Here is a 57,162-nt window from a genome sequence, read left to right on the forward strand (position 1 = left end):
CCGGTGGCCACCGGCCAAGGCGCTAAGTCACTTCCATCGCACAAATGCTGGCCGTGCAGATACAAGGGGTTCTCTCCTCGAGTCCAACTCTCATTCGAATTTGCGGAGAGATACCCCTCATCCGGCGCTTCGCGCCACCTTCTCCCACAACGGGAGAAGGAAGAAGGCCGCCTTGCTAGGCGAGCGTACGTCGCTCGAATTCTCCCGCCAGCACGCGCCACTGGAACAGCGGCGAGTCCTTCGGTGGTGAAAGCTCCGGAGTCCAGCCGGTGAGCTTTTCCAGCGTATACGTGTCCATCACGAGTCCGCGCCAGCGGCGCTCGATCTGACCGAGCGGCTCGCGTTTGGCGGGGATGTTCTCCCACAGCGGCGAGCGGTTGTCTGGCTCGCGCCCAACATAAATGCCGGCGTGGCCCTTGATCCGATCCATGCCGGGATCACGAAAATCCTGGAAGCGGCCGCGCTCGTTGATCTCGATCACGGGCACGCGGCCCCTGAACAGCCAGCGCATCATGGCATAGGTGCGGTAGTCCGTGGTTGCGATCCAGGTCGCGCCGGTCTCGTCCAATGCGGCCTGTGCGCGCGCGGCGACCTGCTCGTAACCGGACTCGGCACCGATCGGATCGATCTTGCCGAGCAAATTCCAGGGCGCGGCGACGTAATAGAGGAACACGATGATGACAAAGGCGATGCCGGAGACCACCGCTGTGTTGGCCCAGAACAGCGATGCCCTGATCATCCGCGCCGATCTTCCTTCGCGCGACAGCATGGTGAGGTTGACAGCGGCGGCGGCGAAGCCGACCGGCCACATGAACATCGGCCAGGTGTCACCGACGCGGAGGGTCAGCGATTTCACCAGGAAATAGAGAAACGGCACCAGGACCGCGGTCGACAACAAAATCGCGACCGGCTCGCGCGTGCGATAGCCGCGCCACGCCGTCATCACCACCCCCGTCAGCACCACCGGCAGCATGACGAAGCCGACCAGTCCGAATTGCAGGCCGATGTAATCGCCGAAGGTACGGAGCGAGATGCCGTAGCTGGTGGTGGCGCGCACCCCCTGGAAGCGGATCGCGGCCCAGTCGTGCTGCACGTTCCAGATCAGGACGGGCGAGAACACGACGATTGCGATCAGCACCGCGAGATATGGATAGGGGCTGCGCAGCCAGCGCCAGCGCCAATCCGGCACCAGCAGAAAGGCGGCAACCGCCGGCGCGAACATGATCACGGTGAATTTCGACAGCATCGCGAGCCCGGCGAACAGGCCGGCCGCAAGCCACCAGCGGCCGTCGCCGCCCTGCGCAAGGCGCACCAGGGACCACATCATCGCCACCGCAAACGGGATCATGGCGACATCGGGCGCAACCTTGGCCATCAGCAGGCCGTAATAGAGCGCGGCCTCCGGCATCAGCACCGCGAGCACGACGGCGCGCATGTCGTGGGTGAGGCGGCGGACGATATCGGCGAGCAGGAGCTGCGTCACCAGCATCGCGACGATGCCGCCGAAGCGCACACCGAGCCTGGTGTCGCCGAAGATCGCAGTGCCGAACCGGATCAGCCAGGCGATGCCGGGGGGATGATCCAGGAAGCTGAGCGCCGTCTCCTGCGACCAGGTCCAGTAATAGGCCTCGTCCGTGCGCAGCTCGATGGCCGAGGCGTAGACGATGCGCAGCAGCGTCATCGCGGCGACGATCGCCGCGGCCATGACGAGCGGCCGGCGCGCCGCGCCTACGGGGGGCATCGTGATGTCGGGAGCTGTCGCCACGGCGGCGCTTTTCGCCAACCTAGGAGGGGGAGTCAATGTCGGGGGTGGATCGGCCTGTTGCGCTGTCGTCCCGGACAAGCGAAGCGCTGATCCGGGACCCATAACCACAGGGAGGGGTTTGGCGAAGACCCGTAGCTACCAGCCCGTGCCACAACGACTCCCTGTGGCTATGGGTCCCGGATCTGCGCGCCGCCATGCGGCGCTTGTCCGGGACGACAATGGAGTGATTCCTGCCGCGGATGTGATCCCGCGAACCGACCACCCCCGGAATTAAACGCGACGCTGGCTGTTCTCCTTCATGAACTGATACAACAGAATCATGGCCGCAACCGCATCCTCACTATTTTCCGAGCTTTCCCGCGCCATCAGCGTGCGCCAGGTGCGGCTGGTCTGCGGCGTCATTTTGTTCGCCTATGTCGTTAGCCATTTCCTCAACCATGCGCTCGGCAACATCTCGGTCGATGCCATGGAGATCGGGGTCTACTATCACACACTGTTCTGGCAGTTCCTGCCGGTTGCGATCACGTTCTACACGGCGGCGCTCACGCATATGGGGCTCGGCATCTATGCACTGTATCAGCGCCGGCAGTTCCGCTGGCGGACGGTCGAGCCGCTGCAGCTCGTGCTGGGCTTGAGCATCCCCGCGCTGGTCATGGCGCATGTGATCGGCGTGCGGCTCGGCCAGACGCTGTACGGGCACCAAAAGCTCTATCCGCAGGAACTCTATCTGTTCTTCGTCGCATCGAACCGTATCTGGACCATGACGGTCCTGCTTCTGATCGCCTGGGTTCACGGCTGCATCGGCATCTATTTCTGGCTTCGCCTCAAACCGTTCTTCACGCGCGCGGCGCCCTATCTGCTCGCGGCTGCCGTGCTGATCCCGACGCTGTCACTGCTGGGTGTCTACCAGGGTGGCCGCAGCGTCGCGGTCGAGGCCGACGACGGGGAATGGCGGATGCACAATCTCACGCGCAGCCAGGTCGGCACGACGGCCGAGGCAGCGACGCTCGACCGCATCACCGGTGGCCTCACCGCCGGTTATCTCGGACTGCTCGCTTTGGCGCTGCTGGCGCGCGGCGTGCGCGCCCTGCGCGAACGACGCGGTGGCATGATCGCGCTGTCCTACGGCAACGGCAAGACGGTGCGCGTCCCCAAGGGCCTCTCCGTGCTGGAAGCGAGCCTGCGCCACAATGTGCCGCATGCCAGCGTCTGCGGCGGCCGCGCCCGCTGCTCGACCTGCCGCATCCGCATCATCGGCGATCATGGCGCCCTGCCCGAGCCGTCGCAGCGCGAGGCGTTCGTGCTCACCCGTGTCGGCACCAGCGATCCCTCGATCAGGCTGGCCTGCCAGCTGCGGCCGACATCGGATCTCTCCTTCTTCCAGCTCTTCACAGCGCATACCCTGTCGGCGAGCGCGCAGGCCTCGACGCCCGCCAGAATCGGCCAGGAGCGCTATCTCGTCAGCCTGTTCGTGGACATGCGCGGCTCGACGCAGCTGGCCGAGAAGCGGCTGCCGTTCGACACCGTGTTCATCGTCAACCGCTTCCTCGGCGCCGTCTCGCAGGCCGTGATCGAGAATGGCGGCCAGCCGAACCAGTTCGTCGGCGACGGCATGCTGGCGCTGTTCGGACTGAGCGCCGATCCGCAAGAGGCGTGCCGGCAGGCGCTGAAGGCCGCCGCCGGAACCGCCAGGCAAATCGACGAGCTCAACGAGCTCCTGTCCCACGATCTGCGCCAGCCGATCCGCTTCGGCATCGGCATCCATGGCGGCGAGGTCATCATCGGCGACATCGGCTATCGCGATCACATCGTGTTCACGGCGCTGGGCGATGCCGTCAACGTCGCGGCCCGGCTCCAGGACATGACCAAGACACTGGCCTGCGAAGCGATCGTCTCGGAGGAAGTCCGCCGCACCGCCGGCCTTGCCGACGATGCGCTGCCGCAGCAGGAGGTCGCGATCCGCGGCCGCGACGAACCCATGGCCGTGCGCGTCGTCGCGGACGCCAGGACTCTGTCGGCGCTCGTCGACCACGGCGAACGCGTCGCGGCGTAACACCGGCTTGCTGCAACGCAGCGGCATGGGCCTGCTGCGAAAGCACGAATTGACTTCAACTGAGTCGTTGCGACACATGAGTGCTAGATCGCGGTGATGACCGCGATCAACGAAAAGCTCCGGGAGGAGACCACATGTTCGATCGACGCGACCTGCTCAAAGGAGCGGGCCTTGCCGCTGTTGCGACTGCCCTGAACCCGACCAAAGCGCTGGCACTCGACACCGTCACCCTTCCCTTTGCCAATGGCGAACGGCCTTTGGTGAAATATCCGCAGAAGCGGCCGATGATCGGCCTGACCAGCCGCCCGCCGCAGCTCGAGACGCCCTTCGCAGTGTTCAATGACGGCCCGATCACGCCGAATAACGCGTTCTTCGTGCGCTATCACCTGTCCGACCTGCCCTACAGTCTCGACCCCGACAAGTTCACCCTCGAGGTCAAGGGCAAGGTCGACAAGCCGCTCAAGCTGTCGCTGAAGGACATCAGGAAGATGAAGGCGACCGAGATCGTCGCCGTCAACCAGTGCTCCGGCAACAGCCGCGGCTTCCTGGATCCGCGCGTGGCCGGCGGCCAGCTCGCCAACGGCGCGATGGGCAATGCGCGCTGGCGCGGCGTGCCGCTGAAGACCGTGCTGGCGATGGCGGGCGTGCAGAGCGGCGCCAAGCAGGTCACCTTCAACGGCATGGACGGTCCGGTCAGCGACAAGACGCCCGACTTCGTCAAGGCGCTCGATATCGATCACGCCAGCGACGGCGAGGTGATGCTGGCCTATGGCATGAACGGCGAGGACCTGCCGTTCCTCAACGGCTTTCCGCTGCGCCTGATCGTGCCCGGCTATTACGGGACCTACTGGGTCAAGCACCTCAACGAGATCACCGTCGTCGACAATGTCTATGACGGCTTCTGGATGAAGTCGGCCTATCGTATTCCGGACACCCCGAACAATGCGATCGAGCCGGGCACTGCGCCGAAGGCGACGATCCCGATCAACCGCTTCACCATCCGTTCCTTCATCACCAGCGTTCCCGACGGAGCCAAGCTGAAAGCAGGCGGCACCACGCTGCGCGGCATCGCCTTCGACGGCGGCAAGGGCATCAAGGAGGTCGCGGTCTCCACCGACGGCGGCAAAACCTGGACCGGCGCCAGGCTCGGCAAGGATCTTGGCAAATACTCATTCCGCGAATGGACGCTGCCGGTGAAGCTCGCGGCGGGCTCCCACGAGCTCAAGGTGCGCGCCACCGGCAATGGCGGCGAAACCCAGCCGGATACGCCGCGCTGGAATCCGGCGGGTTACTTGCGCAACGTCGTCGAAACCGTCCGCGTCACCGTGGCTTGAGGGGAATGATCATGCAGCGCACCGTTTTCCTCGCCATCACGCTCGCCCTCGCCGCCGTGGTGGGTTCGGCACTTGCAGCACCGGTCAATTACAAGACCCCCGATGAGGTCGCGGCGTTCAAGCCCGGGCCCAATCTCGAAGTCGTGCAGGGCAATTGCAGCGCCTGCCACTCCGCCGATTACATCAACACGCAGCCGCCGATGAAGGACAAGAAAGGTTTCTGGCAGGCCGAGGTGACCAAGATGATCAAGGTCTATGGCGCCCCCATCGACGATGCCGATGTCGGCAAGATCGTCGATTATCTGGCCGCGACTTATTGACGGATGGCGCGCGGCGCGCGGACCAATTGACCGCGAAACGGGCAAATCCGGCAAAAACGCCGCGAAGTTGAGCGGAATTCGGCGAAATGCCGATGTGGATTGAGCTACCAAGCCAGCCACATTCCGCGTATCGTATTAGGACCGAACCGGCCGGTTGGCGGGGACTGGCGGTTCGAGATCTCGGAGGAAGACCCGCGGAGAAGTCGTGATGGCTAAAGGTACGGTCAAGTGGTTCAACCCGACGAAGGGTTATGGATTTATCCAGCCGGCGTCGGGCGGCAAGGATGTGTTCGTGCATATCTCGGCAGTGCAGAAAGCCGGTCTGTCGTCCCTGAACGAAGGACAGACGGTGGAGTATGAAGAGATCGCAAACCGAGGCAAAAGCTCCGCAGAGAACCTCAAAGTATAAGCCCGCCGGCTTTTGCTAACTCCCGGATCAATCCGGGAGCCGGGCCAAGAAAATTTCAGAAGACGGTCAGTGCATTCGACGACAGGCGTTGCGATTGCACACCGAGAACTATTTGCCCGTGAAGACCGCCCGTTCGACGCCACAGCAACGACAATCGCGACGGCATTTCGTTAGTCCACCGGCAATGGTGCGTCGCGCTTGATCTCTTCCATCACCGCATAGGTTCGCGTTTCGCGCACGCCCGGCATCGACAGCAGGGTCTCGCCAAGGAAGCGCCGATATGCAGTCATGTCTGCCAGCCGCGCCTTCACAAGATAGTCGAAGCCGCCAGCAACCATGTGACACTCCAGCACTTCGGGCGCGAGTTTCACTGCGCGGGCAAAACGCTCGAAATTGTCGGGCGTGGTCTTGTCGAGCAGCACCTCGACGAACACCAGGAGCCCGAGGCCGAGCCGGTGCGGGTTGAGCCGCGCGCCATAGCCCTCGATAAACCCCTCTCGCTGCAAACGCTTCAGCCGCTCGCCGATCGAGGTCGGCGACAGCCCGATGCGCTCCGCGAGCTCAACATTGGCGATTCGCCCGTCCTGCTGCAAAATCGAGAGGATTTTCCGGTCGGTTCGATCTAATTCCATAATTCATAAGGCCAAATTGCTAGATAGCTTCATTTTCTAAGCCGAATGAGCTAAATTGTCTATCGAGCTAAGGTCGCGTGAGCATTATCCTGGATTGCAGCCACAGGACACGCCATGCCGAACGTTCCGCCTGCCTTCTCCGCCGCCTACGCGCCCGATGATGCCGATATCGCCGCGCGCCTCTTGCCATCTGCGCATCTCAGCGCGCCGCAGGAGGCGCGGATCGATCGCACCGCGACGCGGCTGATCGAAGCCATCCGCAAGCGCGATGACCGGCTTGGTGGAGTCGAGGACATGCTGCGGGAGTTCGCGCTCTCGACCAAGGAAGGGCTGGCCTTGATGGTGCTCGCCGAGGCGCTGCTGCGCGTGCCGGACGCGCGCACCGCCGACCAGTTCATCGAGGACAAGCTCGGCGAGGGCGACTTCATCCACCACGAGACCAAGTCCACGGCCTTCCTGGTCAACGCCTCGGCCTGGGCGCTCGGCCTCTCGGCGCGGGTGATCCAGCCCGGCGAGACGCCCGACGGCACCATCGGCCGGCTGGTGAAGCGGCTGGGCGCACCGGCGGTGCGCACCGCCACGCGCCAGGCGATGCGGCTGATGGGCAATCATTTCGTCCTGGGCGAGACCATCGCGCAGGCGCTGGAGCGGGCCCGGCCGCGCTCCGGCGAGAGGGCGCGCTATTCCTTCGACATGCTTGGCGAAGGCGCGCGCACGGCCACTGATGCCAGGCGCTATTTCGACGCCTATGCCAGCGCGATTCTGACCATCGGCAAGGCGGCCGGCAACCATCCCCTGCCCGACCGGCCCGGCATCTCCGTCAAGCTCTCGGCGCTGCATCCGCGCTTCGAGGCGATCAGCCGCAACCGTGTGATGGCGGAGCTGGTGCCGCAACTGCTGGACCTGGCGCAGCGCGCCAAGGCCCATGATCTCAATTTTACCGTCGATGCCGAGGAAGCCGACCGGCTGGAATTGTCCCTCGACGTGATCGCGGCAACGCTCGCCGATCCCTCGCTCGCCGGTTGGGACGGATTTGGCCTCGCGATCCAGGCCTATCAGAAGCGCGCCGGCGCCGTGATCGACTATGTCGATGCGCTGGCCCGCGCGCATGATCGCAAGCTGATGGTGCGGCTGGTCAAGGGCGCCTATTGGGACACCGAGATCAAGCGCGCGCAGGAGCGCGGGCTCGACGGCTATCCCGTATTCACCCGCAAGGCGATGACCGATCTGAACTTCGTCGCCTGCGCTCAAAAGCTGTTGAGTCTGCGGCCGCGGATCTTCCCGCAATTCGCCACCCACAATGCGCTGAGCGTCGCGACCGTGCTGGAGCTTGCCGGTGCGAACGGCGGCTTCGAATTCCAGCGCCTGCATGGCATGGGCGAGGCGCTCTACGAGCAGCTCGCCAAGGATCACCCCGAAATCGCCTACCGCACCTACGCCCCGGTCGGCAGCCATCGCGACCTGCTCGCCTATCTGGTGCGGCGACTGCTGGAGAATGGTGCCAACTCCTCCTTCGTGGCGCAGGCGTCCGATTATCGCGTGCCTGTTGCGGCGCTGCTGCAACGTCCGGCGGATGCCATCGTCCGGCCGCAGCAGGCGGCCCATCCCAAGATTCCGCTGCCGGGCGATCTGTTCGCGCCGGAACGGCGCAATTCACGCGGTGTCGAATTCGGCGCGCGTGCCGCGCTCGACCGGTTGCTGACCGACGTCAAGGCCGAGACGATCGACCTCGTGCCGATCGCGGACGCAACGCCGGATCAGGCCAATGCGGCAGTGACTGCTGCGCGCGCGGGCTTTGCCGCCTGGAGCCGGACTCCGGCAGCCATTCGCGCGGCAGCGCTCGAGCAGGCGGCGCATCTTCTGGAGAACCGCGCGCCCCATTTCATCGCGCTGCTGCAACGCGAGGGCGGCAAGACGCTCGACGATGCGCTGTCGGAGCTGCGCGAGGCCGCCGATTTCTGCCGCTATTATGCCGCGCAGGGCCGCAAGCTGTTCGGCAACGATGTGGCGATGCCGGGCCCGACCGGCGAGAGCAATGTGCTGGCCATGCGCGGCCGCGGCGTCTTCGTGGCGATCTCGCCCTGGAATTTTCCCCTGGCGATCTTCCTCGGCCAGGTCACCGCAGCGCTGATGACCGGCAACAGCGTGGTGGCCAAGCCCGCAGAGCAGACCCCACGGATCGCGGTCGAGGCAGTGCGGCTGCTGCACGAGGCCGGCATTCCCATAAGCGCGTTGCACCTCGTCATCGGCGACGGCCGCGTCGGCGCCACGCTGACCGCGCACCCCGATATCGCCGGAATCGTCTTCACCGGCTCGACCGAGGTCGCGCGCAGCATCAACCGGGCGCTGGCGGCCAAGGACGGGCCGATCGTGCCGCTGATCGCCGAGACCGGCGGCATCAACACCATGATCGCGGATGCGACTGCGTTGCCCGAGCAGGTCGCAGACGACGTCGTCACCTCGGCGTTTCGTTCCGCCGGCCAGCGCTGCTCGGCGCTGCGGCTGCTGTTCGTGCAGGAGGACGTCGCCGACCGCATGCTCGAGATGATCGCGGGCGCGGCGCGCGAGTTGAAGATCGGCGATCCAAGCGACGTCGCGACCCATATCGGTCCGGTGATCGATATCGAGGCCAAGCAGCGCCTCGATGCGCATATCGCACGGATGAAGAGAGAGGCACGGCTGCACTTTGCCGGGACCGCGCCGGAGGGCTGCTTCGTCGCGCCACATATTTTCGAGCTTGGGGATGCCGGCCAGCTGACCGAGGAGGTGTTCGGCCCGATCCTCCACGTCGTGCGCTATCGTGCGGAACATCTCGAACGCGTCCTGCAAGCCATCGAGCGCACCGGCTACGGGCTGACGCTCGGCATCCATTCCCGCATCGACGATACGATCGAGGCGATCGTCGACCGCGTCCAGATCGGCAACATCTACGTCAATCGCAACATGATCGGCGCCGTGGTCGGCGTGCAGCCGTTCGGCGGCAACGGCCTGTCCGGAACCGGCCCGAAAGCCGGCGGCCCGCACTACCTCGCGCGCTTCGCGACCGAGCAGACCGTGACGATCAACACCGCAGCAGCCGGCGGCAACGCTGCCCTGCTCGCAGGAGATGAGTGAGGCGCGGCGAGGAGCGTTGCATCCCGCCGAAACATCGGTCTAATGCTGCCCGTGACGGTGGCCCTCGCCAATTCCAGCGCGCGGGAAACAACACGAGCGAGGGAGCAACGCCGCGATGGAAAAGGGCATTTTTGCAGGGCTCAAGGTGCTGGATTGCGCGAGCTTCATCGCAGCACCAGCGGCCGCGACCGTGCTGTCGGATTTCGGCGCCGATGTCGTCAAGATCGAACCGCCGGGTGCCGGCGATCCCTACCGCAACCTGCCCAACATCCCGGGCTATCCGACCAGCGAGCACAATTTCGCCTGGCTGCTGGAAGCCCGCAACAAGAAGAGCATCGCGCTCGACCTCGCAAAGCCCGAGGCGCAGGCCGTGCTCTACAAGCTCGTGGAAGAGGCCGACGTCTTCATCACCAACATGCCGCCGCCGGTGCGCGCCAAGCTCGGCATCACCTACGATCATCTCGCCCATCTCAACGACCGGCTGATCTACGCCTCCTTTACCGGCTATGGCGAAAAGGGCGAAGAGGCCAACAAGCCGGGCTTCGACAGCAACGCCTATTGGGCGCGCTCCGGACTGATGGACCTCGTCCGCGCCGACACCGACACGACGCCGGCCCGCTCGGTCGCCGGCATGGGCGACCATCCCTGCGCCATGGCGTTCTATGGCGCCATCGTCACCGCGCTGTACCAGCGCGAGAAGACCGGCAAGGGCTCGCATGTCGCCTCCAATCTGATGGCGAACGGCGTGTGGGCTGCGAGCGTGCTGGCGCAGGCAAAGCTCTGCGGCGCCAAGTTCGCCGAGCGGCGACCGCGCGAACGCGCGTTGAACGCGGTCGCCAACCACTACCAATGCAAGGACGGCCGCTGGCTGATCCTGTCGCTGCTGAGCGAGGAGAAGCAGTTTCCGACGCTGGCCAGGTGTCTCGGCCGCGAGGACCTCATCACCGACCCGCGCTTTGCCACCAAACCCGACCGCCACGCCCGCTCGGTCGAGCTGATCAAGATCTTCGACGAGACCTTTGCGACCAGGGATCTCGCCGAATGGCGCAAGATCCTCGACGGCAACGGGCTGGTGTTCGGCATCGTCGGCATCCTCGACGACATCCCGAACGACAAGCAGATGCTCGACAACGAAGTGCTGGTGCCGTTCGAGAACGACACCATGCTCACCATCTCCAGCCCGATCTGGATCGACGGCGCCAAGAAAGTGCAGCCGCGCAAGCCGCCCGGCGTCGGCGAGCACAGTGACGAGATTTTGCGCGGCGCGGGATACGACGAGGCGGCGATCAAGCAGCTGCGGTCGCAGGGGGCGGTGGGGTAGGGGCGCTGGCGGTGATACATTCACGCTGTCGTCCCGGCGAAGGCCGGGACCCATATCCCAGAGAGGAAGTTGTCGGACGAAGCTAAACTGCGTTCGGTGGTTATGGGTCCCGGCCTTCGCCAGGACGACAGCTGGGGACGTAGATCGCCTCAACAATCACCGTCCTCGCGAGGTCCCATGCCCAGCTACCGCGTGCACTACTTCCCCGAATCCGGCAACAGCTACAAGCTGGCGCTGATGCTGACGCTTTGCGGCGAGAGGTTCGAGCCGGTCTGGACCGACTTTGGCGGCGGCGTCACGCGCACGCCGGAATGGCGCAAGAGCGTGAACGAGATGGGCGAGCTTCCCGTGCTCGAGGTGGACGGTGTGAAGATGACGCAGACCGCGCCTCTCCTGCTCAAGCTTGCCGACCAGTACGGGCGTTTCGGTGCCGAGACCGAGGAGGAAAAGTTCGAGCTGCTGCGCTGGCTGTTCTGGGACAACCACAAGCTCACCGGCTACATGGCGACCTACCGCTTCATGCGCGCCTTCACGCAAAACAACGATCCGCAGGTGCTGAAACATTTTCGCCGGCGGCTCGAAGACTTCCTCGGCATTCTCGACGGCCATCTCCAGCACAATGAATTCGCGATCGGCACCAGGCCGACCGTCGCCGATATCTCGATGATGGCCTATCTGCACTATCCGAGCGACGAGCACGGCTTCGATTTCGCGGAAAGCTATCCCGCCATCCACGCCTGGCTTGGCCGTATGGCCACACTGCCCGGGTGGAAGCCGGCCTACGAGCTGCTGCCCGGCAAGCGGATGACGAATTACGCGAAGTGAGTGCGCTCGCGCCACGTCGTCTCGGCCGTCATGGCCGGGCTTGTCCCGGCCATCCACGATCTTGAGCGGGGACACCAGAACGTGGATGCCCGGGACAAGCCCGGGCATGACGAAAGAAAGCTACTTCAGCGCCAGCCAGCCGAGCGTAAACAGGATTCCACCGATGATGACGACCGCTACGATGGCCGAGATGCTGACGCGAACGCTGCCGGTGACCTGCTTGGCCTCTTCATTCTGCGCGATCTCGCGATTGCGCTCCTTGTTGGCTTCGCTGGATTCCGTCATGGGGTCATCCAAACCGGTTCGAGACAGCCTAACGCGTCTTGATGAAGCACATGCCGATGCGGCGCGAGGCCGCGGCAGCCTGACAGGTCAGCCCTTTAGCACAGCTCCATGACGTAAAACTCCTGTCGGCCGATCCCGATCCCGCATTTTCCAGGGAACAATGCGCACCCCATCCATCCTGATATTCGGTCCCGGCCAGCTCAGTGCTGCCGCGGGTCTGCGGCCGGCCGGCAAATCCGCGTGAGAAATCAGGACGTTTGCCTGCGGCCATCGCGGTCAGGATGTCGCGGCGGCGGACCTGGTCGCCAAGAAAATGCGGCGAGGCCGGCACGATGGTCGAGTTGGACGGCTTGTCCGCAAGCCAATCGACGCCCGGGAAATGAAAGCCGCCGATGCCGCGGGTCTGGTGGCAGCCGGCACAGGTGACGTCGTTGAGGCGGCGCTGGAAACCCGCGACCGAGCGGACGTTCTGCATGTCCCCGCGCGCCGCCGCCTGCTTCAGCGCACCAACCACGTCGGTGTCCGAGAAGACCGGCTCGCCTCGCCCTTCTCCGTTGCCCTCCCCTTGCATCATCCCGAACTCCGGCTGCAACGGAGAAGCATCGAGGCCGGCTGGCGTCGGCACGATTGCAGCCTTGGCCAGGAATTTTTCCGGGATCAGCACCGTGCCGCGATCGAAGTCGCGAAGATGATCGGGCGCGAGCAGCCAATCCCTGAAGTCGCGCCGGAGATCATTGTCGGCGAGAATGCGGTCGCGATCGATCTGGTTTTCTAGCGTCGATTCCGCGAATGTCTTCGAGGCGGCGTCGTACTTGAACACCTTGAGCAGATAGTCGGAGCGGAAATCGTGCAGCGCCGACTTCGCCGCAACCGAGATCTGAATGTTGGTCTCGATGCGATCGAGCATCGCATCGTAAGGATAGAAGCTGCTGCCGATCAGCCCCTGCCAGTCACCATTGCCGAGCCAGCGTCGCGCGACCTCGGCGCAGGTGATCGGCGTGCCGCTTGCATCCGTCTGCCGCGCATCGCGCGCCTTCATCACCAGATTGAGCGTCATCGGCAGCCGCGTTGCCGTCCTGCCGCCGTCCGGCTTGGTCTCGAAATGCGCGAGACGATAGATCAGCCTGATCTCGCCGCAGGAGTCTTCCGAGGCATAGGCCCGGTCCATGCGGTTGACGATGCCCGCCAGCAGGAAACGGGTGTCGGGGGATTTCAGATTGGCGCGATCGAACAATTGTACGTCGAAGCCATCGCCGACGCCGATGGTCTCGGTCGGATATGCCGCCTTCTGCCGCGCGACGTAGCGGTCGATCTCGCCTTCGATTGCGGGGCGAATTTCCTTGAGCTGCGACAACCACGAAAACATCAGATCGGTCGTCAGCGGAAAGTTCGCGTTCCGCTCCGGCCACAACAGGCGCGAGATCGTGAACGCATCGTGCTGGTCGAGCTCGCGCAGGAGATCGGGATCGGTGATCGCCGTACCGCGCGCCAGTTGCGCGTTCTCCGCGGCCAACAACGACACGATGCCGCCGAAAAATACGGCGGCGGCAACGAGACTTCGCAACGCGCGGTTCATGCCCTAGGTAACACCGCGCCGGGACGGCTATTCAAGCAAAAAGGCGCTTCACATGGTGGTGAAGCGCCTTTTCGAAAATCGGATAGCAGCCGCTCAGCGCGCGACGATCAGCCCCTTGCTGGTGACGACCACCCAGCGGCCGTCCTGACGGCGGATCGCATCGACGCGGCCAACGCCGGGGATGGGGTCGCCGGCATAGACCTCGTAGAGGCCATTGCGGCCCTCGATCAGCGCGCCGCCGTTGGAAACGTCGCGCAGCACCCAGCCTTCAACCGTCGGCAGCCGGCCGACCTCGGTCTTGGGTGCGGCGGGAGCCGGCGCAGCTGCCGCGGTCGCAACCTGGGCCGGCGCGATCGAGCCGGTGGTCTCCCTGGCGGGCACGGCGGCTGCGGCCTGGGCGGGCGCCGCGGGCGGGGTGGCACGGAGCTTGTCGACAGTCTCGGACAGCTTCGCGATTTTGGCCATCGGCTCGGCCTGCGCCTTCTCGAGCTTGTCCAGGCGGTCGTTGGTCCGGTTGAACTGGCCGAGGCCGGTCTTGGAGGTATGTTCTACGTTGGCCTTGAGCGCGACGACATCGGCATCGATCCGGGCGACCGAGGATTCCAGCGCGCTGGTGTCGGCAACCTGTGTCGGCGCGGGGTTTGCGAAGTGCATCATCCCTGCGGTCGCGAGCGCGCCGCTGATGGCGCCGACACTGGCCGCTATCGCCACCACCGCGGCCATCGCCGACAGGCGCCGCTTGCCGCCGGTCTCGCGCGGCTCGTCCGCCTTCACATGCGGCGCAAACTCCTCACGGTCCCAGGACCGCTCCGCGGGTGCCATGACGATGAGCTTGCCGGGCTTTGGCTCGGGCTTGGTCTCGGCTTTAGCTTCGAACTTCGGCACCTCGATCCTCGATGCCTCGATTTTTGGCGGCTCGATCTTGACGGGGTCGGGCTTCACTGGATCAGGCTTGGGCGGCGCCTCGTGGTCGGGGGCAATCGACGGGGCCTCGATGCCGGCAGCAGCCTCGATGGCCTGCGGCACGGTCGCTGCGGCTTCGACGACGCCAGTATCCTGGGCGGCCTGCTCGGGCATTGGTTCGCTCACGGCTCAAATACTCCAGTCTCGGTTGACCTTTTGGTAACTTTCATTGCTTGCGAATTCCTTACCTCCGGACCCGCTTACCGAAATTTTAGGAAGTCTTCCGGGGCCGAATTGGGCCGGGAAAGTGGAACCGGTGTGGCGCTGTGCAACAAATCGTCAGCCGATGCTGCCCTGCGGTAGGCCACGCTCCCGCCGAACGGGCTGTTGCCCGCCCGTGTTACCCCGCTAACATGACTGCCTGTCAGCCAGAACGGCTGCAGACGGCCCTTGGGGGTGTCATGACGATCGAGAAGTGCATCAACGAGTTTGGCGTCAATGACATCATCTTCGAGGAGGGCTCGACCGGCCGCGAGCTATACGTTGTCCTTGACGGCGAGGTCGAGATCGCCAAGTTCAGCGGCGCCAGCAAGACCAGCATCATCAAACTCGGCAAGGGCGAATTCTTCGGCGAGATGGCCGTGATCGACGGCTCCGCACGTTCGGCGACCGCGATCGCGGCGGCGCCGAACACCAGGGTGATGAGGGTCAACCACGCCCGCTTCGTCTATCTCGTCAGCCAGCAGCCGGCGTTTGCGCTGATGGTGATGGACGCGCTGTCGAAACGCCTGCGCGCCGCCAACGCGGTCAGCTACCGGGCGGTCCAATCATGAGCGACCGCAAGCCGACGGCCTTTCCGGTCCTGATGAAGAACGACACCTGCTCGCTGATCCAGGCAGCGGACGACGTCTACCAGATCCGCTTCTCCAATCGCGCCGCCAACGTCTATCTCGTGCGCGGCTCGGCGCGGACCATCCTGATCGATACCGGGCTGTCCTCGAACTATGCGGCGATGGTCGAATGCCTGGACTTTGTCGGCTGCCCGCCGGAGAAGATCGACATGGTGGTGCTCAGCCACGAGCATCTCGACCACATCGGCGCGGCCTGGCACTTCAACGAGCGCCGCACCTTCGTCGCCGCCCATCGCCTCGCCGCCAACAAGATCATGCTGCGCGACGACTTCTCGATGCTGCGAAAGATGTTCAACGAGCCGAACGTACCTGTGAATATCGACATCTGGCTCGAGGAGGGCAATCTGATCGACCTCGGCAATTTCCGCCTCAACGTGATGCACACGCCGGGACACACCTCCGCCTGCATCACGCTGTTCGATCAGGACAAGGGCCTGCTGTTCGCCGCCGATACGCTCATGCCAGGCGGCGTGATGGGCGGCGTGTTCGGCTCGGGCAGCATCGCCGACTACATCGAATCGCTGGAGCGGCTCAAGGGATTGAACGCGAAGATCTTGCTTTCAGGCCACGGCCGGCTGTCGGACACGCCGCAGGAGGACGTGCGTATCGCCATCGCGCGGTCGCACGGTCTATTGGACGACACCGCGCAATTGTTCGACGCGCTGGATGCGCGCTCGAACTTCGAGCCGATCATGCAGTCGGTGCGGGATCTGAACAAGCTGGACGATTAGGTGGGCTGGCGGGCGTTGGTCCGCAAGGCAAAGCACCGATGTCCCCACAACGTCGTCCTGGCGAAAGCCAGGACCCATACCGCGAGGTCCATCGGTCGTACGCAGCAGGCGTACCGAATATTTGATTTTCGCCAAACTCCTCACTGGCATATCGCGACGAGCGCAAGGGCGCTCGCGCTGGGGTCCTGGCTTTCGCCAGGACGACATCGGGACTCCATTACCGCATGCTTGCAGCGGCTACATCACCACCGGTGCATCCGGCAGCTCGTTGGGATGCGGGCCGCTTGGCGGAAAGTGCTTTGCCAGCTCCCGGGACACCGCCTCGATCCCGCCGATCACGCCGCGCTCGAACTGCCCCGACCTGAACTCGACTTCCATGGCGCGGCAGATGCGTTCCCAACGCTCGCCACCAACCTTCGCATCGATACCGCGGTCGGCGATGATCTCGACATCGCGGTCGGCGAGCAGGAGATAGATCAGGACGCCGTTGTTGTGCGCGGTGTCCCAGATGCGCATTTGCGAGAACACGTCGAGCGCGCGCTCGCGCGCCGGCTGGTCACGAAACAGCGGGCCGCCGTCGAGCGCGCCTTCGACCACGAACCGCACCTGCCCGTAATGCATGGCTTCGCCGCGCTTGATCGCCTGCTCGATGCGGTCGAGCACGTCTTTTGGAAACACCTGCTTGGCACGCCAATGGTGCTGGAGCAGATGCCGGGTGATGCGCCTGATGCTCATGACCTACCAGCTCCCCGAAGCACCGCCGCCGCCAAAGCTGCCGCCACCGCCACTGAAGCCGCCACTCGACGACGACCCGCTGCTCCAGCCGCCGGATGACGAACCGCTCGACCACGAGCCGCGACGCGAGGATCCCGTGCCCGATCCCGCCCCAAACAGATCGGCGATAAACGTCAGCACAGCGCCGAGCACGCCGATGCCAAGTCCAATCACCGCGGAGCCGATCACGAACCAGGCGAGGACACCAACGATCGCTCCGGTTATTCCCGAACCGAACAGCCGCCCGAACATGGAGCGCAGGATGCCGCCGATGACCAGCGGGCCGAACAGCAGAAAGAAAAAAAGCGGCTCGACGTCGTTCCAATCGCCGAAATTCACGCTGCGCGAGGGCGTCGGCAGCGGCTCGCCATCGATGACGCGGATCATGCGGTCCACACCCGCCGTGATGCCGCCGGCGAAATCGCCACTCCTGAATTTCGGCGTGATGGCTTCGTCAATAATACGCCGCGAGGTGACGTCGGTGAGCGCGCCCTCGAGGCCGTAACCGACCTCGATGCGCAAATGCCGGTCGTTCTTGGCCACCACGAGGATGGCTCCGTCGTCGACCTTCTTGCGTCCGATCTTCCAGGCCTCCGCAACCCGGATCGCGAATTGCTCGATGGTCTCCGGATCCGTCGTCGGCACGATCAGGACGACGAGCTGGCTGCCTTTGCGCGTCTCGAAGTCCTGCAGCTTTTGCGACAGCGCGGCAATGTCGCCGCTGGAGAGCGTGCCGGTCTGATCGACCACGCGGCCGGTGAGCTGGGGTATGGCGACATCAGCTGAGGCGGGAAGCGCAAAGGTGAGAAAGAATGAGAATGCGACGGCGACTATCGCTCGCCACACATGCGCTGTCATCGCCCGGCTCGACCGGGCGATCCAGTATTCCAGAGACGCCAGCGGGATACGGTGAAGCCGCGGCGTACTGGATTCCCCGCTTTCGCGGAGAATGACAGTGGTGGGTGGGGCTGGGCGCATGCGCAAAATAGCGCGCACTTACTTCGACGGCGCAGGTGCCGGATTGAAATCGACCTTCGGTGCGGTCGAGATTTCCTTCTCGTTCCCGACCGTGAAGTTCGGCTTCTCCTTGTAGCCGAACATCATCGCGGTGACGTTGCTCGGGAACGAGCGGATGGTGACGTTATAGTCCTGCACCGCCTTGATGTAGCGATTGCGCGCCACCGTGATGCGGTTCTCGGTGCCCTCGAGCTGCGACATCAGATCCTTGAACAGCGCATCCGACTTGAGCTGCGGGTAGTTCTCGGTGACCACGAGCAGCCGCGACAGCGCGCCGGAAAGCTCGCCCTGGGCGGCCTGGAATTTCTGGAATGCGGCGGGATCGTTCAGCACCTCGGGCGTCGCCTGGATGCTGCCGACCTTGGCGCGGGCATTGGTGACCCCGAGCAGTACGTCCTTCTCCTGCTGCGCAAAACCCTTCACCGAGTTTACGAGGTTGGGCACGAGATCGGCGCGGCGCTGATACTGGTTCACGACCTCGGACCAGTTGGCCTTGATCTGCTCGTCGTCGCTCTGGATCGCGTTATAGCCGCAATTGGTGAGGCTCAACGAGGCCAGCGCCGCCAGCACGGTCAGGATCTTGCGCATCAAATTTCTCCCGGTGGAATCGGGCGCAAGCTACCAGATTGCATCCGCGAGATGCCAGACATCTTGAGTCCGGGCCGAGGTCCGCGAAAAGCAGCCGATTTACGCAAGCCTCTTGCTTAATCCCGGCTGTAATAGTCAACTTGAGGGAACAATAATACCGGGTCGGAAACGCCAGGGGAACGCGATGAGTTCGTTCGAGACCATCCTCGTGGAGAGGCCGGAGCCGGCGATTGCCCGGATCGTGATGAACCGTCCCGACGCGCGCAACGCGCAGAACCTGCAAATGACCTACGATCTCAACGCCGCCTTCGATGAGGCGGTGCAGGACGATGCGGTCAAGGTGATCATTCTCTCCGGCAACGGTCCGCACTTCTCCTCGGGCCATGACCTGCGGCCCGGCAGCAAGAATGAAGCGGGCGTGGATTTTCCGCCGATCGGAAATTGGGGCGGCTTCGCTGAACCAAACGCTCATGGCCGCTTCGCGCGCGAGCAGGAGATCTACCTCCAGATCACGCGGCGCTGGCGCAACCTCGCCAAGCCGACCATTGCAGAGGTGCACGGCAAGTGCATCGCCGGCGGCCTGATGCTGGCCTGGGCCTGCGATCTCATCATCGCGAGTGACGATGCGCAGTTCTGCGACCCCGTGGTCACCATGGGTGTCTGCGGCGTCGAATGGTTCGTGCATCCCTGGGAGCTCGGCCCGCGCAAGGCCAAGGAATTTCTGTTCACCGCCGACAGCTGGAGCGCGCAGGAGGCGCACCAGCTCGGCATGGTCAACCGGGTCGTGCCGCGCGCAGAGCTTTCCTCCGCCGTGCTCACGCTGGCGCGCAAAATCGCGTCAAAGCCGTCCTTTGCGCTGAAGCTGACCAAGGAAGCCGTGAACCGCTCGGTTGACGTGATGGGCCAGCCAGCCGCGATCGACCAGGCCTTCGCGCTGCATCAGCTCTGCCATGCGCATAATCTTCAGGAATTCGGCATGGTCGTCGATCCATCCGGCCTGCATCCCTCCGTGCGCAAGCCGCCGGCGGCCGCGGAGTAGGCAGGATGGATCTCAATCTCACCGATGAACAACGGCTGCTGCGCGAAAGCGCGGAGCGCTTCGTGGCGGAAAGCTACGATGCCGATCACCGCCGCAAGATGGCGAACGATCCGCTGGGCTTCAGTCCGGCGGTGTGGACGCAATTCGCCGAGCTCGGCTGGCTGGCATTGCCGATCGAAGAGGAGTTTGGCGGGCTCGGCGGCAGCGCGGTCGAGATCGGCATTTTGATGGAAGCCTTCGGCCGCGGGCTGGTGTCGGAGCCGTATATCGCAACAATCGTGCTTGGCGCTGCGTTGATCGAACGATGCGGCAGCACGGCGCAGAAGCAGGCCATCCTGCCGAAGATCGCGGACGGGTCGTTGAAGCTCGCGCTCGCGCATTCCGAGCGCGCGGCGCGGTTCGATCTTGCCAAGGTTGCAACCACCGCCCACAAGACGGCGCAAGGCTGGCGCCTTGCCGGCAGCAAGATTGCCGTGCTCGACGGCCACGCCGCCGACGAGATCATCGTCTCCGCGCATATCCATGATCATCAGGGCTCCTCCGGCCGCATCGGCCTGTTCCTGGTGCCGGCGACGACTCCGAGTGTTGCGATCTCCGACTACGAGCGGCTCGGCGGCGGGCGCGCCTGCAACATCGAGTTGTCGGATGCGCAACTGCCGGAGGGTGCCTTGCTCGGCTACGGGCACGACGCGCTGCCGGCCATCGAATGGGCCGTTGACCGTGCCATGGCCGCGCTTGGCGCCGAGGCCGTCGGCATCATGCAGGTGCTGCTGGACACCACGCTGGAGTACACAAAAATTCGAAAGCAATTCGGCCGGCCGCTCTCGGCCAACCAGGTGATCCGCCACCGCCTCGCCGACATGGCGGTGCAGGTCGACGAAGCGCGCTCGATGGCGTTGCGCGCTGCGCTGAAGGTCGATGCGGAGCCTGTCGAGCGGGCGCGGGCCGCGTCGGGCGCGAAGGCGAAGATCGGCAAATCCGCGCGCTTCGTCGGCGAGCAATCGATCCAGCTTCACGGCGGCATGGGCGTCACCGAGGAGCTCGAGGTCGGCGCTTATTTCAAGCGGCTGGTCGCCTTCGACACGTTGTTCGGCGGCAGCGCGCACCATTATGGCCGCCACGCTGGGCTTGGCCGCACCACCGTGCCGGCCTGACACTGGGAGAGCCTCATGGACCTGTCCTTCAATGCCGAAGAGCGCGCCTTTCAGGACGAGGTGCGCGGCTTCATTGCCAAAAATCTCACCGAGGAGATAAAGCGCGCGACCGCGCTGACGCCGTCGGTATTCTCCGATCCCGATATCGGCATGGCCTGGCAGCGCACGCTGCACAAGCAAGGCTGGGGCGCGCCCGGCTGGCCGGTCGAACATGGCGGTCCCGACTGGACGCCGGCGCAGCGCTGGATCTTCGAGACTGAAAGTGCGCGGGCCGGGGTGCCCAATGTCAACGTGATGGGCGTGAAGATGGTCGGGCCCGTCATCATCGGCTTCGGCTCGGCGGAGCAGAAGAACTTCTACCTGCCGCGCATTCTGTCCGGTGAGGATTATTGGTGCCAGGGCTATTCCGAACCGGGCTCCGGCTCCGATCTCTCCTCGCTGAAGACGCGCGCGGTGCGCGACGGCGACGACTACGTCATCAACGGTACCAAGATCTGGACCACGCATGCCCACCACGCCAACCGCATGTTCGCGCTGGTGCGCACCAGCGACGGGCCGCGGCAGCAGGACGGCATCAGCTTCATCCTGATCGACATGAAGACGCCGGGCATCACGACGCGCCCCATCCTCACCATCGGTGGCGACCACGAGGTCAACCAGGTGTTCTTCGACGATGTGCGCGTTCCCGTGGCGAACCGCGTCGGCGAGGAAGGCAAGGGCTGGACCTACGGCAAGTATCTGCTCGAGTTCGAGCGCGGCTCCGGTATCGCCTCGGCAAAATTGCGCGAAGGGTTGAGGGCGATCGCGGATCTCGCCGAATCCGACCTGACGGGGCGCGCGATCGACAGTCCTGACATCGCGACGCGCATCTCCGAGGTCGAGGTCGATATCGACGCGCTGGAGATGACCGAGCTGCGCGTGCTGTCGGCGCTGCAGACCGGACAGAATCCCGGTGCGGTGTCGTCGATCCTGAAGCTGCGCAACAGCGAGATCCGGCAGGCCGTAACGCGGCTCGGCGCCGACGTGATCGGCCATGACGCCCTCGCCGTCGAGCCGATGCGCCCGCTCTACAGGCTCAACCATGAGCCGGCGATGCCGGAGGAGATGCTGACGGTGGTGCCGGAATATCTCAACGGCCGCGCCTACACGATCTTCGGCGGCACCTCGGAGATCCAGCGCGATATTATTGCGAAGATGATGTTGGGGATTTAGCGCGAACTTTTTCCTCACTCTCGGTGTCGTCCCGGCGAAGGCCGGGACCCACTACCCCAGGGAGAGGTTTTGGCGCGAAGCTGGCAACTACGTACTTTCGCCAAATTAGACTCGGTGGCTATGGGTCCCGGCCTTCGCCGGGACGACGGCGGAGATCGCCGCCACAGCGCGGGCTACGCCTACCCCACCTTCGCATCCCGGATCGCCTGCCAGATCTTCTGCGGCGTCAGGGGCGTGTTGAGCTGGGTGATGCCGAGTTCGGCGAGCGCATCCATCACGCCGTTGGTGACGCAGGGGGGACCGCCGATGGCGCCGGATTCGCCGCAGCCCTTGGCGCCGAGCGGATTGGTGCGGCAGGGCGCGGAATCGTCCAGCGTCACCACGATCGGCGGAACGTCGTCCGCGCGCGGGATGCAATAGTCCTGGTAGCTCGCGGTGAGCAGCTGGCCATCGGCATCGTAGGACACGCCCTCATACAGCGCCTGGCCGATACCCTGCGCGACGCCGCCATGGATCTGGCCGGTGACCAGCATCGGGTTCACGGCGACACCGACGTCGTCGACGGTGGTATAGCGCACGACCTTGGAGACGCCGGTCTCGGGGTCGATCTCGACCTCGCAAATATGCGTGCCGTTCGGCCAGCTCGGACCATCGACCTCGCCCTCGGAATCGACGCTGAGTTTTGCGCCGCTCTCCTTCTCTGCAATATCGAACAGGCTGATGCGGCGGTCGGTGCCGACCACGGTGAGCATGCCGCCCTGGTATTCGATGTCCTCGACCGAGGTCTCCAGCACGTTCGCCGCCTTCTCGCGCGCCTTCTGGATCAGATCGTTGGAGGAGACAGCGACCGCCGTACCGCCGACGAACAGCGAACGCGATCCGACGCTGCCGAAGCCCATGGCGAGATCGGTGTCGCCTTGCACGACATCGATCTTGTCCATGGGGATGCCGAGCGTGTCGGAAATCATCTGGGTGTAGGTGGTCTGCAGCCCCTGTCCCATCGCCATGGTGCCGGAATGCAGGACGACGCGGCCTTCCGAAGTCGCGTGCAGGCTGACCTTTTCGGTGTGGGCGCGGCCGCCGGTCCATTCGATATAGGAAGTGAGCCCGCGGCCATAGAGCAGGCCCTTCCTCTTCGCCGCCTTCTTGCGCGCGGCAAAGCCGTCCCAGTCGGCGAGCTTCACGGCACGATCGAGCATGTGCGCGAAGGCGCCGGAATCGTAAACCTGCCCCGCTGCATTCGTGTAGGGCAATTGCGCCGGCTTGATGTAGTTGGCTTTCCGGATCGCGCGCGGATCCATGCCGATTTTTCGCGCGGCCGCGTCGAACAGGCGCTCGACGATGAACACGGCCTCGGGCCGGCCCGCACCACGATAGGCACCGACCGGCGCGGTGTGGGTCATCACCGACTTCACCTCGAAATGCACCAGCGGCAAATCGTAGACGCCGGTCTGCACGAATGGCCCCAGCACCAGCGGAATAATGTTGGCCGCGCCCGAGGAATACGCGCCGGTGCAGCCGATCGAGCTGACGCGATAGGCCAGCACGTTGCCCTTGTCGTCGAGCGCGAAGGACGCGGTCGAGGTGAGATCGCGGCCATGAGTGCCGCCGACGAACTCATCGGTGCGATCGCCGCGCCAGCGGATCTTCCTGTTCAGCTTGGTTGCGGCATAGGCGACGATGCCGTCCTCGGGATAGAGGTTGGTCTTCTGGCCAAAGCCGCCGCCGATATCGCCGACCAGCACGCGAACGCTGTCCTTCGGACGCTTCAGCACGGCCTCGGCCAGCACGTCGCGAGTCGAGGCAGGCGTCTGCGACTGCACATGCAGCAGAAGGCGGCCGGATTTCTTGTCGATCTCGGCAATGGTCGAGCGCGGCTCCATGGCCGACGGCACCAGGCGCTGGCTGACGAGATCGAGCTCGACGGTATGCGCCGCCTTGGCAAAAGCCTCGTCCACCTTGGCGGCATCGCCGTAGCTCATCGCGCCCACGATGTTGTCGGGCGCCTCCGGCCACACCAATGGCGCGCCGGGCTTGACCGCCTCGACCGGATCGACCACGGCCGGCTGCACGTCATATTCGACCACGATCGCTTCGGCCGCGCTCTGCGCGTCGGCGCGCGAGGAGGCCACCACGGCGGCCACGGCCTCGCCGGCATAGCGCACGATGTCGTGCGCCAGCAGGCGGCGTGGCGGCACCGTCATCGGCTTGCCGTCAGGGCGCTTGAAGATGCTCAAGGTCGGGATGACGCCGATGTCGTCCTTGACGAGGTCGGCGCCAGTGTAGACCGCGGTCACGCCGGGCATCGCAGTGGCGGCGGCCGTATCGATCGAGACGATCTTCGCGTGCGCATGCGGCGAGCGCAGCAGGTACAACCACAGCGCGCCGTCTTCCGGCTTGTCGTCGATGAACTGCCCCTTCCCGGTGAGCAGTCGCTGATCTTCCAAACGCTTGACGGGTTGCCCCGCTCCGAAACGCAAATTGCCGGGAAGAATGTTCATTCCGTGGGGTCCCTTAATCTCTCAAATGCGGCCGCCTTTTAGCGGATCGAGGCATGCGAGGCCAGCCGCGGTTTTGGGCGCTATATCCACGATTTCGTCATGCCGGGGCATGGGCGAGCGGAAGCGAAGCCGTCCTATCGGCGCCTAGCCCAGCTCCCGCAGGGCCGCTTCCACGACCTTGCGCGCATCGGCGGTGAGTGCGGCTTGCGGCGGCACGGGATCGCCGACGTCGTAGCCCTGGAAGGCCAATCCGGCCTTGATGCAGGCGGCCAGGTTGAAACGGGCAAAAGCCTCGTTGATGCGCCACAGCCTGCGCTGGAGCGCCATCGCCTCGTCCCAGCGACCGGCCTTGCAGAGGTCGTACAGCGCGACGCTCTGGCGCGGGATGATGCAGGCCGGGCCCGCCATCCAGCCGAGCCCGCCGATCAGCATCACCGCGGCCGGGATGTGGGCGGAGGCCGAGAACACCCGCAAGGCATCGCCGCAGCGGTTCATGATCGAGAGCAGCCGGCCGGTGTTGGTCGAGGCGTCCTTGATGTAGCCGATGCGCGGATGCTCGGCGAGGCGCGCGATGACGTCGAGCGTCAGATCAGAGCGCTGGAATTGCGGATTGGTATAGATGACGACCGGGATGTCCACGGCATCGGCGATGGCGCGGAAATAGGCTTCGATTTGGGCATCGGCGAGCGGGAAATACGCTTCCAGGATCGCCAGAATGCCGTCGGCGCCGAGCTTCTGATACGCTTTCGCCTGCGCCACCGCGTCCGCCGTCGAGGTGGAGGCGACGCCCGCAACCACAGGCACACGTCCCTTGGCCGCCTCGATCGTGGTCTGCACCACCGCGGTGCGTTGGGCGGCGTTGAGATAGGCGAACTCGCCGGTCGAGCCGAGCGGGGTCAGACCGTGGACGCCGGCGCCGATCAGATCGTCGCAGAGCTTTGCGAGCACGTTCGTCCGCACCGCGCCATCGGCAGCGATGGGCGAGACGAGATAGGGGAAGACGCCGCGAAAATCGGACATGTCAGGTGTGAATCCCGGAAACTGGCCAGCGCCTGACCGGTCTTACCAACGCTGGCGCCGGCGATCAAACCCTGATCAGCCGCACCCGGGTGCCCCAGGGATCGATCGCCTCCACGCCATTGGCAAGCGCGGTGACTTTCGCGCCGCCCTTGCGCAGGCGCTCGTCCTGCGCGGCAAGCAGGTCCGGCTTCTCCGTCACCAGCGAGAACCAGGCGAGCCCGGTTGCCTGATCGTCGCGCTGGCCGGCGCCCTGGCTCTGCCAGACATTCATGCCGAGGTGATGATGATAGCGCCCCGACGACAGGAACGCGGCACCGTTGCGGCTGCGGGTCGGGTCCAGGCCGATGGCACCGTGATAGAAGCGCTCGGCCTGCGCGAGGTCGCCGACGCGCAGATGCATGTGGCCGATGCGCATTCCGTCCGGCGCCTTGGCATAATCAGGCACGCGCGTATTGGTCAGCGACAGCAGGTCGGGAATGTTGAGCTCGTCGGCCGCCATCTTGACGCTGCCCTCGCTCCACTGCCATTGCGAGGGATCGCGGTCGGCATAGACCTCGATGCCGTTGCCTTCGGGGTCGTCGAGATAGACGGACTCGCTGACGAGATGATCGGCAAAGCCCGACAGCGGCACGCGATGCGAGGCGGCTGCTACCAGCCAGCGCGCGAGGTCCTTGCGCGTGGGCATCAGGAAGGCGGTGTGATAGAGGCCGGCGGCGTTGCGCGGCTCGATCTCGGCATCAGGACGGGCCTCCAGCACCAGCAGGGTGATACCGGCCGTGCCGAGCCTTGCGGCAGTTGCCGAGCGCTCCATCACGGTGAGCCCGATGACGTCCCGGTAGTAGTCCGCAACCTTGTCTAGATTTTTCACGCGCAACGTCACCATGCCGACCCGCATCGGGGTGCGGCTGGCATAGGTCGGCCCGCCGCCCTGCGGTGCACCCTCGGCGCGCGCCGCGCCCGCAGCCGCCATTGCAAGCGAACTGGCGCCGGCGAGTTGAAGCAGGGTGCGGCGGGTGAGGTCGTTGGTCATCGGTCAGGCTCGCTGAAATCGTGAAGGCGGCGCAATTTCGCGATTGCTACACGTTGCCGTGAGCGGCTCCCAATCACATGTTCGTCGGCCGTGGTCTTACGGACCAGCTTCCCTGCCTATTTCCTGGCCATGCGGCCAGTTACGCGATCGCCCGCGACATCCCAGATTGAAGACAGCTTACAGGAGCCTCCCATGACCGAACCCACTCCCCTGTCCTCACTGTCGTCCGCGCTCGCAGACGTCGTGGCGCGCACCGCGCCGTCCGTCGTCGCCGTGCATTCGCATCGCTCCCGCGCCACCGGCTTCGTCTGGAAGCCCGGCCTGATCGTCACCGCCGACGAGGCGCTGGCCGACGAGGGGGGCGTCGAGATCGGCCTCCCCGACGGCAGCACCGCGGCCGCCATGATCGCAGGCCGCGACCATACGACCGATATCGCATTGCTGCGCGCCGATACGGCGATTGCCCCGGTCAAGCTGGCCACAACGATCCCGCCCCTCGGCACTTTGTCGGTCGTCGTCGCCACCGACCGCGATACGCCGAGCGCCGCGCTCGGCATGGTGTCGCTGTCCGGCAAGAGCTGGCGCTCCTTGCGCGGCGGCGACATCGACGCGCGGATCGAACTCGACGTCCGCTTGCGCTCCAGCCAGCAGGGCGGCCTCGCGCTCGATGCATCGGGCGAAGCCTTCGGCATGGCCGTGCTCGGCCCGAGGCGTGTGCTGGTGATCCCGACGGCCACAATCGAGCGGGTCGCGGCACAGTTAGAGGCGCGCGGCCGCATCGCACGCGGATATCTCGGCCTCGGGCTCCAGCCGGTCCGGCTCGACGACGGTGTCGGCGCGATGGTGATGAATGTCGACAAGGCCGGCCCTTCGGCGGCGGCCGGCATCCGCCAGGGCGACGTCATCGTCGCCGTCAACGACCAGAAACTGTCCGGCTTGCGTGCACTGTCGCGGACGCTGGGTCCGGCGAGTGTGGGCGCGGTGGTCGATATCGCGGCGCGCCGCGGCGGCGAGCCGGTCAGCTTCAAGGTCACGATCGGCGAGAGGCCGGCGGCGTGAGCGAGGACATCGCGCCCGAGATCGTGCTGTCCCTGGAGATCGACGATCCGGTCCTCGCCGACCGACTGGCGGCCCTGCTCGGCAATATCGCCGGGCTTCGCCTCGCCGAACCCGGCGAGAAGGCGGCAGCGGCGATCGTCACCCGCGATCCGCGCATCATGCCTGAGGACATCGCGCTGACACAGCGCGAGCTCGATGTGCTGGCGTTGATGGCGGAAGGTGGCTCCAACAAGATGATCGCGCGTCAGCTCGGCATTTCCGTCCACACCGTGAAATTCCATGTCGGCTCGCTGCTCGACAAACTCGACGCCACCGGCCGAACCGATGCGGTGGCACATGCAGCACGCCGCGGCGTGATCGAACTCTAGGGCGGATGCGGCGGGAAACTGAGCTGGACCGTCAGGCCCGGCGCGTTGTCGTGCAGGGCAATCTCGGCACCATGGAGGCGGGCGACCGCGGCGACCAGGCTTAAACCAAGGCCGTTACCCGGGGTGTAGCGGCTCTGTTCGAGCCGGTAGAAGCGCTTGAACACATGATCGCGCTCATCAGTGGGAATGCCCGGACCATCGTCGGCGATCGCGATCGTCGCACCGCCGTCGGTGCTACGGCAGGTGACGATCACCTGCCCGCCTTTGCAGCCGTGCTTGATCGCGTTGTCGACGAGATTGGCGATGGCGTCGAACAGCAGGTCGCGATCGCCAATAATCGCCACCTCGCGGTCGCCGCCGAGGCTGAGCCGCGTCGCAACCTGTTCGGCGGCGGCATCGTAGAGCTCGACGACCTCGCCAGCAATTTCGGCGAGGTTGAGGGTGCGAAAGGCGCTGCGCCGGGCGCGGGTCTCGATCTCCGAGATGCGGGTGATGGAGGCAAACATGCCGAGCACCGCGTCGAGATCGGCGATAGTGTCACCAATCAGCGCCGCGTCGGCCTCGCCATTGCGCGAGGCGTGATAAGCTTTTTCCAGCCGACCCCGCATGCGCGTCAGCGGCGTGCGCAAATCATGGGCGACATTGTCGCTGACCTGCTTGACCTCGCCCATCAAAGTCTCGATGCGGTCGAGCATCTGGTTGAGGTTTTCGGCGACGCGGTCCCACTCGTCGTGACTGCCGCGCAAGGGAATGCGCTGGTCGAGGCCCGACATCATGATGGCGCGGCTGGTGGCGTTGATCTCCTCGATTCGCCCGACCGTGCGGCGCGTCACCAGCACCGCGGCGAGCCCGGCGAGCACCAGCATCAGCACGGCGACAGCGGCCATTGCGAGCTCGATCATCGCGGTGAAGCCGCCGTGATCGCCAGCATCGCCGACACGGCTCCGCACGTAGGCGATCGTGCCGAAATAGACATAGGCCATGATCGCCGCGACGATCAGCCCGAATGCCGCGATCGCGATCAGCGCAAGGCGAAAGGTCGAGGAGCGGAGCGTTTTAGCCAGGAGCACGGAGACAATATCCGATGCCGCGGATGGTGTGGATCAGCGGATAGGCCTGGGCATCATCGACCTTGCGACGGACGCGCCCGACATAGACATCGATGATGTTGGTGGAGGGATCGAAGTGCAGATCCCAGACATGCTGGAGCAGCATCGCACGCGAGACGACGCGGCCCTCGTTGCGGACGAGATATTCGAGCAATTGGAATTCCCGCGGCAACAGCGGAATCTTCCGGCCGCGGCGGCTCGCGCTGCGCGCGATCAGGTCGATGGCGAGATCGCCGACCCGCAGGATCGTCTCCTTGGCAACAGTGTCGCTGCGCCGGCCCAGTGCCTCCAGCCGCGCCAGCAATTCGGTGAAGGAGAACGGCTTGACGAGATAATCGTCTCCGCCGGCCCGCAAGCCGCGCACGCGGTCGTCGACTTCGCCAAGTGCGGAGATGATAAGGAACGGCGCGGCGATGCCGTCGTCGCGCAACTGGCGCATCACGCTGATGCCGTCGATGTCGGGCAGCATGCGGTCGATGGTGATCACGGCATAGTCGCGGGCGGCGCCGTGGCTGAGGGCCTCGCGCCCGGTGGCGGCGAGATCGACGTCGTAGCCGGAAATCGTCAGCTCCTCGACGAGCTGGCCTGCGGTTTCCGCATCGTCCTCGACGACCAGAATGCGGCGGTGACCTCCGGTCATGACAAACTCCGCGCGACGATCGCCACCAGACTATCCCGTTCCGGGGCTGAGCGGAACCGTCCGATGACGATCGCGACAATGGTGCGGTACGGCGATGCTAGTACCAAGAGTCTCCGCACACATTGACCCATTGCCACCCATAGGGCGTCCAGCTCCTGCGCCAACAGCCGTCATTGTAACCGGCATAGATGAAAGGTGCTCCGAAGAAGAAGCGATGGTGGTGCCGGAAGAAGGCGTGGCGGCCGACGAAGGGCCTGCCGTGCCAGCCGGAGCCAGCGAAGCGCGGCCCGATCGCCGCATGCGCGAAGCCGGCGCCGCCGAAGCCCGGGCCGCCGACATGGGCGAAACGGGCGCCGCCGATGCCGCCAACGTGCATACCACCAAAGCCACCGGCGTGCATGCCGCCGCCGAAGCCTCCCGCGTGCATGCCGCCGCCACCGAAATGCCCGCCACCGCCAAAGCCGCCACCGCCGTGACCTCCGCCACCGCCGCCACGGGCGAGCACAGGCGAAGCGAGCGCCATCACCGCGGCGATCGACACCGCAGTGAGGCCTTTGAGAATCCTGTTGTCCATCGAAGCGTCCTCCGTGCTGCGCAGCGATACCTGCCGCGCGAGGAGGCTCAGATGAAAGCAAGGGACCAGCACCTTCAACTTACAAACGCGCCAGATTCTGACGCGGGTGTCAGGGAGGAATCGCTCTCTCACTCCCTCGCCCCGTTCTTACGGGGAGAGGGTGGGGTGAGGGGCTGCATCCACGAATTCGATTTTGAATTGGAGGGTGCAACGCGTGGGGACTCGGAGGGATCTTTGATCCGGTTCGCAGGTTGCCCTGCCCCTCACCCGGAATTCGCGCTTCGCGCGAATTCCGACCTCTCCCCGCAAAGAGCGGGGCGAGGTTGAAGATCACGCCCGCTTGCCGCCATTCTTCTCCGCCGCGCGGCGCAGCGCTTCGGCGAGCGCACCGCCGCCGGAAGACTCCTGCTGGCGCGGGGTCGACGACGTCATGCGGGAGGGGTTGCGTGAGCTGTTGTCGCGCTGCATGCCGGGCGCGTCCTTCTTGGCACCGACCTCGTCGTCGAGCCGCAATGTCAGCGAAATGCGCTTGCGCGCGACCTCGAAGTCCAGCACCTTGACCTTGACGATGTCGCCGGGCTTCACCACCTCGCGCGGATCCTTGATGTAGGTCCTGGACATCGCCGAGATGTGCACGAGCCCGTCCTGGTGCACGCCGATATCGACGAAGGCGCCGAACGCGGCGACGTTGGTCACGGTGCCCTCGAGGATCATGCCCTTCTTGAGGTGCTTGATCTCCTCGACGCCGTCCATGAACACAGCTGCCTTGAACGCCGGACGCGGATCGCGACCAGGCTTCTCGAGCTCGCGCAGGATGTCGGTGACGGTCGGCAGACCAAACGTCTCGTCCACAAAGTCTTTCGGCTTCAGCGTGCGAACGATGTCGCTGCTGCCGATCAGCGCCTTGATGTCGCTTTTGGTGGCGCTGAGAATTCGGCGCACCACCGGATAGGCTTCCGGATGCACGCCGGAGGCGTCGAGCGGGTCCTCGCCGCCGAGGATGCGCAGGAAGCCCGCGCACTGCTCGAACGCCTTCGGACCGAGCCGCGGCACGTCCTTCAGCGCCTTGCGCGACTTGAACGGACCGTTGGCGTCGCGGTGTGCCACGATGCTCGAGGCAAGGCCGGAACCGACGCCCGACACGCGCGCGAGCAGTGGTGCCGAGGCGGTGTTGACGTCGACGCCGACCGCGTTCACGCAGTCTTCGACCACCGCGTCGAGCGATTTGGCGAGCTTGGCCTGGCCGAGGTCGTGCTGGTACTGGCCGACGCCGATCGCCTTGGGTTCGATCTTGACGAGCTCGGCGAGCGGATCCTGGAGCCGCCGCGCGATCGACACCGCGCCGCGCAGGGTGACGTCGAGGCCCGGCAACTCCTCCGAGGCAAAAGCCGAGGCCGAATAGACCGACGCGCCGGCTTCCGACACAACGATCTTGGTCATTTTCAAGTCGGGCAAGCCCTTGACGAGGTCGGCCGCGAGCTTGTCGGTCTCGCGCGAGGCGGTGCCGTTGCCGATCGCGATCAGCTCGACGCGATGTTTCAGCGCGAGCTTTCCGAGGATCGCCAGCGCCTCATTCCACTGCCGCTGCGGCTCGTGCGGATAGATCACGGCAGTGTCCACCACCTTGCCGGTCGCGTCGGTGACGGCGACCTTGACGCCGGTGCGGAAGCCGGGATCCAGGCCCATGGTGACGCGGGTGCCGGCCGGCGCGGCGAGCAGGAGGTCGCGCAAATTGGAGGCGAACACGCGCACGGCCTCTGTCTCGGCGGCATTCCACAGCCGCATGCGCAGGTCGATGTTGAGATGCACCTGGATCTTGGTGCGCCAGGCCCAGCGCACGGTGTCGATCATCCAGCGGTCGCCGGCGCGCTTGAGGTCGGCGATGCCGAACCGCTTCATGATCTTCAACTCATAGACGCTCGGCACGCCCGGCGGCGATGGTTCGGCCTCGGCCTGGATCTGGAGATCGAGGATCTCTTCCTTCTCGCCGCGGAACATCGCGAGGATGCGGTGCGAGGGTAGCTTCGTCAGCGGCTCGGAGAACTCGAAATAGTCGGCGAACTTTTCGCCCTCGGTCTTCTTGCCGTCGCGCACCTTGGAGCTCATGCGTGCATTGGTCCACACCTCCTCGCGAAGCGCACCGATCAAATCGGCGTCTTCGTCGAAACGCTCGACCAGGATGGCGCGGGCGCCATCGAGTGCCGCAGCGGCATCGGCAACGCCCTTCTCGGCGTCGACGAAGGCCTCGGCGACGACCTTCGGATCGTTGGTGGGCTCGGCCATGAGCTGATTGGCGAGCGGCTCGAGGCCGGCTTCCCTGGCGACCTCGGCTTTGGTGCGGCGCTTCGGCTTGAACGGCAGATAGATGTCTTCGAGGCGCGCCTTGCTGTCGGCGGCGAGAATGGAGGCTTCCAGCGCAGCATCGAGCTTGCCCTGCTCGCGGACCGATTCGAGGATGGCCTTGCGGCGGTCCTCGAGCTCGCGCAGGTAGCCCAGGCGTTCCTCCAGCGTGCGCAATTGCGCGTCGTCGAGCGCACCGGTCGCTTCCTTGCGGTAGCGGGCGATGAAGGGAACCGTGGCGCCGCCGTCGAGCAGCGCCACCGTCGCCTCGACCTGCTCCGCCCGAACCCCAAGCTCCTGCGCAATTTTCTGGTTGATATTTGCCACGCGAGAACCCCTCTATCCAAGCACGCATCGCGGAGGCGAACCACCGGCTGCGGGACGCCGCTTATGGACCAATCGGGGTTGATTCATCAAGGTGCGGCGAACGACCGTCGACAAGGGATTTTTATCGAACCGATGCGATCTCGCCACAATCGTGGGTGCGACGCAGGCGACGCACATACTCCACCGTCGTCCTGGCGAACGCCAGGACCCATACCGCGTGATTCATCGATTGTGGGCGGTAGGCGTACCGAACGACGAATCTTCGCCAAACTCACCCCTGGGGTCATGGGTCCTGGCTTTCGCCAGGACGACGAGGAGGATGCCTCGACAGCTTGACAGACACCCCGGTTCGACGGCTGTTTTGTCGGCCGGGCTCCTGAACCCCATGTGAGGACTATCATGCGGACGACATCGGTCGGCGTCTTCAAGGTCGCCACCAAAGGCCCCGGCGACGTCTCGGGATTGATGAGCATGATCGCCTCCGGCGCGATCGATCCGGCATCCATCCTGGCGATTCTCGGCAAGACCGAAGGCAATGGCGGCGTCAACGACTTTACCCGGGAATATGCCGTTGCCGCGCTGTGCACGGCGCTGGCGCCGCAGCTCGGCATGTCGCCGCTAGCGGTCGAGCAGCGCATCGCCTTCGTGATGTCCGGCGGCACCGAGGGCGTGCTCAGCCCGCACATCACGGTGTTCACGCGCAGGGAAGTCCCGCAGCGCCCGGCAGGCATCTCCGGCAAGCGGCTGAGCATCGGCATGGCACACACAAGGGATTTTCTCCCTGAAGAGCTCGGGCGCTCCGCTCAGATCACGGAGACAGCCGACGCCGTGAAGGCCGCGATGGCGGATGCCGGCATCGCCGATCCCGCCGACGTCCACTTCGTCCAGATCAAGTGCCCGCTGCTCACCAGCGATCGCGTCGAGGCGGCGAATGCGCGCGGCCACAAGACGGCGACGACCAGCGCCTACAGCTCGATGGCCTATTCGCGCGGCGCTTCCGCGCTCGGGGTTGCGGTCGCGCTCGGCGAGATCGCAACCGGCATACGCGACGAAGACGTGCTGCGACGCTACGATCTGTTCTCGAAGGTCGCCTCGACCTCATCCGGAATCGAGCTGATGCACAACGTCGTCATCGTGCTCGGCAATTCGATGTCCTCGATGAGCGAATTCGAGATCGGGCATGCCGTGATGGGCGATGCGATCGACGCTGCCGCCGTGCTCGCGGCGCTGGAGAGCGTTGGGCTCGGTGCCGCGCCGCAGACGACGACCGGCCGCGAGCTCGTCAACGTCTTCGCCAAGGCCGAGGCCTCGCCTGACGGCAGCGTGCGCGGCTTCCGCCACACCATGCTGGAAGATACCGATATCAGCTCGACGCGCCACGCCCGGGCTGCCGTCGGCGGCCTGATTGCCGGCCTTGCCGGCACCGGTGCGGTCTATGTCTCCGGCGGCGCCGAGCATCAGGGCCCCGCCGGCGGCGGGCCGGTCGCGGTGATCGCAAAACTCTCGGATTGATGCGTGCGCATGCAATGGAGGAATACCTCTCCATCCGGCGCAACCCTGCCCTTCGCGCCGCCTCAGTTGATTAAAATGTTCCCGTGCGAAACTAAGGTGGCGTCGCACGAAGAGGTTTGGACCGCATGACTTTTCCGATGAGCTGGAACGAATGGGCGCAGCACGATGGCGTGGGGCTGGCGGCGCGCGTCCGCAAGGGCGAGCTCACGGCGAAGGAATTGGCACGCCAGGCCGCCGCGGGCGTCGCCAAGGTCAATCCGGCACTGTCGGGCGTAGTCGAGCTGTTCGATGACGTGATCGCCGATCCGGCCAAGGATGGCGCCAATCTCGCCGGCCCGTTCGCCGGCCTGCCCTTCCTGATGAAGGACCTCGGCCCGACCATGAAGGGCCGGCTCCAGGAGATGGGCTCACTGTTGATGCGCGGCAATCGCGCCGGCGCCGACACGTTCCTGACCGGCAAATTCCGCCAGGCCGGACTGAACCTGATCGGACGCACCACGACGCCGGAATTCGGCGTCTGCAGCTCGGCCGACAATCCGGCCGTCTATGTCACGCGCAATCCCTGGGATACCGACTACACCACCTGCGGCTCGTCGGCCGGCAGCGCCGCGATGGTCGCGGCCGGCGTGGTGCCGATCGCGCATGCGACCGACGGCGGCGGCTCGATCCGCATTCCCGCCGGGGTCAACGGCAATATCGGCCTGAAAGTCTCGCGCGGCGTATTCTCGCTCGCACCGCACATGTCCGATCTCACCGGCCTCGTCTCGATCCAGGGCTGCCAGTCGCGCTCGGTGCGCGACACCGCCGCTTTCGTCGATCATGCAAGGGGAGCGGCGCCCGGCGAGTTCATGCCGTTCTGGACGACGGCGCAGCCTTATTCCGAGATGATCAAGCGCGACCCGTCAAAGCTTCGCATCGCGCTGTCGCACAGCTGGGGCGACTACACCGCGACGCCAGAGATCGCGGCCGAGCTGGCGAAGGCCGGCCGCTTCCTTGAAGGCCTCGGCCATCACGTCGACTACGCCCTGCCCGAGCTCGACTTCCGCGCCGCGTTCGCCGCGCAGACCACCTGCTACATCTCGAATTTTGCGGTGGTGATCTCCAACATGCTCGCCGCGCGCGGACTGGAACGGCCGCCGGAAGACCTCATCGAGCCCATGAATATCCGGATCTGGGAAGCCGGCCGGCATACGAGCTTCGCCGAGCGGGCGAAGATGCAAGGCGTGTTCAACACAACCTCGCGCGCCTTCGGCGCCTTCTTCGAGCAGTGGGACGTGATCCTGACCCCGATCACCGCCCTGCCGACGCCGAAGGTCGGCACCAAGGAATATCTCACCATCTCCGACAACCCTGACGTGCTCGACTGGTTCGGCAATCTCTGGCGCTTCTTCGCCTTCACGCCGCTCGCCAATCTCTGCGGCATGCCAGCGATCTCGATGCCAATGGCGACGCAGGCCCACGGCCTGCCGCTCGGCATCCAGGCGATTGCGAAGCAGGCCAATGACGGCCTCCTGCTGCAACTCGCCGCCCAGATCGAGCGCGCGCTCGACGGCAAGTGGAACGACGGTAGAAAGCCGAAGGTGCATGTGAGCTGAGCGAGTTGATCGCATTAACTTGCGATCGCGCTGTGGCGATCAGTTCTTCACCGTCGGGATCTCCTCCGGCCGGGGCTGCTGCTGACCCTGCTGGTACATCGCCAGCGCCTTTTCGAGCGCTTCGCGTAGCGCCAGCGCCGCAGCCACGCTGCAACGCAGATGCGCGGTCTGCACCACGTCAACCCTCACGGCAGCCCCGACCGGCATCAGGAGGTTCGCGGCGAGTTCGATCTGAATCGCGCCGTTGTGGTGGCCGAAGCAGGATGCACCGTCGAAATAGATGATCGGCGCCCGCTCCGAGCTCGAGGTCGAAATGATGACGGGCCCCTGGCTGGTGGCGGGCGTTTCGGGATCGGCCATGGGCACTCCTTGCGGCTAGTCGGACGAACGAGGCGCCCACCATCGTTGCTTCGGCCCGCCCTGTCGAGGCCAAACCGCCCCGGCACTCCTGCCCCAGGGACGCGCATCCGGGGTTTTGCGCCGCGCCCGCCACTGGTCTAGAACGTCCTCATGTCCAGCTCACCGACCACACTTTTGTTCGAGGACCTCGCCGAGGCGATCAAGGGCCGCCGCTCCGATTACGGCCAGATCAGCGGGCTCCAGCTCGACCGCTTCGCACCTCGCGAGGCCTGGTCCAGCCTGCCCTACCGGCCGGTCTTCGTCGGCGACACCGAGACCGGCGTCCTGCATGGCGGGGTCGTCACCGCGATGCTGGACGAGAGCTGCGGCATGGCGGTGCAACTCGCGCTCAACGGCACGAGCGCGATCGCGACGCTTGATCTGCGCATCGACTATCAGAAGCCGCCCACGCCGGGCCTCGACATCAAGGCGCATTCAGTCTGCTACCGCACCACGCGTTCGATCGCCTTCGTGCGCTCCACCGCCTATCAGGAGTCCGAGGACGATCCGGTCGCAACCGCGACAGCATGTTTCATGATCGGCGCCAACCGCACCAACATGCTCGCGGACCGCAGGACGGGTTCGCCCGGCATTCCATCGCTGGAGGCGCCGGACGATCCGGACGGCCCGTTCGCCAACAGCCCGTTCGCGCGCTGCCTCGGCATTCGCGTCAACGATGACGACACGCTGACGATGCCGTTCTCGCCAAAAATCATCGGCAATCCGATCCTGCCCGCGATCCATGGCGGCATGACCGGCGCCTTCCTCGAGACCACCGCGATCTTCGGAGTGGCGCGCGAGCTCGGCGCCGCCGCACTGCCCAAGCCGATTGGACTGACCGTCAACTATCTGCGCTCCGGCCGCGCGCTCGACACGTTCGCCAACGTCTCGATCGTCAAGCAGGGTCGGCGCATCGTCGCCTTCGAGGCGCGGGCCTGGCAGGACGACGCGAACAAGCCGATCGCCACGGCCTTCGGCCATTTCATGTTGCGGCCGACGCCCGGAAACGACGAGGAATAGGCGCATTTTCCCTTGACGGCCAAGGTCTGGGCCCCAACGATAGCGCGTTTTCTGCGAGAGGTATTGGGTTGCGGCATCCGCTCGACATCATCGCCATGTTCGCCGCGCTCTGGCTGCTGGCAGCGATGGTGCTCGACGCGCTGACGCCGAAGGAGCTGACGACGGTGATGATCGGCATCGCCATCGGACCCGCGGTCGTCATCACCGCCGTGTTCTACTATCTGCGCTGCCCGCGCACCGATTTCGCCGTGATGTTCGCAGCCCTCTGGCTGATCTCCGACATCGGCATTGCGTTCATCTCACCGGCGCAGCTGCCGCATTTCCTGATCGCGCTCGGCTTCGTGCCGGCGCTGCTGATCGGGATCGTCCTGCACTGGCAACGCTTCCAGCGCCGCCATGAGCGGCTGCCCGTCCCGTCGGTCAAGCGGGGCTAGCGCGGCAGCAAATTGGTCTTGGCGAGATCGACGACCTCGTCGCCGCGGCCGTTCATCACGGCGCGCAAGACCCACAAGCTGAAGCCCTTGATCTGTTCGGGCGTGATGGTCGGCGGCATCGACAGCTCCTGCTTCGCCGTGACGACATCAAGCAGCGCCGGCCCGTTATGCGCTAGCATCTCCTTCATCGCACTTGGAAGCTCGCCGGGATCCTCGACGCGCCTTGCGAAGATGCCCATCGCGCGCGCCATCGCTGCGAAGTCGGGGTTTGCCAGATCGACATTGGTGTCGACGAAGCCGGCCGCCTTCATCTCCAGTGCGACGAAGCCGAGCACGCCGTTGTTGAAGATGACCACCTTCACCGGCAGCTTCATCTGCGTCAGCGTGATCAGATCGCCCATCAGCATGGTGAAGCCGCCGTCGCCCGAGAGCGAGATCACCTGGCGGCCGGGCTGCGCGGCCTGCGCGCCGATCGCCTGCGGCATGGCATTGGCCATCGAGCCGTGCACGAACGAGCCGATCAGCCGGCGGCGGCCGTTCATCTCAAGATAGCGCGCGGCCCACACCGTCGGCGTGCCGACATCGGCGGTGAACACGGCATCCTCCGACGCATGGTCGCTGATGACCTTGGCCAGGTATTGCGGATGGATCGGTTTACTGCCCGGCGTGCCCTTGGCGAGCGAGTCCAGGCCCTCGCGCGCCTTCCTGTAATGCGCGATCGCATCGTCGAGGTGCTTGCGCTGCGTCTTGGATTTCAGAAGCGGCAGCAGCGCCTCAAGGGTGAGCTTGACGTCGCCGACGAGGCCGAGGTCGATCTTGCAGCGGCGCCCGAGATTTTCCGGACGGATGTCGATCTGCGCGATCTTCGCATCGGTCGGGAAGAACTGCTTGTAGGGAAAATCAGTGCCGAGCATCACCAGCGCGTCGCAGGCGTGCATGGCGGCATAGCCCGAGGAGAAGCCGATGAAGCCAGTCATGCCGACGTCGTAGGGATTGTCGTATTCAACGTGCTCCTTGCCGCCCAGCGCATGCACGATCGGGCTCTTCAGTGTTTCGGCCAGCTGCATCAGCGGCGCATGCGCGCCGGCGCAGCCGCGGCCGCAGAACAGGGTGATGCGTTCGGCGCCGTTGAGGAGATCCGCAAGCGCCTTCAGCTCATCGGCCTGCGGCACGACCTTCGGCGCTGACAGCGCAAGACCACGCGCCGTCGACAGCGCGCGCTTCGGTGAGCTACGGAAGGCGACGTCGCCCGGCATGGCGACGACGGCGACGCCGCGCATGCCGACCGCCGCACGGATGGCGTTTTCCAGCACGTAAGGCAGCTGACTCGGATCCGAGACCAGCTCGCAATAATGGCTGCACTCGCGGAACAGGTTTTGCGGATGGGTTTCCTGGAAATAGCCGCTGCCGATCTCGGCGGTCGGGATCTGCGCGGCGATCGCCAGCACGGGAACGCGGCTGCGATGGGCGTCGAACAGGCCGTTGATCAGATGCAGATTGCCCGGACCACACGAGCCCGCGCATACCGCAAGGCTGCCCGTCATCTCCGCCTCCCCGGCCGCGGCGAAGGCCGCAACCTCCTCGTGCCGGACATGGATCCACTCGATCGTGCCGCGCCGCCGCAGCGCTTCCGTCAGCGCATTCAGGCTGTCGCCGACGATGCCGTAGATGCGCTTGACGCCGGCTTGTTCGAGCGTTGCCACGAACAGATCGGCCACGTTGTTGATCGCCATGTCGGTCTCCTGATCTCGCTGGTCCAGCAAGATAGGATAACGTGCGACCGTGACGGCATCACGGCTTGTTTATTGCCGCTTCAGTCTTTCGCAATCGCCCGATCGTAGGCCGCGATCGTCAACTTCGCGCGAGCGGCAACGTCCGTTGCCGTCATGCCCGGCTTGTAGAGGCTGGAGCCGAGCCCGAACGCGGTGACGCCGCCCTTGGTGTACTCCGCGAAATTCTGATCGGAAACGCCGCCGACTGCGGCGATCATGGCGCCGGCCGGCAGCACCGCGCGAATCGCGGCGATGCCAGATGCACCGAGCACGCTCGCCGGAAAGAATTTCAGACCCGAGGCGCCGGAGCGCGCCGCAAGCAGCGCCTCGGTCGGCGAAAACACGCCGGGCAACGTCACCATGGCGTATTGATGGGCACGCGTGAGCACCTGTGTGTCGACATTCGGCGACACCATCAGCTTGCCGCCGACATCGTTGAGCCGATCGACATCCGCTGTGGTCAGCACCGTGCCGGCGCCGATCAGCACGCCCACCGGCGCCTGTTTCACCGCTGTTGCGATGGAGCGGAACGGGTCAGGCGAGTTGAGCGGTATCTCGATTGCGGTCATGCCGGCTTCGATCAGCACGCCGACGATGGCCTGCGTTTCCTCGGGCTTCACGCCGCGCAGGATCGCGATCAGTGGTCGCTTCATCGCCGGAAAGGGAACGCTCATCTCAACAGTCCTCTCGTTTCGTCCAGATCGCGGCAGCCGCCATCGACAGACCGCGGCGGACGGCTTCGTCCGCATCGACCGGGTTCACGGTGACCGACAGTGCGTCGAAAGCCAGCCTGTACAGCGTCGCGAGCCGACCTGAGGCAATCAGCGTGATGCCCGCTTTCGGCACGGCGCCGGAGAGCCCGGCCGCCAGCTCGACGCCGATCAACGTGCCCGACAGCGTTTCACGCGCCGCGGCCGGTGTGCTCCCGAACAGGAGCTGACGCGAGCGCGCGCCGAACAGAAAATTAGCCGCGAACGCCGGTGCTTCGTACGCGGCCTTCACCGCAGTTTGGAAGCTTGCGACATCCTCGGTGTCTTCGGCGCCTGCGACCGCAAGCGACAAAATCGTTTCGCGCGACACGACGCTGAAGAGCTCGCCGGTCATGAAGGTAGAGAAATGCGCGACCGTGCCGTCCGTCAGGCGCACCCATTTCGAATGCGTGCCGGGCATGCAGACCAGCGCTTCGCCGGCGGCACCGAGCCCGAGCGCGCCGAGCAGCTGCGTCTCCTCGCCGCGCATCACGTCCGGTGCTTTTGCATCGCGCTGCGCGATACCCGGCAGGATGCGGATGTCGCGCGCTTCGCCGGACACGCGCACGGCCTGCTTCAGAACAGCGGAGAGTGGCGCGGGCGTATCGACATAACCGGCCTCGATCCAGCCGGTACGCGCGCCGGCCATGCCGCAGACGAGGACGGGCAAATGATCGGGAGCCTCGACTGCCGCGAGATGCGATTGCAGCACGGCGGCAAAGCCGGCCCTCGCGGCCACCAGCATGCCCTCGTCGCTGCGGCGCTCGGCCAGCACCTCGCCGGCGCGGTCGATCAGCCAGAGCCGGAAGCTGCTGGTGCCCCAGTCCACCGCGACATAGGCAGGTTCGGTCATCTCAACGCGTATCCTCGTCTCACCGCCGAGACGCCGTCTCGCGACAATGAGACGAGGCCCCGCAAATCCGCCCCGGGATATCGGCTATTGCTGCCGCAAACCAGCCTTTTCTCGCAGGTCTGAGGCGCCGCTCGCGTGGGCAGAGCGCTTGCGAAGAGGTGGCACACCACTTGCTAAAGTGTTCCCGCTCACGTCCGTGAACCGCGCAACAAGACGCGTCAACATCAGATGAGGAAACCCATGGAGATCGGTTATTTCACGATGCCTTCGCACCCCCCGGAGTGCGGCCTGAAGGAAGGGAACGACTGGGACCTGCAGGTCATGCGCTGGCTCGACGAGCTCGGCTATCAGGAGGCCTGGGTCGGCGAGCACCACACCGCGCCCTGGGAACCCAATCCCACGCCGGACCTTTTGATCGCGCAGGCGCTGATGCAGACCAAGAATATCCGCATCGGACCAGGCGGCTTCCTGCTGCCCTATCACCACCCGGCCGAGCTCGCCAACCGCGTCGCCATGCTCGATCACCTCTCCGGGGGACGACTCAATTTCGGCGTCGCGGCTAGCGGCCTGCCAAGCGATTGGGCCATGTTCAACGTCGACGGCATGAGCGGACAGAACCGCGACCTGACGCGCGAGGCGCTGGAGATCATTCTGAAGATGTGGAGCGATCCCGCGCCCTGGACCTACAAGGGCAAGTTCTGGACGGTGACCAAGCCGGACACGATGTTCGACTTCCTCAAGCCGCACATCAAGCCGTTGCAGACGCCGCATCCGCCGATCGGCGTCGCCGGACTCTCGAAGAATTCGGACACGCTGAAGCTCGCCGGCGAGCGCGGTTTCATTCCGATGAGCCTCAACCTGAACCCCGCGTATGTCGGCAGTCATTGGGATTCGGTCGTGGCCGGTGCCGCCAAGACCGGGCGCAAGCCGGACCGCGCGGATTGGCGGCTGGTGCGCGAGGTGTTCGTCGCCGATACCGACGAGGAAGCGTGGAGGCTCTCGACCGGCGACATGATGGGCCGGATGATGGGCGAGTACTTCCTGCCGCTGCTCGGGCATTTCGGCTTCAAGGACTATTTGAAGCACGCGCCCGACGTGCCCGATAGCGACGTCACCGTCGAATATTGCGCCAAACGGAACTGGATCGTGGGCTCGCCCGCGACCGTCGCCGAGAAGATCGAGAAGATCTACGAGGAGGTCGGCGGCTTCGGCGTGCTGCTGGTGTTCGGCTTCGACTACAAGCACAAGGCTGAAGCCTGGCATCACTCGCTGTCGCTGCTGAGGAACGAGGTGATGCCGCGCCTGAAGCATCTCGGCTCCGCGCAGAAGGCGGCTTGACCCGACGCGGGTGCGGCGCGATCGTGCCGCACCCGCATCCATTTCGGAGATTTCCGCGTGAGCGTGGACGCCAGTGCTTTCGACGCCAAGGATTTCAAGCAGGCGATGCGCCAGTGCGCTGGCGCCGTCGCGCTGGTGACGGTCGGCGCCGAGCACGGCAAGCGCACGGGGCTGACGGTCACCTCGGCCTGCTCACTGTCGGACTCGCCGCCATCCCTGCTCGTCTGCGTCAACCGCAACGCCAGTGCGCACGCGCGCATCCGCGAGGAAGGCGCGTTCGCGATCAACTTCCTGCACGAGGACCACGCCCTCCTGGCGCTCACCTTCAGTGGCCAGAAGGGCGTCAATGGCGACGACCGTTTTGCGTTCGGGGAGTGGACGCGCGGGGTGACCGGCGCGCCGGTGCTGAGCGATGCGGTCGCCGCATTCGACTGCGTGCTGGCGCAGGAATTCGAGACCAAAACGCATTCGATCTTCGTCGGCGAGGTGTGCGGCGTGTCGTATTCCGACGGGACTGCGCCGCTGGTATATCTGCGCAGCAGCTTCCACGTCCCGCACGAGATCCGCGGCACCGTGACGTCGGCGACCTCGACTCGCGACATCTGAGCTGGAGCGATTTCTCTTGAACTCGCCACGCCATTCGAATGCGGCCGCCGGGATCCGTTCCCGCTAGACCAGATCGTAGCCGGGCGTGAGATGGTTGCCTGGATCGTGGCGCCGCTTGGCGTCGCGCAGCAACGGCCACTGTCCCCCGAAATGATCGGCCCAATCCTGAGACGACATGGGAAATGCGCTCACCGGGTACAATACGCCGCCTGCGCCGCGAATGTGGTCGTAAAGCTCGCGGTTCTGCGCGACCAGCCGTTCGGCATTCGCCTTGTCTGCCGATACCGGGATACGGATCAGATTGAACACGAACACGATCCGCTCGTCGGGCAGCCGAACCAGGCACGTGCGGCATCCATCCGTCACCATCGGATAGTAGGTAATCCGGCCGAACGGACCGATGTCCTCACTCTTCATCCCGGCAACGACCTCGCTCGCGATCTCCAGCGCGTTGCTGCCGCGCAGGAACGTGAGGAGCCACGGATGCGGATTGGACCATTGGCCGTTCGTCCTCAGAAGCGTTTCGAGCTTTGCAAACGCATTGGCGTCGTCGCGGAAGGTCAGGTCGGTAACGATGGCGCTGCCGCGGCGATCCGACAAGCCTGCAAGCAGCTTCTCGTCGTCGGGATGAGAATCACCGTCATGGAACACGCCTGCTTCCAGCAGGTATCGCCAGCCACCGGCCGCCTCAGGCACGACCGCACCCTGCAACTGATCGAAGCGCGCCTCCGCCAGGACACGGCGCTGATCGGCCGTCAGCGAGGAGAGATCCGGATAAAAGAGTTGAAAGCGGCGGACCCGTTCGGGCGCGCGCACCAGCCGAAGCGTCGCCCTCGTGACGATCGCGCATTGGGCAAGCCCGGCGCGAACGGCATCGTAAAGCTCGGCGTTGGACGTGGGCGAGCAGGTCAATTGCCGGCCCTCGCCCGTCACCACATCGAGCTCGAGAACCTGGTCCGTCTGCAGGCCGTGTCGCGACGACGATCCGCCGATTCCGCCGATGGCGAGGGTGCCGCCCACGGACAGGCCGAGGTAGTTGGTCAGGACCGGCGGAACCAGCCCTTTGGCCAGGGTCGCTTCCAGCACCGCGTGCCAGGTCGCACCTGCATCGACCACGACACGGTCCGGCTCGATCCGATGGATCGTGGCCAGCGCGCCGAGGTCGATCACGATACCGCCTTCCGTCATGGCGCGACCGTAGATGCCGTGGCCCTGCCCGCGCGCGGCAACCGTCAGCCCCTGTTCCGCGGCCCATCGCAGAATCTCCGCGATCCCGGCAGTCGTCGTCGGCCGGAACACGGCACGCGGCTGCTTGTGAATGATGTGACCGAAATCCTCGCCCGCGGCCGCGCAAGCGTCCGGGTTGCAGTTCCATGCGTCACCGGCAAATGGTCCATTGGCCGGGCCGCGCGGCTGGCCGGCGAGAGCGACGGAAGCCAGCGTTGCGGTGGCGCTGACACCTGCATGCAAGAGCGTGCGTCGATTGGGGGACATGGTGCGGTCCTTCACGCCGAACCGGGCGGATAGGTGCCCGTGGCCCTCAAAGCTGCGGTCGCTCGCGCGTTCGGACAACCGCCACATCACGGGATAGACATTCTCGCAAACCGGGAGAATGCGGACGGAACGCTCGCCGGCGATGCACGTGGTCAATGAGCAAGAGAGCCGGGGCTCTCAGAGCCGCTCGCGCTTCAAGCGCCCCGCCAACAGATCGACGAACAGGCGCGTCTTGGCCGGGGGCGCCGCGCTCGGCGGGACTACGGCGTACACCGGCATGCGCGGTGCCTCGAAATCCTCCAGCACGATCTCCAGCGCGCCATCATCGACGCGATCGCGTATCTGCCAGAACGGCGCATAGCCGACGCCGATGCCACTGCAGGCAGCCGCCTGCGCCGCCGTCGTATTATCGGTCCGGAAGCGGCCGTTCACCTGCACCATCTTCACCTCGCCGCCGATCTGAAACCGCCACGCTTCGCTGTCACCCGGGCCGGTCCTGCGCAAGATGCATTGATGGTCGGTCAGGTCGTCGGGATGACCCGGACGACCGTGGCGCGCGAAATAGCCTGATGCGCCATAGACAACCGTGCGTAGCTCGCCGAGCCGCCGCGCCTTGAGCGAAGAATCCGGCAATTCCCTGATCCGCACGGCCAGATCGAACCCATCGCCGACGACGTCGATGGGGCGATCGGAGACATGGAGATCGGCTTCGATCCTCGGAAAGCGCGCCATGAAATCGGCAATCGCCGGCACGACGTGGGTCGACCCGAACAGGACGGGCGCGGCGACCCTGAGAAGACCCGACGGCTCGACACGGCGGTTGGCCGCTTCCAGGCGCGCCTCGCTGATTTCGGCAAAGGCCGGCTTGACGCGATGATAGAACGCCAGTCCCGCTTCCGTCGCCAGCGACTGCCGCGTGGTCCGCCGCACTAGCTCGACGCCGACATCGCGTTCCAGCGCCGCCAACGCCCGGTTGACCGACTGCAGCGACCGTCCCAATTGTCGCGCGGCCGCGGTCTGGCTGCCGGCCTCGACGACAGCCAGAAAGACTTCGATCTCCTCCATCGAATCCTCTCCTCTCGCAATTTCTGGAAATGCACGTTGGCGACGGCGTGTCCGCCGCGCGAAGACCTCGGCTGCGCCAGCATTTTCGGACGGTTTTCGACGGAGCCGGGACGTCGAGTCGGTCTAGTATGAACCCGGGCCGATCTTCAATTGCTTGATCTTGCGATACAGCGTCGCGCGGCTGAGTTTCAACGCACGTGCCGCCTCGGTGACGCGGCCGCCGTGCCTGCGCAGAGCCTCGACGATCGTCGCGCGTTCGGCCGCTCCGAGACCCGGCTCCGCTGCTCGCCCGCCAAACGGCGGCAGGTCGAGATCGGCATCGGCAATCACGCCGTCCTCCGCCGTGCAGCCGGCAAGCCGCAGCACATGGCGGAGCTGGCGCATGTTGCCGGGATAGGAATAGGCCGCGAGTTGTGCCCAGGCCTCGTCCGATAGGGAGCAGTTCGGCGCTTCCTCGCGGGCGATCTGGCGGATGACGTCGTCGCGGTCCGCGCGCTCGCGCAGAGCCGGCAGCCGCACCTCCATGCCGCGCAGACGGAAATAGAGGTCGGTGCGGAAGGCGCCCTCCTCGGCCATGCGGCCGAGATCGCGATGGGTAGCGCTGATCAGGCGAATGTCGACCGGCACCGGCTTCAGCGCGCCGAGCGGCCACACTTCGCGGTTCTCCAGCACACGCAGCAGTCGCGTCTGCAGCGCGATCGGCATGTCGCCGATCTCATCGAGGAACAGCGTGCCGCCGTCGGCCTGCACGATCAGGCCCTTCGAGCCGTCACGGCGTGCGCCGGTGAAGGCGCCGGCCTCGTAGCCGAACAGCTCGGCATCGATCAGGCTTTCCGGCATCGCCGCGCAGTTCAGCGCGACATAGTTGTGGCGTGCGCGATTGCCGGCTGCGTGAACGGCACGAGCGAACACATCCTTGCCGACGCCGGTCTCGCCGTGCAGCAGCACCGGCAGATTGCGATCGCCGATGCTTCTAAGTCGCTTTACGCTCCTGATCAGGCCAGGGTCGCGGCCGGCGAGCCGCTGCAGCGCATCGAAGCGATCGATCGGTGCATCGCGGCGCGGCGCGAGCGGGCGGGTCGATGACCTCGCCCGCAGCGGCGGCGCGACATGGCCATGCCCCAAGGGACTGCCATCGCCCCTGCGCAGCTCGACGGTGCCGTCTGCGTCGCGCGCGGCGGGATGGCCGAATTTGACGTAGCGCGACAGATCGATGCCGGATGCGATCAAGCCGTCGGTGAGACCCAGCAGGGCGCGCGCCGAACGGCAGGCGCCGACGATGCGGCGATCGTCGTCATAGGCGAGCAGGCCGCTGCCGCCATCGCCCGGCACGGTCGCGATCCAGGCGTTGCGGAAATGACCGCGGAAAATCGCCCCCTCCATGCGCCGCGTCGCCTCCATCGTCACCGCGAGCGCAAGCTGATGCGCGGTTCGTTCGAGGTCCTCGCGGCAAGAGGTGATGTTGACGGCGCCTGCGAGCCGTCCGGCATGGTCGAACAGCGGCGTCACCGCGCAGGAGAACATGTGCCACTGCGCGCGAAAATGCTCGTCGCGATGCACCAGGATCGGCTTCTGCTCGGCAAGTGCCGTGCCGAGCCCATTGGTGCCTTCGAAGGCCTCGGAGAAATTCGAGCCGGTGTAGATCTTCCAGTCCATGAATAGTCTTGCGTCGGCCTCGCCGGGCAGGCGGCTGAACAGCATGGTTGCGTTCACGTCTGCCAGATTGACGCAATAGCCGGCATCGCGCAGCACACGGGCGAGATCGTCGAGCTCCGGTGTTGCGAGCCGGATCGTCTCCTCCATGGGCTCGGCGACGTGACGGATCTCGGCTTCGGTGAGCGTCTGCGGCGGCCCCTGACGGGCGGGATCGAGCTTGTGGCTGACTAGGCAGCGTCGCCAGGAATTGGCAATGCGCGAAGAGGCATCGACGTCGGCCACGTGATTGGCGACGGACAAGACGCGGGCGACATGATTCGAGGCCGAAAGGCTGGCCATCGCGGACGTCTCCACCCTGTATTATTGTGCAAAGTCTGGCACCGCAGGCGGGGAAGTCAATCGGGAACCGGGAACGCGGCGAAGCGCGATCAGATTTGCTGCACCGCCCTCACCACGTATCGATGCACGGCCGCTTCTTCCCGGTCCGCGCCGGCGGCTTGGGCACCGAGCGCAGGCCTGCCATGATCCACCGCCGCGTCTCGGAGGGGTCGATGACGTTGTCGATCTCGAACACCGATGCGATCGAGACCGCCTTGCCGTTGGCATAGAGCTCGGCGACCTTGTTGCGATAATAGGTCTCGCGCTCGACGGGATCGGCGATCGCTTCCATTTCCTTGCGGAAGCCGAGGCGGACGTATCCCTCCAGGCCCATGCCGCCGAACTCGCCGGTCGGCCAGGCGGCCGTGAAGAACGAGGCGTGGAAGCCGCCGCCGATCATCGACTGCGCCCCGAGCCCATAGCCCTTGCGCAGGACGATGCCGAACAACGGCACAGTCAGGCTCGCGCCTGTCACGAACATCCGCGAGACGTGGCGCACGATCGCGGTCTTCTCGGCTTCCGGGCCGACCATGAAGCCGGGCGTGTCGCACAGCGAGACGATCGGCAGATCGAAGGCGTCGCAGAGCTGGAGGAAGCGCGCGGCCTTATCGCCGGCATCGGCATCGATCGCACCGCCGAGATGGCGCGGATTGTTGGCGATCAGGCCGAACGGTTTGCCCTGGATGCGGATCAACGCGGTGATCATGCCGACGCCGTAGTCGCGGCGCAGCTCCAGCACGGACTCCTTGTCCGCGACGAGGTCGATCACGCTGCGGATGTCGTAGACGCGCAGGCGGTTCTCGGGGATCGCGCGACGCAGCAGGCGCTGGTCGGCGGCCTGCCACTCCGTCACCGCGCCTTGGAAATAAGACAGGTATTTTTGCGCAACGGACGTCGCCTCCTCCTCGTCCTCGACGAGGATGTCGATGACACCGTTCGGTGACTGAAACGACACCGGACCGACCTCGGCCGGGTGATAGACGCCGAGCCCGCCGCCCTCGATCATCGCGGGGCCGCCCATGCCGATCGAGGCGTTTTTGGTAGCGATGATCACATCGCAGCAGCCGAGCATCGCGGCATTGCCGGCGAAGCAATAGCCGGAGACTACGCCGACGACCGGCACGAGACCTGAGAGCCTCGCGAACTGCACGAAGGACGGACCATCGAGCCCGGTCATGCCGAGCCGGTCGGTATCGCCGGGCCGCCCGCCGCCGCCTTCGGCATAGAATACCAGCGGCACGCGCCAGTCTTCCGCGAGCGTCAGCATGCGGTCGATCTTCTTGTGGTTCATGTGGCCCTGCGTGCCCGCGAGCACGGTGTAGTCGTAGGCCACGACGATGCAGCGCCCGCCTTCGGGACCGAACTTCCCGGCGTTGACGGTCGCGACGCCCATGACGAGGCCGTCGGCCGGCGTGTTCTTGACGAGATCGTCGAGCTTGCGCCGGCGCCGCTGCGCCGCGATCGCAAGGCTGCCGTACTCCATGAACGAGCCGTCGTCGACGAGCTGCGCGACATTTTCGCGCGCGGTGCGCTGATTGGTGTTGCGGCGGCGCTCGACCGAGGCGGGGCGGTTTTCGTCGAGCGTGTTGGCCTGGCGCGCGATCAGTTCGGCGAGATCGGGACGGATGCGGTCGAGATCGATATCCGCTTCCGTTGCCGACGCATCGGCCGCGACCTCGAGCGGCTCCAGATACATGATCGGCTCGCCATGCATCAGCGTAACACCGTCGCCTGCGACGAGCTTCATGACGCGACCGCCCTGCTCGGCCATGACCAGATGCTCCATTTTCATGGATTCGATCACGGCGAGCTGCTGGCCCGGGCGTACAATCTCGCCTTCCTTCACCTGAACAGTGACGATGGTACCTTGCAGGGGTGCAGCAACCATTACCGTGCCTTCGGGCACAATCTGCGCCGTATGCGCCTCTGTTCCGGGGCCGCCGGTTCGCTCGGTCGCCGCGAAATAGAGTGGTTTGGCCGCGCCATCCGCGGCTTCGACGAGCTGGCCGATGTTGCGATCGATGAAGCCGGTCGCGATGCGGTTGGACCTGAAGTCGGGATGCGCCAGCACGGCCTGGAGAAAGGCGATGTTGGTGATGACGCCGTCGATCCGAAACTCGCGCAAGGCGCGCGAAGCCTTGGCAACGACCTCGTGCCAGGCTTCACCGGGCGTATGCACGATGACCTTTGCCAGCAGCGAGTCGAAGGCGGCGCTGGTCTTGTAGCCGGCATAACCGAAACTATCGACACGGACGCCGGGACCTGACGGCGGCTCGAACACGGCAAGCACGCCGCCGGTCGGGTGCGTCGCCCCCAGCTCGTCCAGCGTCTCCATGTTGACACGGAGCTGCATGGCGTAGCCACGCGGTTTCGGGATCGAGCCTTGCGCCAGGCCGAGCGAGGCAAGCGAGGCGCCGGCGGCAACCGCGAGCTGGGCGCGGACGAGATCGAGGCCCAGCACCTCTTCCGTCACGGTGTGCTCGACCTGGAGCCGCGGGTTGGCCTCGATGAAGGCAAAGCTGTCGTCAGCGGTGCCGTCGACCAGGAACTCGAACGTGCCGAGATTGTCGTAGGACGCGGCCACCGCGAGTTGCTTCGCCGCCTCGATGATACGCTCGCGCAGGCCATCGCCGAGCGACGGGCTCGGCGCCACCTCGATCAGCTTCTGGTGCCTGCGCTGAATGGTGCATTCGCGTTCCCAGAGGTGGGAGATCGCGCCGTGGCGGTCGCCGATGATCTGCACCTCGATATGGCGCGCCTGCCGGATCAACCGCTCTGCATAGACGCCGTCGAAGCCGAACGCGGCCTTGGCCTCGGACTGGCAGCGCGCATAGGCCTCCGCGAGATCGGATGCATTCTCCACCACGCGCATGCCGCGGCCGCCACCGCCGGCCATCGCCTTGATCACGATCGCCGCGTTGCTGCCAAGCGAGGTGAAGAACGCCGCGATGTCCTCCAGCGAGGACGGCCCGCTGGTGCCGGCGATGATCGGCACGCCGCAGCGCTTTGCCAGTTGCCGCGCCGCGACCTTATCGCCGAACAGTTCGAGCGCCGCGGCCTTGGGCCCGACGAAGGCAAGGCCCGCGTCCGCGCAGGCCTTGGCGAACGCTGCGTTCTCGCTGAGGAAGCCGTAGCCGGGGTGCACGGCGTCGCAGCCTGCGCTCCTCGCCGCCTTCACCACCGCCTCGATGTCGAGATAGGCCCGCGCGCCGCGGCTGGGAATTTCGACCGCCTTGTCGGCAAGGCGCACATGCAGCGACAGCGCATCGTCCGCGGGATAGATCGCGACCGTCGCGAGGCCGGAATCGGCTGCGGCGCGCGCGATGCGGATGGCGATCTCGCCGCGATTGGCGATCAGGAGCTTCTTGAACGACATGCAGCGTCTCCATGCCCGCGTGCTCAAGCGCGGGTCGGCAGGTCCGATGGTTCTGCTTCGTCACTTTAACCGAGGCCGTCAAGGGCAAGAACGCCGGTCGCGACGCCCGTTCCCGCGGGCCGGAATTTCAGTCGGTCGCGCGCGCCGCGATGAGGCGAATAATCCGCGCCACGGCAGACGGGATCGGCGCGATGACCGGCACGGTGAACATCGGCTGAAGCTCCCGCGCGGCTTCGCCCAGCGGCCCACCGCCGATGATGACCGCCTCCGCGCCATCCTGCGCGATGCAGGCCTCGACCGCGCCGGCGAGTGCTGCGCACAATCGCGCCGGATCGCGCATCAGGTCTTGCGGATCGCCCTCCGCGAAGCGCGCGCCGGTGTAATAGGATCGCAACCCCAGCGCATCCGGCAAGGCGTCGATCTTCGCTGCCAGCAGCGGCGTCGTGGTCGCCACGCCGAAGCGGCGACTGTTCTCGGCAGCTGCGAGCATCGAGGACTCGCCGATGCCGACCGCCGGCAGTTTTGTCGCGGCCTTGATCCCAGCCAATCCGGGATCGCCGAACGCCGCGACGATGATACCGTCGCATGCATGCCGGTTCGACTGCGCGATCTCCAGAACTTCGGCGGAAGTTGCATCCAACGCATCCGGCGTCACGATCATTTGCGGCGCACGCGTTGCGGTCGCGCCGTCGATGTCGACGTCGAAGCGGTCGACGGCGGCCGACCTCGCGATAGCGATCATCATCTCAGTGGTCGCCACGGAACTGTTCGGATTGATCAGGAGAATGCGGCGGCCGGCCATGCTATCCGCCTGCCCGCGCGCGCGCGCCGATCTCCTGGAAGATCGCGGTGAGCTCGTCGACCTCGTCCTTGTCCTCTCGCGGCGTGATACGCTTTTCCATCTCCTCGATGTGGTGGCGCATGGCATGGATCGCCCCGGCCTTGTCCTTTGCCAGGATCAGCGCCCCGATGTCGGGGTGCGCGTCGGGCGAACAATCCGGCTCGCCCGGCTCCTCGAAGGTCGCGATCGCCAGCGAGGTCCGCAGCATCAATTCGCGCGACATGTCCAGCAGCACCTGGTTGCCCGCAAGCTTGGCGACCAGTACGTGGAATTCCGCCGTGAGCGACAGCGAGGCCCAGCGGTCGTTGCGGTCGTGCTTGGCCTCGAGCTCCATATGCGATTTCAGCGCGGCCTTGCCTGACTTGTCCAGCCGGTCGATCGCCGCGGCGACGGTCGCTGTCTCGATGAGGCGCCGCACGGCAAAGATGTCCTGAGCTTCCTCCCAACTCGGCCGATACACGAAGGCGCCGCGGTTGGGGATCTGCATCACCACCTTGCGCGAGGCGAGATGGGACAGTGCCTGGCGGATGTGAATCCGTGTGGTGCCGAACGCAGCCGCGAGCTTGTCCTCGCCGAGCTTGGCACCGGGCTTCAGCCGTTTCTGGCTGATCGCGGTCAGGATGCCCTGCACCACCGGATCGTCGTCGATGCTGCGGAGATCCATCGCGTCAGGCTCCGGACGCTTCGGCTCGGAGCGCTTCGGCTTGCTCTTGAGGGGACGGCTTCGCTTCATGCGTCGGTTTTACAGGATTCTGGAATGCTGCCGCAGCCCATTTTTTATACAAACCGTAACTATTACTGTTTACAATATAGTCATTATATTGGCGCCAATTTTTGGCGCCTAAAATTATCACAACGCCTGCAACGCCTTAGCGAACGGACCGCGCTGGCACGACGATTGCTAACCTATCCTCGCGCAGGACAACGCGAAGGATGGAGCTGGCGTTGAGCGACGTACGCGGACATTCGCTGGATCTCAAGGGCATAGGCCACGCTTTCGGCGCGACGGTTGCGCTGGACGAGATCAGCCTCACCGCTGCAGCCGGTGAGCTGATCGCGCTGCTCGGCCCCTCCGGCTGCGGCAAGACCACCATGCTCCAGATCATCGCGGGATTCCTTCGTCCGTCCAAGGGCGAGGTCCGCTTCGACGGTGCGCGGGTGGAGCACATCCCCGCCAACCGCCGCCGCATCGGCATGGTGTTCCAGAACTATGCCCTGTTTCCGCATCTCACCGTATTCGAGAACGTCGCGTACGGATTGCGGGCGCGCAAGACACCGAACGTGGCGGTCGCAGCCAAGGTCGAGCAGATGCTGGGCCTTGCGCAGATGACATCGTACGCGCGAAGGCTTCCGGGAGAGCTGTCCGGCGGACAGCAGCAGCGCGTGGCGCTGGCGCGTGCGCTTGCGATCGATCCGGGCCTCGTGCTGCTCGACGAGCCGTTCTCCGCACTCGACAAGAATTTGCGCCTCGACATGCAGATCGAGATCAAGAGCCTGCTCAAGACCTTTGGCGTCACGTCCATCATCGTCACGCACGACCAGGAGGAGGCACTGTCGATGGCCGACCGCATCGTCGTGCTCAACAACGGACGCATCGAACAGATCGACAGCCCCGACGCACTCTACGACCGCCCGGCAAGCCTGTTCATCTCGAGCTTCATCGGCCACACCAATCTCTTGCGCGGCACCGTCACCGAGACGGATCGCGTGCAGCTGGACTCAGGGCCCGAGATCGACCTCGGCCGTTCCGCGCAGCGCCGACGCGGCACCCCGGTGACGATCTCGGTCCGGCCGGAGAACATCGCGTTCGGCGCGGCGGAACAACCCGGCGCCATTCCCATCACGATCCGCGCCACCGTGCCGCTCGGCGCCGTCAGCGTCACCGAAGGCATCACTGCGAGCGGTGAGGCCGTGAAGATCAGCCAGGCCCGCGCGGCCGGCATCGCGAAAGTGCAGACAGGATCGACCGCCTGGCTCGCCGTATCCGACGTCTCGCGCGTCAGCATTTTCAGCACGCCGGTCGACGGCGTCCCAACCGATCAGCAAAGGAGTGCTTGACATGAGTCTATCCCGGAGATCGCTGCTCGCCTCAGGTTCGGCCGCTCTTGCGGCGGCAAGCTGGGGATGGCCGACAACGTCGCGCGCCGCCTCCTCGATCGTGGCCACGACCTATCCGGGCAGCTTTGACGAAGCCTTCCGCTCGGTGGTCGGGCCCGCTTTCAAGAAAGCCAGCGACAGCAGCGTCACCTTCACGCCGCTGCTCGGCGTCGACCAGATCGGCAAGATCCAGGCCTCGCGCAACGCGCCGCCCTTCGACGTGGTACTGTTCGACGAGGGGCCGCTGATCCCCGCGATTGCGAGCGGCGTCCTGGAAAAATTCCCGGTCGAGCAGTCGAAATCCTTTGCCGACGTTCCAAGCGCATTCCGTCATCCTGACGGTTACGCGCCGGTCATCACCTGTCAGCTGATCGGCATCGCCTACAACCCGAAGAAGATCACGACGCCGCCGACCTCGTGGGAGGATCTGTGGAAGCCGGAATACAAGGGGCGCGTCGGCATCACCGGGCTCGGCTCGAGCCTCGGCACCGCCTTCATGGTCGAGATCGCGAAGCTCAACGGCGGCTCCGAAACCAACATCGAGCCGGCCTTCGAGGCCATCAAGAAGCTGCTGCCGAATGTCGGCGCGATCGCGGCTTCGCCCGGCGCACTGGCTGCGCTGTTCCAGCAGGGCGAGATCGATATCGCCTTCAATTTCTGGAACAACGTGGCGTTGCTCGCCGCCAAGGGCGTCGACATCGCCTTCGCCAAACCGAAGTCCGGCGCGGTCGTGATCCGCACCAGCGCGCAGATCGTGAAGAACAATCAGGACCCCAAGGCGGTGCTGGACTATCTCGACACGGTGATGTCGGTCGAGACGCAGAAGGGGCTGGAAGCTTCGCCCTGGGTGATGATGCCCACTAACGGCAAGGTGCCGCTGACCGGCGCAAACCTCACCGTTGCCAAGAGCGTCGACGACCTCGTCGCCAGCAATGTGCTGCTCGACTGGACCAAATTCCAGGCGCAGCGCGGCGAATGGATCACCCGCTTCAGCAAGGAAGTGAAGATCTAGATGGCACCGGCCGGCACGAGCGCATCAAGACAGCTGCTGCCGGTGGCTCCGCTGGCAGTGCTGTTTCTTGCAGCCTTCGTGCTGCCGCTGGCCGCGCTTGTGCTGGTCAGCCTGTTCCGCGATCCACAATTCTCGGGCCTGTCGCTGGTCCAATATCTTCGTTTCCTGTCCGACCCGTTCAGCCTCGGGGTGCTGACGGACACGCTGTGGCTCGGCGCCGAGGTCGCGCTGGCGGCGCTGGTCCTCGCCTATCCGCTCGCGCTGGTCTACGTCGCGAGCGGCGCGTTCATGCGCACGCTGATCACCTTCCTGATCATGCTGCCGCTCCTGACCAGCACGGTGGTGCGCACCTTTGCCTGGATCGTCATCCTCGGCCGCGACGGCATCATCAACTCGGCGATGCTGTCACTCGGGTTCTGGCAGGCGCCGGCCCGGCTCCTCTACACCTGGGAGGGCATGGTTCTGGCGCTGACCCAAATCCAGCTTCCCTTGATGGCTCTGCCTGTCATCAACAGCCTGCTGCGGCTCGACGGCAATCTGACACGGGCGGCGGAAGGGCTTGGCGCGAGTCGCGCGCGCATTTTCATCACGGTCATCCTGCCGCTGACGCTGCCGGGCGCGATTGCCGGCTGGCTCCTCGTCTTCGCGGCGGCTGCGACCGCCTTCATCACCCAGACGCTGGTCGGCGGCGGACGCATCATCCTGATGCCGTCTTATATCTACCAGCAGGCGGTCGGCGTGCAGGACTGGCCGTTCTCGGCCGCGCTGTCGCTGATCTTCACGCTGGCCGTGACCGGCATCGTCTTCGCCATCGGCGCGCTGTCCCGCCGCTACGTGCGAGGCGTCGATGCAGCGTAGCCTCGTCGACCGCGCCTATTCCGCCGTCGTCGGAACGATCACTGGCTTCGGCATGCTGCTGCTGCTGGCGCCGACGCTGGTCGTCGTCATCATTTCCTTCACCGGCGGCATCACGCTGAGATTTCCGCCGCCGAGCTGGTCGCTGCGCTGGTATGTCGAGCTGCTGCAATCGCAGGAAATCATCGAGCCTGCGCTGACCAGTCTCAAGGTCGCGGCGGCGGCGACGATCCTCTCCGCGGTGCTGGGCGGCGCAGCAGCGCTTGGGCTCGCGCGCAGCCGGCTGAAGATCGCGCGCGCACTCGATGCGCTGTTCATGTCACCGATGGTGCTACCTGCCATGGCCTTCGGCCTGTCGCTGCTGCTGGTCTTCAATCTGCTCGGCATCCGCCTGTCGGCGGCGACGCTGGTGCTCGGCCACACCATCATCTGCGTGCCCTTCGTGATCCGGATGGTCGGGGCGTCAGTGCAGCAGCTCAATCCGGTGCTGATCACCTGCTCGCTCAGCCTTGGCGCCAGCCACTGGTACACCTTCCGCCGCGTCACGCTGCCGCTGATCCGCCGCGGCATCGTGGCGAGCTGCTTTGTGGCGTTCCTGACCTCGTTCGACAATGTTCCGGTGTCGCTGTTCCTGGCCGACGCACGCACCGAAGTGCTACCGATCAAGCTCTGGGCGATCCTCGAAGGCAGCCTCGATGTGCGCGTCGCCGCCGTCTCCGGCGTCATCGTACTCGTGACGTTGGCCGGTCTCGTCTGTGCGGAAATCTTCGGCGGCATCAGCCGTCAGATCGGGAACCGCTGACCATGCCGATCGAACGCGACCTTCGCGGATATGGCCGGGCACGCCCCGATGTCGTCTGGCCCAACGGCGCCCGTGTCGCGGTGTCGCTGGTGGTGAATTTCGAGGAAGGCGCCGAGCTCGCCGTGGAGCAGGGCGACGCGGAAACGGAACGTTACGGGGAGGTCGCCTCGAAATCGCCGCCAGGCATTCGCGATCTCGTGCAGGAGCAGGTGTTCGACTACGGCATGCGCGTGGGCTTGTGGCGCTTCCTCGAAGCCTTCACGCATGCCAATGTCCGCTCAACCTTCATGATGTGCGGCCGTGCCGTCGAGCGCGTGCCGGACCTTGCGCGTGCCGCGGTCGAAGCCGGGCACGAGCCCGCGGTGCACGGCTGGCGC

Annotated in this window: 49 protein-coding genes and 1 pseudogene (1 of these 50 only partly in view); 25 read left to right on the forward strand and 25 right to left on the reverse strand. The window is 65.4% G+C overall.

Going from position 1 to position 57,162, the window contains the following annotated elements; all coding sequences use genetic code 11:
• Positions 1-175: 175 nt before the first annotated feature.
• A complete protein-coding gene (locus AC0L3S_RS27070) occupies positions 176-1,741 on the reverse strand; it encodes a glycosyltransferase family 39 protein (protein WP_473282566.1) in 1,566 nt (521 codons plus the stop codon).
• Between the two features lie 343 nt (positions 1,742-2,084).
• Here AC0L3S_RS27070 and AC0L3S_RS27075 point away from each other — a divergent pair, with 343 nt between their 5' ends.
• The 4 genes from AC0L3S_RS27075 (at position 2,085) to AC0L3S_RS27090 (ending at position 5,881) form a co-directional block, all read left to right on the forward strand.
• Positions 2,085-3,818, forward strand: a complete 1,734-nt coding sequence (locus AC0L3S_RS27075; RefSeq protein WP_473282438.1) for an adenylate/guanylate cyclase domain-containing protein — start codon at positions 2,085-2,087, stop codon at positions 3,816-3,818.
• A gap of 134 nt (positions 3,819-3,952) precedes the next feature.
• A complete protein-coding gene (gene sorA, locus AC0L3S_RS27080; protein ID WP_473282441.1) occupies positions 3,953-5,152 on the forward strand; it encodes a SorA family sulfite dehydrogenase catalytic subunit in 1,200 nt (399 codons plus the stop codon).
• Positions 5,153-5,163: 11 nt separating this feature from the next.
• Positions 5,164-5,472, forward strand: coding sequence for a SorB family sulfite dehydrogenase c-type cytochrome subunit (gene sorB, locus AC0L3S_RS27085; protein ID WP_456767887.1), 309 nt, complete (start codon positions 5,164-5,166; stop codon positions 5,470-5,472).
• A gap of 208 nt (positions 5,473-5,680) precedes the next feature.
• Positions 5,681-5,881 carry a cold-shock protein gene (locus tag AC0L3S_RS27090; RefSeq protein ID WP_007596519.1) on the forward strand — a complete coding sequence of 67 codons (201 nt, stop codon included), beginning with the start codon at positions 5,681-5,683 and terminating at the stop codon, positions 5,879-5,881.
• Between the two features lie 170 nt (positions 5,882-6,051).
• On the opposite strand, the gene AC0L3S_RS27095 is transcribed toward AC0L3S_RS27090, so the two are convergent.
• Complete coding sequence (locus AC0L3S_RS27095; protein ID WP_007596520.1) at positions 6,052-6,513, reverse strand: Lrp/AsnC ligand binding domain-containing protein; 462 nt, start codon at positions 6,511-6,513, stop codon at positions 6,052-6,054.
• A gap of 114 nt (positions 6,514-6,627) precedes the next feature.
• On the opposite strand from AC0L3S_RS27095, the gene putA reads away from it, so the two are divergent.
• From putA to AC0L3S_RS27110, 3 genes are all read left to right on the forward strand, one after another.
• On the forward strand, positions 6,628-9,627 hold the full coding sequence (gene putA / locus AC0L3S_RS27100; protein ID WP_473282444.1) for a bifunctional proline dehydrogenase/L-glutamate gamma-semialdehyde dehydrogenase PutA: 3,000 nt from the start codon (positions 6,628-6,630) through the stop codon (positions 9,625-9,627).
• Between the two features lie 115 nt (positions 9,628-9,742).
• Complete coding sequence (locus tag AC0L3S_RS27105; RefSeq protein ID WP_473282445.1) at positions 9,743-10,948, forward strand: CaiB/BaiF CoA transferase family protein; 1,206 nt, start codon at positions 9,743-9,745, stop codon at positions 10,946-10,948.
• A 177-nt stretch (positions 10,949-11,125) separates the two neighbouring features.
• Positions 11,126-11,773 (forward strand): glutathione S-transferase family protein, encoded by a 648-nt coding sequence (locus AC0L3S_RS27110; protein WP_473282447.1) that lies wholly within the window; start codon positions 11,126-11,128, stop codon positions 11,771-11,773.
• A 120-nt stretch (positions 11,774-11,893) separates the two neighbouring features.
• Here the strand turns inward: AC0L3S_RS27110 and AC0L3S_RS27115 are convergent, their stop codons facing one another.
• From AC0L3S_RS27115 to AC0L3S_RS27125, 3 genes are all read right to left on the reverse strand, one after another.
• Positions 11,894-12,058 (reverse strand): hypothetical protein, encoded by a 165-nt coding sequence (locus AC0L3S_RS27115; protein WP_473265796.1) that lies wholly within the window; start codon positions 12,056-12,058, stop codon positions 11,894-11,896.
• Between the two features lie 28 nt (positions 12,059-12,086).
• Positions 12,087-13,634, reverse strand: coding sequence for a hypothetical protein (locus AC0L3S_RS27120; protein WP_473282449.1), 1,548 nt, complete (start codon positions 13,632-13,634; stop codon positions 12,087-12,089).
• Between the two features lie 93 nt (positions 13,635-13,727).
• On the reverse strand, positions 13,728-14,711 hold the full coding sequence (locus tag AC0L3S_RS27125) for a hypothetical protein (protein WP_473282568.1): 984 nt from the start codon (positions 14,709-14,711) through the stop codon (positions 13,728-13,730).
• A 287-nt stretch (positions 14,712-14,998) separates the two neighbouring features.
• Between AC0L3S_RS27125 and AC0L3S_RS27130 the strand changes: the two genes are divergently transcribed.
• Entirely contained in the window at positions 14,999-15,370 is a 372-nt protein-coding gene (locus AC0L3S_RS27130; RefSeq protein ID WP_473282451.1) for a Crp/Fnr family transcriptional regulator, read from the forward strand.
• Positions 15,367-16,179: an MBL fold metallo-hydrolase gene (locus AC0L3S_RS27135; protein ID WP_473282453.1), complete on the forward strand. Its 813-nt coding sequence runs from the start codon at positions 15,367-15,369 to the stop codon at positions 16,177-16,179. Before AC0L3S_RS27130 ends, AC0L3S_RS27135 begins: the two co-directional genes overlap by 4 nt.
• A gap of 237 nt (positions 16,180-16,416) precedes the next feature.
• Here AC0L3S_RS27135 and AC0L3S_RS27140 read toward each other — a convergent pair whose 3' ends face one another.
• The 3 genes from AC0L3S_RS27140 to AC0L3S_RS27150 all read right to left on the reverse strand — a co-directional run bounded on the left by AC0L3S_RS27140 (position 16,417) and on the right by AC0L3S_RS27150 (position 18,558).
• Positions 16,417-16,914, reverse strand: a complete 498-nt coding sequence (locus AC0L3S_RS27140) for a TPM domain-containing protein (protein ID WP_473282455.1) — start codon at positions 16,912-16,914, stop codon at positions 16,417-16,419.
• A 3-nt stretch (positions 16,915-16,917) separates the two neighbouring features.
• Positions 16,918-17,811, reverse strand: coding sequence for a TPM domain-containing protein (locus tag AC0L3S_RS27145; RefSeq protein WP_473282457.1), 894 nt, complete (start codon positions 17,809-17,811; stop codon positions 16,918-16,920).
• 138 nt (positions 17,812-17,949) lie between these two features.
• Complete coding sequence (locus tag AC0L3S_RS27150) at positions 17,950-18,558, reverse strand: LemA family protein (protein ID WP_473282459.1); 609 nt, start codon at positions 18,556-18,558, stop codon at positions 17,950-17,952.
• A gap of 184 nt (positions 18,559-18,742) precedes the next feature.
• On the opposite strand from AC0L3S_RS27150, the gene AC0L3S_RS27155 reads away from it, so the two are divergent.
• From AC0L3S_RS27155 to AC0L3S_RS27165, 3 genes are read left to right on the forward strand one after another with little or no spacing between them, the layout of a single operon-like run.
• Positions 18,743-19,597, forward strand: a complete 855-nt coding sequence (locus AC0L3S_RS27155; protein WP_473282461.1) for an enoyl-CoA hydratase — start codon at positions 18,743-18,745, stop codon at positions 19,595-19,597.
• Positions 19,598-19,602: 5 nt separating this feature from the next.
• Entirely contained in the window at positions 19,603-20,751 is a 1,149-nt protein-coding gene (locus tag AC0L3S_RS27160) for an acyl-CoA dehydrogenase family protein (protein WP_473282463.1), read from the forward strand.
• Positions 20,752-20,766: 15 nt separating this feature from the next.
• Positions 20,767-21,963, forward strand: coding sequence for an acyl-CoA dehydrogenase family protein (locus tag AC0L3S_RS27165; protein WP_473282465.1), 1,197 nt, complete (start codon positions 20,767-20,769; stop codon positions 21,961-21,963).
• 179 nt (positions 21,964-22,142) lie between these two features.
• Here the strand turns inward: AC0L3S_RS27165 and AC0L3S_RS27170 are convergent, their stop codons facing one another.
• From AC0L3S_RS27170 to AC0L3S_RS27180, 3 genes are all read right to left on the reverse strand, one after another.
• Positions 22,143-24,464, reverse strand: a complete 2,322-nt coding sequence (locus tag AC0L3S_RS27170; protein WP_473282466.1) for a xanthine dehydrogenase family protein molybdopterin-binding subunit — start codon at positions 24,462-24,464, stop codon at positions 22,143-22,145.
• A 144-nt stretch (positions 24,465-24,608) separates the two neighbouring features.
• Positions 24,609-25,484: a dihydrodipicolinate synthase family protein gene (locus AC0L3S_RS27175; RefSeq protein WP_473266929.1), complete on the reverse strand. Its 876-nt coding sequence runs from the start codon at positions 25,482-25,484 to the stop codon at positions 24,609-24,611.
• A gap of 64 nt (positions 25,485-25,548) precedes the next feature.
• Complete coding sequence (locus AC0L3S_RS27180) at positions 25,549-26,514, reverse strand: VOC family protein (protein ID WP_473266932.1); 966 nt, start codon at positions 26,512-26,514, stop codon at positions 25,549-25,551.
• A gap of 192 nt (positions 26,515-26,706) precedes the next feature.
• On the opposite strand from AC0L3S_RS27180, the gene AC0L3S_RS27185 reads away from it, so the two are divergent.
• Positions 26,707-27,573, forward strand: coding sequence for a S1C family serine protease (locus AC0L3S_RS27185; protein WP_473282468.1), 867 nt, complete (start codon positions 26,707-26,709; stop codon positions 27,571-27,573).
• The gene (locus AC0L3S_RS27190; RefSeq protein WP_473266937.1) at positions 27,570-27,941 is read left to right on the forward strand and encodes a response regulator transcription factor; all 372 of its coding nucleotides are present in this window, start codon (positions 27,570-27,572) and stop codon (positions 27,939-27,941) included. The genes AC0L3S_RS27185 and AC0L3S_RS27190 overlap by 4 nt, the downstream gene beginning before the upstream one ends.
• Here AC0L3S_RS27190 and AC0L3S_RS27195 read toward each other — a convergent pair.
• From AC0L3S_RS27195 to AC0L3S_RS27210, 4 genes are all read right to left on the reverse strand, one after another.
• Positions 27,938-29,011: a sensor histidine kinase gene (locus AC0L3S_RS27195; protein ID WP_473266938.1), complete on the reverse strand. Its 1,074-nt coding sequence runs from the start codon at positions 29,009-29,011 to the stop codon at positions 27,938-27,940. The genes AC0L3S_RS27190 and AC0L3S_RS27195 overlap by 4 nt on opposite strands.
• Positions 28,998-29,690, reverse strand: coding sequence for a response regulator transcription factor (locus AC0L3S_RS27200; RefSeq protein ID WP_473266941.1), 693 nt, complete (start codon positions 29,688-29,690; stop codon positions 28,998-29,000). Before AC0L3S_RS27200 ends, AC0L3S_RS27195 begins: the two co-directional genes overlap by 14 nt.
• A gap of 97 nt (positions 29,691-29,787) precedes the next feature.
• The gene (locus AC0L3S_RS27205) at positions 29,788-30,264 is read right to left on the reverse strand and encodes a hypothetical protein (protein WP_473282470.1); all 477 of its coding nucleotides are present in this window, start codon (positions 30,262-30,264) and stop codon (positions 29,788-29,790) included.
• A gap of 330 nt (positions 30,265-30,594) precedes the next feature.
• Positions 30,595-32,931 (reverse strand): Tex family protein, encoded by a 2,337-nt coding sequence (locus AC0L3S_RS27210; RefSeq protein WP_473282472.1) that lies wholly within the window; start codon positions 32,929-32,931, stop codon positions 30,595-30,597.
• A 399-nt stretch (positions 32,932-33,330) separates the two neighbouring features.
• On the opposite strand from AC0L3S_RS27210, the gene atzD reads away from it, so the two are divergent.
• Both atzD and AC0L3S_RS27220 read left to right on the forward strand, forming a co-directional pair.
• Positions 33,331-34,443 carry a cyanuric acid amidohydrolase gene (gene atzD, locus AC0L3S_RS27215; protein ID WP_473282474.1) on the forward strand — a complete coding sequence of 371 codons (1,113 nt, stop codon included), beginning with the start codon at positions 33,331-33,333 and terminating at the stop codon, positions 34,441-34,443.
• Between the two features lie 125 nt (positions 34,444-34,568).
• A complete protein-coding gene (locus tag AC0L3S_RS27220) occupies positions 34,569-36,038 on the forward strand; it encodes an amidase (RefSeq protein ID WP_473282476.1) in 1,470 nt (489 codons plus the stop codon).
• Positions 36,039-36,077: 39 nt separating this feature from the next.
• Here the strand turns inward: AC0L3S_RS27220 and AC0L3S_RS27225 are convergent, their stop codons facing one another.
• Positions 36,078-36,398, reverse strand: coding sequence for a hypothetical protein (locus tag AC0L3S_RS27225; RefSeq protein ID WP_354061762.1), 321 nt, complete (start codon positions 36,396-36,398; stop codon positions 36,078-36,080).
• Positions 36,399-36,548: 150 nt separating this feature from the next.
• Here AC0L3S_RS27225 and AC0L3S_RS27230 point away from each other — a divergent pair, with 150 nt between their 5' ends.
• A complete protein-coding gene (locus AC0L3S_RS27230) occupies positions 36,549-37,457 on the forward strand; it encodes a PaaI family thioesterase (protein WP_473282480.1) in 909 nt (302 codons plus the stop codon).
• Between the two features lie 68 nt (positions 37,458-37,525).
• A complete protein-coding gene (locus AC0L3S_RS27235) occupies positions 37,526-37,891 on the forward strand; it encodes a hypothetical protein (protein ID WP_354208055.1) in 366 nt (121 codons plus the stop codon).
• Here the strand turns inward: AC0L3S_RS27235 and poxB are convergent.
• The 3 genes from poxB to AC0L3S_RS27250 all read right to left on the reverse strand — a co-directional run bounded on the left by poxB (position 37,888) and on the right by AC0L3S_RS27250 (position 41,265).
• Positions 37,888-39,624: a ubiquinone-dependent pyruvate dehydrogenase gene (gene poxB, locus AC0L3S_RS27240; protein ID WP_473282483.1), complete on the reverse strand. Its 1,737-nt coding sequence runs from the start codon at positions 39,622-39,624 to the stop codon at positions 37,888-37,890. The genes AC0L3S_RS27235 and poxB overlap by 4 nt on opposite strands.
• Positions 39,625-39,704: 80 nt before the next feature.
• Complete coding sequence (locus AC0L3S_RS27245) at positions 39,705-40,337, reverse strand: 2-dehydro-3-deoxy-6-phosphogalactonate aldolase (protein WP_473282484.1); 633 nt, start codon at positions 40,335-40,337, stop codon at positions 39,705-39,707.
• 1 nt (position 40,338) lies between these two features.
• Positions 40,339-41,265, reverse strand: a complete 927-nt coding sequence (locus tag AC0L3S_RS27250; RefSeq protein WP_473282486.1) for a 2-dehydro-3-deoxygalactonokinase — start codon at positions 41,263-41,265, stop codon at positions 40,339-40,341.
• Positions 41,266-41,505: 240 nt separating this feature from the next.
• Between AC0L3S_RS27250 and AC0L3S_RS27255 the strand changes: the two genes are divergently transcribed.
• A complete protein-coding gene (locus tag AC0L3S_RS27255; RefSeq protein WP_473282488.1) occupies positions 41,506-42,603 on the forward strand; it encodes an LLM class flavin-dependent oxidoreductase in 1,098 nt (365 codons plus the stop codon).
• Positions 42,604-42,660: 57 nt separating this feature from the next.
• A pseudogene (locus tag AC0L3S_RS27260) lies at positions 42,661-43,229 on the forward strand (flavin reductase family protein).
• Positions 43,230-43,272: 43 nt separating this feature from the next.
• Here the strand turns inward: AC0L3S_RS27260 and AC0L3S_RS27265 are convergent.
• The 6 genes from AC0L3S_RS27265 to AC0L3S_RS27290 all read right to left on the reverse strand — a co-directional run bounded on the left by AC0L3S_RS27265 (position 43,273) and on the right by AC0L3S_RS27290 (position 52,683).
• Positions 43,273-44,703 (reverse strand): FAD-binding protein, encoded by a 1,431-nt coding sequence (locus AC0L3S_RS27265; protein WP_473282491.1) that lies wholly within the window; start codon positions 44,701-44,703, stop codon positions 43,273-43,275.
• 177 nt (positions 44,704-44,880) lie between these two features.
• The gene (locus AC0L3S_RS27270; protein WP_473282493.1) at positions 44,881-45,768 is read right to left on the reverse strand and encodes a LysR family transcriptional regulator; all 888 of its coding nucleotides are present in this window, start codon (positions 45,766-45,768) and stop codon (positions 44,881-44,883) included.
• A 123-nt stretch (positions 45,769-45,891) separates the two neighbouring features.
• Positions 45,892-47,763, reverse strand: a complete 1,872-nt coding sequence (locus AC0L3S_RS27275) for a sigma-54-dependent Fis family transcriptional regulator (RefSeq protein WP_473282495.1) — start codon at positions 47,761-47,763, stop codon at positions 45,892-45,894.
• Between the two features lie 109 nt (positions 47,764-47,872).
• A complete protein-coding gene (locus AC0L3S_RS27280; RefSeq protein ID WP_473282497.1) occupies positions 47,873-51,178 on the reverse strand; it encodes an acetyl-CoA carboxylase family protein in 3,306 nt (1,101 codons plus the stop codon).
• Between the two features lie 127 nt (positions 51,179-51,305).
• On the reverse strand, positions 51,306-51,980 hold the full coding sequence (locus tag AC0L3S_RS27285; protein WP_473282499.1) for an aspartate/glutamate racemase family protein: 675 nt from the start codon (positions 51,978-51,980) through the stop codon (positions 51,306-51,308).
• A 1-nt stretch (position 51,981) separates the two neighbouring features.
• Positions 51,982-52,683: a GntR family transcriptional regulator gene (locus AC0L3S_RS27290; RefSeq protein WP_473282501.1), complete on the reverse strand. Its 702-nt coding sequence runs from the start codon at positions 52,681-52,683 to the stop codon at positions 51,982-51,984.
• A 269-nt stretch (positions 52,684-52,952) separates the two neighbouring features.
• Here AC0L3S_RS27290 and AC0L3S_RS27295 point away from each other — a divergent pair, with 269 nt between their 5' ends.
• The 5 genes in view from AC0L3S_RS27295 to AC0L3S_RS27315 are tightly spaced (at most 2 nt apart) and all read left to right on the forward strand, a layout consistent with a single transcriptional unit that may run on beyond the window.
• The gene (locus AC0L3S_RS27295) at positions 52,953-54,077 is read left to right on the forward strand and encodes an ABC transporter ATP-binding protein (protein ID WP_473262706.1); all 1,125 of its coding nucleotides are present in this window, start codon (positions 52,953-52,955) and stop codon (positions 54,075-54,077) included.
• Between the two features lies 1 nt (position 54,078).
• Positions 54,079-55,128 carry an ABC transporter substrate-binding protein gene (locus AC0L3S_RS27300; RefSeq protein ID WP_473282503.1) on the forward strand — a complete coding sequence of 350 codons (1,050 nt, stop codon included), beginning with the start codon at positions 54,079-54,081 and terminating at the stop codon, positions 55,126-55,128.
• Positions 55,129-55,986, forward strand: coding sequence for an ABC transporter permease (locus AC0L3S_RS27305; RefSeq protein WP_473262704.1), 858 nt, complete (start codon positions 55,129-55,131; stop codon positions 55,984-55,986).
• The gene (locus AC0L3S_RS27310; protein WP_473262703.1) at positions 55,976-56,785 is read left to right on the forward strand and encodes an ABC transporter permease; all 810 of its coding nucleotides are present in this window, start codon (positions 55,976-55,978) and stop codon (positions 56,783-56,785) included. The genes AC0L3S_RS27305 and AC0L3S_RS27310 overlap by 11 nt, the downstream gene beginning before the upstream one ends.
• A gap of 2 nt (positions 56,786-56,787) precedes the next feature.
• Positions 56,788-57,162: the 5' portion of a polysaccharide deacetylase family protein gene (locus AC0L3S_RS27315; RefSeq protein ID WP_473282505.1), read on the forward strand. It continues 555 nt past the right edge of the window; 375 of the gene's 930 nt are visible here — the first part of the coding sequence; it begins with the start codon at positions 56,788-56,790; the stop codon falls past the right edge of the window.

This window comes from Bradyrhizobium sp. Ken01 (assembly GCF_055807355.1).

Bases quoted from the DNA above. Each gene is read 5' to 3' on its own strand.
- AC0L3S_RS27070 (WP_473282566.1), bottom strand. From the start codon at position 1,741: ATGCCCCCCGTAGGCGCGGCGCGCCGGCCGCTCGTCATGGCCGCGGCG.
- AC0L3S_RS27075 (WP_473282438.1), top strand. From the start codon at position 2,085: ATGGCCGCAACCGCATCCTCACTATTTTCCGAGCTTTCCCGCGCCATC.
- sorA (WP_473282441.1), top strand. From the start codon at position 3,953: ATGTTCGATCGACGCGACCTGCTCAAAGGAGCGGGCCTTGCCGCTGTT.
- sorB (WP_456767887.1), top strand. From the start codon at position 5,164: ATGCAGCGCACCGTTTTCCTCGCCATCACGCTCGCCCTCGCCGCCGTG.
- AC0L3S_RS27090 (WP_007596519.1), top strand. From the start codon at position 5,681: ATGGCTAAAGGTACGGTCAAGTGGTTCAACCCGACGAAGGGTTATGGA.
- AC0L3S_RS27095 (WP_007596520.1), bottom strand. From the start codon at position 6,513: ATGGAATTAGATCGAACCGACCGGAAAATCCTCTCGATTTTGCAGCAG.
- putA (WP_473282444.1), top strand. From the start codon at position 6,628: ATGCCGAACGTTCCGCCTGCCTTCTCCGCCGCCTACGCGCCCGATGAT.
- AC0L3S_RS27105 (WP_473282445.1), top strand. From the start codon at position 9,743: ATGGAAAAGGGCATTTTTGCAGGGCTCAAGGTGCTGGATTGCGCGAGC.
- AC0L3S_RS27110 (WP_473282447.1), top strand. From the start codon at position 11,126: ATGCCCAGCTACCGCGTGCACTACTTCCCCGAATCCGGCAACAGCTAC.
- AC0L3S_RS27115 (WP_473265796.1), bottom strand. From the start codon at position 12,058: ATGACGGAATCCAGCGAAGCCAACAAGGAGCGCAATCGCGAGATCGCG.
- AC0L3S_RS27120 (WP_473282449.1), bottom strand. From the start codon at position 13,634: ATGAACCGCGCGTTGCGAAGTCTCGTTGCCGCCGCCGTATTTTTCGGC.
- AC0L3S_RS27125 (WP_473282568.1), bottom strand. From the start codon at position 14,711: ATGCCCGAGCAGGCCGCCCAGGATACTGGCGTCGTCGAAGCCGCAGCG.
- AC0L3S_RS27130 (WP_473282451.1), top strand. From the start codon at position 14,999: ATGACGATCGAGAAGTGCATCAACGAGTTTGGCGTCAATGACATCATC.
- AC0L3S_RS27135 (WP_473282453.1), top strand. From the start codon at position 15,367: ATGAGCGACCGCAAGCCGACGGCCTTTCCGGTCCTGATGAAGAACGAC.
- AC0L3S_RS27140 (WP_473282455.1), bottom strand. From the start codon at position 16,914: ATGAGCATCAGGCGCATCACCCGGCATCTGCTCCAGCACCATTGGCGT.
- AC0L3S_RS27145 (WP_473282457.1), bottom strand. From the start codon at position 17,811: ATGACAGCGCATGTGTGGCGAGCGATAGTCGCCGTCGCATTCTCATTC.
- AC0L3S_RS27150 (WP_473282459.1), bottom strand. From the start codon at position 18,558: ATGCGCAAGATCCTGACCGTGCTGGCGGCGCTGGCCTCGTTGAGCCTC.
- AC0L3S_RS27155 (WP_473282461.1), top strand. From the start codon at position 18,743: ATGAGTTCGTTCGAGACCATCCTCGTGGAGAGGCCGGAGCCGGCGATT.
- AC0L3S_RS27160 (WP_473282463.1), top strand. From the start codon at position 19,603: ATGGATCTCAATCTCACCGATGAACAACGGCTGCTGCGCGAAAGCGCG.
- AC0L3S_RS27165 (WP_473282465.1), top strand. From the start codon at position 20,767: ATGGACCTGTCCTTCAATGCCGAAGAGCGCGCCTTTCAGGACGAGGTG.
- AC0L3S_RS27170 (WP_473282466.1), bottom strand. From the start codon at position 24,464: ATGAACATTCTTCCCGGCAATTTGCGTTTCGGAGCGGGGCAACCCGTC.
- AC0L3S_RS27175 (WP_473266929.1), bottom strand. From the start codon at position 25,484: ATGTCCGATTTTCGCGGCGTCTTCCCCTATCTCGTCTCGCCCATCGCT.
- AC0L3S_RS27180 (WP_473266932.1), bottom strand. From the start codon at position 26,514: ATGACCAACGACCTCACCCGCCGCACCCTGCTTCAACTCGCCGGCGCC.
- AC0L3S_RS27185 (WP_473282468.1), top strand. From the start codon at position 26,707: ATGACCGAACCCACTCCCCTGTCCTCACTGTCGTCCGCGCTCGCAGAC.
- AC0L3S_RS27200 (WP_473266941.1), bottom strand. From the start codon at position 29,690: ATGACCGGAGGTCACCGCCGCATTCTGGTCGTCGAGGACGATGCGGAA.
- AC0L3S_RS27205 (WP_473282470.1), bottom strand. From the start codon at position 30,264: ATGGACAACAGGATTCTCAAAGGCCTCACTGCGGTGTCGATCGCCGCG.
- atzD (WP_473282474.1), top strand. From the start codon at position 33,331: ATGCGGACGACATCGGTCGGCGTCTTCAAGGTCGCCACCAAAGGCCCC.
- AC0L3S_RS27220 (WP_473282476.1), top strand. From the start codon at position 34,569: ATGACTTTTCCGATGAGCTGGAACGAATGGGCGCAGCACGATGGCGTG.
- AC0L3S_RS27225 (WP_354061762.1), bottom strand. From the start codon at position 36,398: ATGGCCGATCCCGAAACGCCCGCCACCAGCCAGGGGCCCGTCATCATT.
- AC0L3S_RS27230 (WP_473282480.1), top strand. From the start codon at position 36,549: ATGTCCAGCTCACCGACCACACTTTTGTTCGAGGACCTCGCCGAGGCG.
- poxB (WP_473282483.1), bottom strand. From the start codon at position 39,624: ATGGCGATCAACAACGTGGCCGATCTGTTCGTGGCAACGCTCGAACAA.
- AC0L3S_RS27245 (WP_473282484.1), bottom strand. From the start codon at position 40,337: ATGAGCGTTCCCTTTCCGGCGATGAAGCGACCACTGATCGCGATCCTG.
- AC0L3S_RS27250 (WP_473282486.1), bottom strand. From the start codon at position 41,265: ATGACCGAACCTGCCTATGTCGCGGTGGACTGGGGCACCAGCAGCTTC.
- AC0L3S_RS27255 (WP_473282488.1), top strand. From the start codon at position 41,506: ATGGAGATCGGTTATTTCACGATGCCTTCGCACCCCCCGGAGTGCGGC.
- AC0L3S_RS27265 (WP_473282491.1), bottom strand. From the start codon at position 44,703: ATGTCCCCCAATCGACGCACGCTCTTGCATGCAGGTGTCAGCGCCACC.
- AC0L3S_RS27270 (WP_473282493.1), bottom strand. From the start codon at position 45,768: ATGGAGGAGATCGAAGTCTTTCTGGCTGTCGTCGAGGCCGGCAGCCAG.
- AC0L3S_RS27275 (WP_473282495.1), bottom strand. From the start codon at position 47,763: ATGGCCAGCCTTTCGGCCTCGAATCATGTCGCCCGCGTCTTGTCCGTC.
- AC0L3S_RS27280 (WP_473282497.1), bottom strand. From the start codon at position 51,178: ATGTCGTTCAAGAAGCTCCTGATCGCCAATCGCGGCGAGATCGCCATC.
- AC0L3S_RS27285 (WP_473282499.1), bottom strand. From the start codon at position 51,980: ATGGCCGGCCGCCGCATTCTCCTGATCAATCCGAACAGTTCCGTGGCG.
- AC0L3S_RS27290 (WP_473282501.1), bottom strand. From the start codon at position 52,683: ATGGATCTCCGCAGCATCGACGACGATCCGGTGGTGCAGGGCATCCTG.
- AC0L3S_RS27295 (WP_473262706.1), top strand. From the start codon at position 52,953: ATGGAGCTGGCGTTGAGCGACGTACGCGGACATTCGCTGGATCTCAAG.
- AC0L3S_RS27300 (WP_473282503.1), top strand. From the start codon at position 54,079: ATGAGTCTATCCCGGAGATCGCTGCTCGCCTCAGGTTCGGCCGCTCTT.
- AC0L3S_RS27305 (WP_473262704.1), top strand. From the start codon at position 55,129: ATGGCACCGGCCGGCACGAGCGCATCAAGACAGCTGCTGCCGGTGGCT.
- AC0L3S_RS27310 (WP_473262703.1), top strand. From the start codon at position 55,976: ATGCAGCGTAGCCTCGTCGACCGCGCCTATTCCGCCGTCGTCGGAACG.